This is a genomic window from Sagittula sp. SSi028 (genome assembly GCF_048553715.1).
Lineage (GTDB): Bacteria > Pseudomonadota > Alphaproteobacteria > Rhodobacterales > Rhodobacteraceae > Sagittula.
Window position 1 is genome coordinate 1 of the sequence record NZ_JBLZNC010000014.1, and the last position, 44,426, is coordinate 44,426.

The following is a 44,426-nucleotide window of genomic DNA, read 5'->3' on the forward strand; positions in this document are numbered from 1 at the left end:
GACCGTGAAATATGATAAGCGCCGGTACAAAAGGCGCAACAGGATCGAGATCATGTTCGGCAGGCCCAAGGACTGGCGGCGTGTCGCCACGCGCTACGACCGCTGCCCAAAAGGTCTTCCTCTCCGCCATCGCCCTCGCGGTAACCGTCATCTATAGGCTATGAGTCCTGACCCTACCACGTCGATGATGACGATAGTTGCGTGAAGGTTGGTTCTGCGCTGGCCGCAGAGGTCTCAAACAAGGATACGACAAAAAGCTTTAAGATCAGCAAAAATATACTTGAGAAGCTAACCAGTTACTTCATTGAGGCTGGATTTATGCGACCGCCCGGCGCAGAACAGCCCTTCACGGAACTTGCCAAGAGATTTGCTCGCAGGCAGATGGTCACGAAAAACCCATCGACTGGCTTTGAAATAATTAGTGGCGACGTAAAAGTAACAACTGCACCACAAAGAAATATAGACGATGAAATCCCTTTTTAAAGTCAGACATTCAGTCAGACAGGACGAGACTTTGCAAAGCCTTTTATCTGCGTATTGCTGGGGGTAGGGGTATGTAAACTTTGCAGGCGCGGCGAACGGCAGAAAAGTCTCGCAATGCCGACATCGAACGTATCAAAATGCTGCGCAACTGCTCCAATGACCGCTTCGGAGAAGCTGCGGCGCCGCGACGTTTGGTTGGATCAATATCCGCAATGGGCCGCTATTACTGCTGCGCGAAGATCTTTCTTTCGGCCATCGCCATTGCCGCGGTCATTATCTAGTGGTTGTGAACTCGGGCTTTATTCTTCTTGGGTGCTTATAAACATTCGGTCTTTTGCGGCGCCAATATGGTGGCGCATCGTCGCCTGGGCTACTTCTGGCTGCTGTAACCGAATTGCGTCGAGTATTGCGCGGTGTTCTGCAAGCACCACCTCTTGTCGGACAGGTGCGTCAAGCTGGGTCAAAGAGCGCGATAATTTTACCCCGTGGGCGATTTGCTCGCCCAAGGATTCAAGAACCATAGAAAAGAACGGGTTCTTGGCCGCACAGGCTATTGCCAGATGGAGGCGCAAATCCGCTTCAACGCCGGGGGCATTATTGTGATAAGTTTGCTCCATCTCTAGGTAGGCGGCATCTAGAGCGGCGAGATCGTCATCGTCGCGCCGTCGCGCCGCCCAAGCGGCTGCGGCACCTTCGACCTCTATACGGAATTCGTAGCACCGCTGAATATCCGAGACAGAATCCAAGGGTATGAAGCCTATCAATTCGCGATCCGGGCGGCGCAGCACATAGCTGCCAGATCCTCGTCGGGACTGTACGATGCCATCGTCACGCAAGCGGGAAAGTGCGCCCCGCACGACGGGCCGAGAAACACCAAAGGTTTCGGCCAGCATCTCCTCAGTGGGCAGCCTGCTATGTACCGGATACTCTTCTTCAAGAATCTTCGTCAGCAACTGATCATATACTTGATCTGCCAAAGAAGGTCGCCTTGCTTCTGCCAACGTGTTCTCCTTGCTCAAGAGCTAAGTCTCCGCTGTACCCCGTATAGACTGAGTTCCGCTGAATTACAGTAGCAGTGGTGGCAGGGCGAAAAAAACGCTGGGCGCCGCGAGTGTAAGCGGCGCCCCCAAAACGTGCTATTTCGCGGTTTCGACGACCGAGGGTTCTGCCGGTTTGCGAATGACCAGAAAGTAAACAAACACGAGCGTCAGCAGAACGAAGAAGAGACTATCACGATTGGTGAAGAAGGTTGTGGGGTCGCCGTTCGACAACGCAAGTGAGCGCCGGAAGAATTCTTCGAGATTTGGGCCAAGAATATAGCCCAGTAGCATCGTGATAACCGGAAATCCGTTGCGCCGCAGGTAGAAAGCCAACACCCCCATCCCCAAAGCCATGAACATCTGAAACGTCGAATATGTCGCCACGTAGCTTCCCACCACGGCCAGCAGCGCGATCACGGCATAAAGCACATCTTTGCGCACGGAAACGATCTTGATGAAGTAAGGCCCAATCAACCACAGTGTCAGCGGGATAAGCACCACGGCACTGAATAGAAGCGCGGCCAACATCGGAGCGATCAACCCAGCCTGACCCGCCATCAATTGTGGCCCGGGCTGGATACCGTTTATCACCAGAACCCCCAGCATGATTGCGGTGATCGGATCGCCAGGAATGCCGAAGGTCAGCATGGGTACCATGGCGCCGCCACAAACTGCATTGTTGGCACTCTCCGAGGCGGCGATACCTTTGGGATTGCCCTTGCCAAAGGTCTCCGGCTCCGTCGATGTACGCATGGCCTCGGTATAGGCAAGAAACGAACCCATTGATCCACCCGCCCCTGGTAATGTGCCGACAAAATAGCCGATAAGGCAGGATTTTAAATAGCAGCCGAGTCCAATTTTGCGGATATCCGAGAGGGGCGGCAGGAAATCACGGCGACGGATCTTGACCTTGTTTGCGGCCGCCGCAGCAGCGGCAATGTCCGTTCTTGTGCTGGCTTGGGTCAGAACTTCGGCAATGGCAAAGGTTCCGATAATGACGGGCATAAGGTCAATACCAGCGGTTAAGCTGGCAAACCCATATGTAAAGCGGGTGATCGGCTCCATCGCATCTAGGCCGACAGTTGCCAGCATCAGTCCAATACAGGCCGCAAGCCCTGCTTGGGGGATCCGGCCCCGCTGCGCAATCACCACGACGATCAATGCAAAAGCCAAAAGTGAAAACTTGCCCGTAGTTTTTACCAGAAGCGAGAGTTCGGCGACAAAAGGCGCGAGTGCAATTAACAGTAGCGCCCCTAAAGCGCCACCGATCATCGAGCCGAGCGCCGCATGGCCAAGCGCCAAGGCGCCTTTTCCTTTTAGCTGCAACGGGTAGCCGTCGAGGGCCGTCATCATTGAAGACGGTGCGCCGGGAATGTTGATCGTGGTGGCGGTAATCGACCCGCCTGTCATGCCAGCCATGTAAATACTGGCACAGGCCATCAGTGCGGTTTCGACGCTCAGCGTATACGTTAGCGGCAGCAACAGAGCCATTGCCAACGTCGCAGTCAGGCCCGGAATAGCGGCAAAAATGGTCCCGATTATAAAACCGGATACGACATAGATGAAGTTCACTGGATCAAACAGCAAAGAGAAGCTGTTAAAAACGAGGAAAATGAAATCCATATCTCACCCCCAAAGCGTCGGCAGACGCACCCCGAAAAGTTGTTGAAACAAGCCAAAGGCAATCGCGACAATGGCAGCAGATATGGCAAGCTTTAAGATCAGCTTTTCGAAAGATGAAAAGAGCAAAATCAGCGCAGTCACAAAAAGGAATGACGACAGAAAGTAGCCAAGTGGTTTAAACGCCACGATGTATAGAAAGATTGCCACGACCACCCAGATATGAGTAGTGGTGGACTTTTCGGTGCATGGCTCGTTCTGGGCATCATCTTCGGCCCGTAGGGCTTGCATGATCAGAAGACTACAAAAGAATATGGCCGCCGCGCCGACAAGGAGCGGAAAGAAAGCAGGCGTCAGCCCATCTTCGGTAATTGGCGCGCCGAGGCCAAGGGCCGTGACCAGATAACCAACCGATACTGCAAGCATGATATACAGAAACATTAGTTGCCTGTTAAAGAGCATCGTCTTCTCCGGGGATGTAAGTAAGTGGGCGACCAGCGGGTCGTGCTTTTGGGCGCGCCTTCCAGCCCGCCTGGGACCGCAAACTGGGGTTGTGGCACTCCGCAGTAGATCCGTGTTCACGGCGTTTTCGAGCTAATCCGAGATCATGTCTTCGGCTGATGGTGCCGAAGACATGAAAGATGAGGAGCTTACAATTCCAGTTCGTCCATCAAGGTGAACGTCTTGGTTTGCACCTCGTCAATCCAATCGAGAACCTCATCAGAGCCCAGCCAATCAGCCGTCACACCAATCTGCGCAAGCCAGTCTTGGAACTCCTTGCTGTCGTACGCAGCCCGGAAAGTACTTTCCAAGGTATCGATCGCCTCGTCTGGCGTATTGGCCGGAGCGGCCAGTACAATAAAGCTGCCGGTTTGCAGGTCGTGCCCTTTGGATTTCAATGTTGGTACGTCAGTGTACGTGGCATTCTGTACAGAAGTCAGCTCCACCACACCCTTAGCATCTCCAGAGGAAAGAAGGCCACTGAAGTCACCCAAGCTCGAAATGGCTGCATCCAGCTCGCCCGAGAGCAACGCTTCAGCTTCTGCGCTGGACGAACCTGCGTATGTGATGACGTTAAAATCCACGCCAAGCAGTTTTTCCAACTGCATCGCGGATAGGTAAGGGCCAGAACCTTTAGGGGCTACACCGAGCCGTACTTCGCCGGGGTTCTCCTTTGCACGCGCAATCAAGTCTTCATAGCTTTCAATGCCGGATTGTTTAGAAACAACAATTGCATCAGCCTCTGACGTGATACGGGCTATCGGCTTCATTTTATCAAGTGAATAGCCTGGCACCATTTCTCCGCGGGGCAGCGTAATCACGCTGTCATATGTTAAAACACCAACGGTATGACCGTCGGGACGGGCGCTGGTCATCTGGATCAAACCAGTCGCGGTGACGGCACCGGCGATATTCTCCACATAGATCGATTTTGGCAGATCTTGTTCAGCTATATTGCTGATTTTGCGCGAAATCGCGTCGGCGCCGCCACCCGCGGGCCAAGGCACGATCAAACGGATATCACGTGTGGGGAAATCTGCCGCCGCGACGGATGTCCCCAGAACCGCGATCCCAAGCGCCATTCCAAATGCAGATTTCAGACTTTTATAATACATTTTTCTTTTCCTCCTCCAAAGATATCGTGTGCCAAATGGCGTCCGGCGCCCGCTGAGCAGACCGCAAAAGCCGTGCATCAAAAGCTCGGTTATTTGTCGTTGCGGCCTGCGCAATTGGGCCAGATAAGCAGGCTGAAGAAGAGTGACCGCATTCAGCGTGACACGGCCGCAATCTTCACCAGCCCCTTTTCGTTACATTCGGAAATCGCATTCGCCACGTCTCCACTGCGGTAAATGCGAAACCTTCTCTCCCTGTTCGCCTCACCGAAAGGTCGCTTTAGAAAGGCGTTTGTCGGTTTAGCTAGGATCAGCCTATGCTCAGAAATTTTACAAATCAATACAAATTATCGAAATTTATAGCCTCAAAGTTGCGATTTAGGCGTAATTTGTAAAGCAAGTGGACATTTGCTCGGGTTGTATCCCTGAAAGCCGTCGCACGTCATCTTGGAAAAAGCGATACAGGAACCCGTGATGCATGGCCAATTAGGCCTGCCACTTTCCTCGCGGCAGGCCTGATGGCTCAATCTGCTGTCATCCTTCTAGCAGATCGTCGGGCAACAAGGCTTCCGGTAGATTTTGGTAGCAAACCGGACGCAGGAACCTGCGGATCGACAATGTGCCCACGGACGTGGCTCCGAAATTTGTGGATGCCGGATAAGGGCCGCCGTGAACCATCGTATCCGATACTTCCACCCCGGTCGGGAATCCATTGGCCAACACGCGTCCAGCCATCTGCTCTAGGATAGGCAAAAGCGTACGACCCAAATCGATGTCGTCATCGTCCATTTGCAGGGTTGCCGTGAGTTGACCTCTAAAGTCGGCTGCCACCGCTTGCATTTGTTCGGCGTCCTTTACGCGAACAACCAATCCCAGCGGGCCAAACACCTCCTCTGACAACTCAGCATTGGCCATCCAATTTTCGGCGGTAACGTCAAACAGGAAAGGCGCTGCAGAACGGCCTTCGCAGGTGCTGGTCAGCAGGCTTTTGACACCGGCCCCTTCGGACACGCGCTTTGCTCCGGCGCGATAGGCGTCTGCCATGCCGTCGGTCAGCATTGTCTGCGCAGCGACCGCTTTCAGAGCCTCGCTGGCGGCATTCACAAATGTATCTGCGTCAGGCCCATCTATCACGATAGCAATTCCGGGGTTGGTGCAGAACTGGCCCACTCCCATGGTCAGGCTTGCGGCCCAGCCTGTCCCCAGAGCTTCGCCCCGGGCGGCTGCTGCACTAGGTAGCACGAACATTGGATTAACACTGCCCAATTCGCCGAAAAACGGTATTGGCTCAGGGCGCCGTGCGCAAAGGTCAAAGAGCGCCCGACCGCCGCCGAGGCTCCCGGTGAAGCCCACGGCTTTGATTCGGGGATCAGTGACGAGCGCCTCGCCCACCGCGCGGCTCCCCCCTTGCACGAGGCTGAAGATTCCACCTTCCATGCCGCGCTTGGTCAAAGCGGCGACGATGGCATCGCCGACAATTTCACCGGTGCCGGGATGCGCACCATGACCTTTCACGACCACCGGGCATCCTGCCGCCAAGGCCGCCGCAGTGTCGCCCCCCGCTGTCGAGAAGGCGAGTGGAAAGTTTGACGCGCCAAAGACGGCAACCGGCCCGATGGGGCGTTGCATCATCCGCAAGTCCGGTCGCGGCAATGGCTGACGATCTGGCAAAGCAGCGTCGTAACGCCGGTCCAGGTAGGCACCATCGCGGATGTGGGCGGCGAACAGGCGCAATTGACCTGTCGTACGGCCGCGCTCACCCTCCAGCCGTGCCTCGGGCAAACCGGTTTCGGCGGTGCCAATCGCAGTAATGTCCGCCCCACGAGCATCGATCTCGTCTGCAATGGCCTCCAGCAATAGCGCCCGCTCCTCGCGGGATGTGGCCGCAAACCCGGTAGAAGCGGCTTGGGCTGAGGCACAGGCCTCTGCGATCAGAGCAGGGGAGCCGGCCGAGAAACTGTGCGCGGGGCCGGTGGCGGGCGTCGAGGAGAACTTTTCTTCGGCACCGACACGCTTGCCAGCAATCAGGTGGTCGCCATGGGGTTTATATGTCATGTTTATCGTCCTACCTTTTCGCGCCATGCATTGAATTTCACGATGCTCTCGTCATCAGTGCCGGGATACAGACCGATGATCCCCGCGCCGTTGTTGACCTGCTCAAGGACAAAATCCTCATAGGCTTCCATCTCGGTGCATTCGGTCGCAATCTCGTCGGCGAGATGTGCGGGAATGACCATGACCCCATCGCCATCCCCCAACATCACATCCCCGGGAAAGACGGCAGCGTCACCGCAGGAAATCGGTACGTTGATGTCGATCGCCTCATGCAAGGTCAGGTTCGTCGGCGCAGAAGGTCGCGCGAAATACGCGGGCATGTCTAGGCTGCCGATCCCCGCTGCGTCACGCACACCGCCATCCGAGACAACGCCGGCAGCGCCGCGCTGTTGCAGTCTGGTGATCAGGATCGAACCCGCAGTCGCCGCGCGGCAATCCTTACGGGCATCCATCACCAGTACATGCCCCTCGGGGCAGGTTTCGACCGCCACACGCTGTTTGTGGTCGCGATTCCGGAACACGGTGATCGGGTTGCGATCCTCACGCGCAGGGATGTAGCGCAAAGTAAACGCCGGGCCGACCATTGTCACCGGCTTGCGTTCAACCGGTGTGACTCCTTGTACGAATTGGTTGCGCAGCCCGCGCTTGTAGAGTGCTGTCGCCACTGAGGCGGTTGACACCTTGCGGAGCTTTGCCCGTGTTTCGTCAGACAGAATACATTGGTTCATTGTTTCTTCCTCATGTGTAGTGCCGAGCGCTCAAGGAAAGGCCTGCCTCGGCAAGCCTCCTCTCACCTTGGCAGCGACACCGCTCTGACCCGGGAACTTTACAAAGCGTTATACCGCTCGCCCGAAAGCCTTCACTGACGAGCTACAGGCTGCAGTCATATTTGTCAATATTTGTAATCAATATGTCATCTGGATGCGGAAATAGACGGGTGAAGGCGACATATGCTGCACTAATTTTTACAACACCTACCTACTCGGTTTCTGCGAACTCCTGCGCCCGAACGCTCTGGAAGATGCGTCATTTCGACACGATGGATGTAGTCGATACACGGCTTGGAAAGGCAAGTGGCTGCCTTTGCAGGTCGGAAGACGCGCCAATTCCGAGATAAATCTAGAACGTTGAGCCCGAGGACTTCCATGACCTAGAGAAGTTGGTCCCAAACGATTGCTTAGGCCTCGGCATCCTCCCGCTCAAGCAACTTGAAGGCCCTATCTGACCCGTTCCCAGAAGGACGCTTTTCGCGCATGGTCGGCTCGCAATCGCGCCATATAGTCGATATGCGACAGATGCGGGCCGTAGTCGGTGATAGTGTTGTCCGCAGCAGCGCAGCTTTGCAGGTGACGGGAGGCATGACCGTAGCGTCCTTTGCGCTGGCGGGTCAGGGCAAAGTCGATCATCGCGCGCCAGAGAAGGACGGCCTGCAGCGGGTGTTGCGGGGCAAGGGCTTCGGCCAGCGGGGTCAGGATCTCGTAGCTGTCGCCATCGATCTCGGCATGGCGGGTGCCGATCAGCTGCGCGGCGAGGGGCATGTCGCGGGTCGTGAGGCAATAGGAGAGCGCGTCTTCAATCGGCTCGTAAGCCAGCACGACTTGGCGGGCGGCGTCCTCGGCCTCGATGTCGTCAAAGTCGGGCAAAAGCTTCAGATGGTGGCGCAGGGCGTCTGGGCAGAGCCGTTTGGTGAACCGTTGCCACAGTGCCTGAAGCAGCGCGTGCTTTCGGCCCAAAGCGTCGAGGCAGGCGAAATGCACGTCGTCCAACTCGCGCGGATCGAGCCAGTCGCTGGTATAGTCCGCGATGGCTGTCTCGATCAGCATCAGGGCCTCCTCGGCGCGACCGGCCTCCAACAGGCGGGTCGCGGCGGCGGGGGCGATGGTGTGCAGGGTCAGCTGCTCGGGCGTGTATTGCGCCAGCCACGTGTCCACGTCGCCTTGCTGATCGGCCACGTCCTGCAGGATGATCTCCAGCGTGCGGTTGCGCCATTGCCGGGCGCGGGTCTCGCGCTCCGTCTTGTTCGAGATGTAGTCGTATTGCGCAAGATCAGCGGTGGTGAGCGGGGCGTCGCGGGCGGTCTCCGCGCGGGCCTTTAGCGTGGCGAGGCCGGTGGGTCCAAGCGCGGGGGCAAGGGCATGGATCACATTGTCAAAGGCGCCGTAGCCGTCCTCGGTCAGAGCGTCGAAGATGTCATCGGCCAAGCTTTCGGGGTTGGCGTCGAGCCTGTCCGCCAAGCGCCCGATGGCCTCCATCGCGCCGCGCATGGTGTCGCCAATCGTGCCCCAGCTGTCGTCAGTGCGCTCATAAATGCCCTCTGCCAGTTGCAGCTGGGACCAGAACAGCTCGAACGCCTTATCTGGCGCATCTGGCGCGATACGCGTCTCGATCAGCTGCACGAGGTTCGAGAGTTCCTGCCCGAGCTTCTTCTGAGACTTACGCGAGATGAAGGACCTGCCGCGACGGACCTGCGCAAAGCGTTTACGGACATCGGACGCCACCGCTTCCGGCCCCTGATCGGCGGCGAGCGCCATGCGCACACGCCGCTGGCGGGCGGCGTCCCCCTTGACCGCTTCGAGCAGCAGTTCTGCCAGCGTCTCGGCCCCGAGCGCGGTCAGGTTGGTCTTGTTGAGGGGCTTGCCTGCCATAATCTGCCTTTTACCTCCGGTGAGGTCACAAGATAGGCGACGCTCTGGGTAGCACAAGCAGGTGGTCGTATAAACTGAAATGCTTTGTTAACCGTGGCAAGAAAGGTCGCGCAATAAAGGCTGGGCTCGACTAGAAACTGGCCCGATCATCTGCGTTGTTTCAACTGGGCTTGGGAATCGCTTCGCAATCATTGCAGAAATTGAAGATATCTCCTGCACGGGTCAGCCAAATATCGTCGCGATGTTGGCAAATGTGCTGCAAAACGCGACGCAAAGCGCGAAGCCGGTAGGGCTGGCCCACGAGATACGGGTGGAGCGCAATACCCATGACCAGGGGCTGCGCCGCAGATTGCTCCAGCATCTCGTCAAAATTATCCTGAATAATCTTCGCAAAAGTATCTGCCCCGTCCTTGCGGCCAATAATGGACGGAATGTCATTGGCCTCCTGCGGATAAGGAATGGACAGAAGCGGGCCATTTGATGTTCGCATCCAGATCGGCTGATCGTCCATTGCCCAATTCAATGTGTAATCATAGCCCGCAGCCTTTAGAAGGTCTGGTGTGACTGGGCTTTCCGCTATCCAAGGCGAAAGCCAGCCACGTGGCTGAACGCCTTCAGCATGCCGCAGCACTTCAGTTGCCTCCTCGATCAGCCTTTTCTCTTCTGTTTCCGACAATGTACTCTGGCGCTCAGAATTGGTACGGCCATGACCGACGATCTCGTCTCCGCGCCTCCGATACGCCTCCATCAGTAATGGAGCATAGTCATACATTGCGGAGTTGGCGAGCACGCTGATCGGCAGTTCGAGCGCATCGAACATATCAAGCATTCGCCATGCACCCACCCGATTACCGTAGTCCCGCCAAGCATAGTTCAAGATATCTGGTTGGGGCCCGCCAGGCGCGAGCTCTGCTCCCAGTCCCTCGCCGAATGCAAAATGCTCAAGGTTTAGCCCGATATATACCGCCAACCGTTTCCCGCCGGGCCATTCATAATCGGGGCGTGCGGAAATTGCGCTATAGTCATAACGTCCATGACTTTTCAGGTGTGTCAAAGAGGGGCCTCCGCAAGACCGGCTTTGTCGAGAAGAATTTCAGCGCTGTCATTCCAGACCTGTGTGCTTTGGATCTTTCCGTTACGCACAACAAAAACGTCGATGTAGCGATTGGTCTCGAACGCGCTGCCGTCGAGCCACTCCCCGAATAAATAGCCGGTATTGTAAACATGCACATCATCGGTTTCCGGGTCGAGTGCCGCATCAGTGCGCAAAAACTTCTTTTTCACCCATTTGTATCGCTTGGCGTTAAAATCGGTGCAATCCGAGGGTTTGGAAAATTGCCGGCCACCGGTAAATATTATAGATAGCCCGTCAGAAACGTACTGGGCGGCGCCTTCTGGGTCCGGAACCATTGACCGCTCCAAGTAGGCTTCAACAATGGCTTTGGCGGCGGCTACGGGGTTGGTGGCGATATCCATTCATAACTTTCTTGCAGCGAGTTTAGGAACGCCACACATGCCATAAGTTCCATTTAAGGCGTGTGTGGGAGATGGTGTGACCAGATCAGTTCAGTGCAACGTCGAGCATCCGTTCGGAAACCGGCGGTAGAAATGAGCCGTCGAAAATTTCAGAAGCAGCAGGCGTCGCGTCCAGGCCGTAACCCTCAACAATGAGATCAATGGATCGGGCCAAACGCTCTTCCACGAGACCGCCAATCCCAGTCTCGGCAGTTTCGGGATGGTTCATCAATTTTGTCAAAGCAAATTCAAGACGGGCGCGTTCCAATTCGGCATTCACAAGATTGTCGAATGCGACAATAGATTCGACAGCCACATCCTGATCCTTGGTGATTTCCATTGTTGCTTTTGTGACGGCACGGACAAGCCCGGCGACGGCTTCGGGGTTTGCCTCTAACAACTCTTGCGACACCATCATCCCGTTTGAATAAAGATCCATGCCGTAGTCTTCGTAGTTCAACCAAGTGAAATCTTCTGCTGGGTCTTTGCGGTTGGCGATCAAGTTAAACCAGCTAGAGACAGTAAAGGTATAAGCACCATCAATATCCCCGCGAATTAGCATCGGCTCTTGCAGGTTCGGCGCGAGGGATTCGTAGGCCACAGTATCGGTATCAATGCCATTGAGCCGTGCAAATACAGGAAAGAGACGGGTCGTTGGCGTTCCCTGTGCGCCGCCCAACGTCAGGCCTTCAAGCTGTTTCGGCTCGGTGATGTCACTGTCCTTTGGCACTGCAATCGCAAACGGCGGTCGGTTCCACATCTGGAATACCATAACCGGCGCCTCACCGGGACGGGCAGACGCATTCTGAATGATCGCGTTGATATCGCCGAAACCCGCATCATATGCCCCGCCCATGATACGCGTAATCGTCGCGGCAGAGCCTTCGCCTTGGTCAATCGTCACATTCAGGCCCTCATCCTCAAAATAGCCCTTGTGCAGGGCCACCAGAAACGGCGCATCGGATCCTTGGGTTTTCCAGCCAAGGGTAAACTTGATGTCGGTCATTTCGGCAAAGGCCGGAACAGCACCGAGCACGATGCCGACAGCGGCAGCAATCATAGAATGTTTCATAGTTGTCATCCCTTGTTGGTGATCATTTATTGAATAGTGATAGACTTTTACTTCGGCGGACCGGCTCACGTGATCGCAATGTCGTTGCCACGTGTGGCCCATCCGGTGATGCGACGTTCGAGCAGCGAAAACAGCGCGTACAGAACAACCCCCATAATCGCGAGCAATATCAAACCGGCAAAGACCAACGTGACTTGGAAGTTCGAAGAGGCGGCCATCATCACGAATCCAATCCCCTTGTTGGATGCAACTGTCTCTGACAGCACCGCGCCGACAAAGGCCAAAGTGATCGCCACTTTCAGGGAGGCAAAGAAATATGGCATTGCGCGCGGCAGCCCCACGTTCCAGAGGATCTCTGTCTTGGAGGCACCCATCGTTTTAAGCACGTCTTCGAGCTCGGGTTCGGTGGTGGCAAGTCCGGTGGCAATATTCACCACGATCGGGAAAACGCAGATGACCATGGCCGTCAGGATTGCGGGCGTGGTGCCCGAGCCGAACCATAAAACAAAAATTGGCACGACGGCGACTTTTGGGATCGATGAGAAGCCGACTAGCAATGGGTAGGCCACTGCGTAAGCCACCTTGGACGTTCCGACGATTACTCCAAGTGTAACGCCAATGGTCACGCCGAGCACAAAACCGATCAGCGTCGAAGACAAAGTCTGTAAAATGTGCGGCCACAAAACTGGAAAGCGGTCGTACATCGTGACCAGAATTGCGGACGGTCGCGGCACAACAAGATCTGATACGTCGAGCATGATGCAGAGAATTTCCCACAAAAGGAAAAATCCGATGATAAGCGAGATCGAAAGAAGACGGATACGTACGCGGTCAGACATAAAGCGGCCCTCAGGAACTACGGACCTGTGCGATCATCTCGCGCAGACCTTGGGTCATTTCAACGAATTCGGGGCTGTAGATCATGCTGATGTCACGCGGGTAAGGCAGCGTAACCTGCTCGTCCGAAATCACCCTGCCTGGTCGCGCGCTCATCACGCAGATCCTGCTGGCGAGGAAACCGGCTTCGCGCAGATCATGCGTCACCAAAAGAACTGTCGGCGCTCGATTGATATAGAGATCCTGCATCGTTTGCCACAGCTCTTCGCGAGTGAACTGGTCTAGAGCGCCAAATGGCTCATCCAGAAGCAAAAGATCAGGTTCATGTATAAGCGCACGGCACAGGTTTGATCTCTGCAGCATACCACCGGACAACTGCCACGGATAGTGGTTGGCAAAGTCACTCAGTCCCACCTGCTTTAACAAGGTGTGAACGCGGTCCCGATAGGCACCTCGTTTGTCCTGCCGGAATGTGTGCTTGAACGGTTCAACGATCTTCAGCGGCATCATCACATTTTGCTCGATCGTCAACCAGGGAAGCATGGTCGGGTTCTGAAACGCCATGCCGATACGTAGCGCACGAACCGACGCCTCGCGCGCCCCAACCAGCACGTTCCCTGACGATGGACGGATCAAATTGCTGACCAGTTTCAGGATAGTCGACTTGCCACAGCCCGACGGCCCTACGAGAGCCAAAAACTCCCCTGTCTCCATTTTAAGCGATGTTGGGGACAGCGCTGTAACAGCCTTATCGCCGCTGCCAAAAACAACAGAGGCCTGCTCCAACGCAATAGCAGGGCGGGAATGGACAGGCGTTGGCTTGGCGTTGCGGGCGGCCTTCGCGGGAATGGTAGGTGTGATGTTCATGCGAAAAGCGTGCCTTACAAGCACGCAAAGGCGAAGAACATAAGTAAACGAACGTTGAATTAACTTTGTGACTGCATGATTTTTATGCTGCGGGTGCAGCAAACCCTGCCCATCGGGTCACTCTCGAAACAATTTGATGCGTTGGTGGAGGCTTCAACCACCGAAAAACCTTTACGATTCGCGATGGGCTACAGCAGCCGCGATCAATTCGACTACATGAGTACGCCGCGCCTTGCGCCAATCAGTTGATGACAGATCTGTTCCGAAGGTAGCCGAAAGTGTATGCATTGCATTGATATGATGCGCACTTAAAGCGACCATGCTGACGTACAACTGCATTGCATCAATCCCGGGCCTTATTTCACCTGCCCGCGCTCCGCGCTTAAGAACTCCGTCTAATTTCCTGATCAATGGGTTCGAAAGCTCACTAATTTCCGGCAATTGATGAACGAAACGCCCATCCAGCAAATTTTCACTTCGAGTGATCGATACGAATGCAGGGTTGCTGCTAAAGAAATCGAACGTAAACTCGGCAAGCTTTAGAACTGCATCGCAAGGCGACGAAGCCTCGAGATTCAGCTCATTTTCACGCGACCGAAGCTCGGCGTAGATGCTTCGTAAAGCTGCCAGATAAAGATCGTCTTTGCTGCCAAAATAATGGTATATCAATCTTGGGTTACAACCCGCACGCTGTGCGATCGCCTGAATCCTAGCACCGCCATAACCGTTTGCCGCAAACTCAGATAGAGCAGCCTCCAGGATTTCTCCCTTGGTCCGTTCCGGATCCCGTGATCGAGGTTCCTGTCGGTTGCTTGTGTTCCTGGCCATAGGCGCAGCGCTACCAGATCGACTGACCCTCGCCAAGCTGTGAATAGGCAAGCGGAAACTGAGTCCAACCCCAAACTGCACGCTAACTATGACAGCCAAAGGCATCCGCCGGCTTGTTTGTAACTGCTGGACAGGTGAGCGGTCGTACCCGAAGGTTTGGGGCGCAGGAAAACGGAAATTCGCCGTTTTCCCGCCTCTGTGCTGTCTCACAGCTGGAACAGGCCCAAGCCATTCACCACGTCGCGCTTTGTCTCCTCGGTGCGTTGCCGCGCCCGTTCCGTGCCATCTTTAATGACCTTAAGAACGTACGCCCGATCTTTGGAAAACGCCGCACGGCGCGCACGAATTGGGGCGATGAGATTCTGTAGGATCGTCTCCAGCCGCGCTTTGATCTTGCCATCACCAAGTCCGCCACGCTTGTATTGGGCTTTCAGTTCGGCAAGCTCATCTTGATCGGGATCGAAGGCGTCGAGATACGTGAAGACGACGTTGCCCTCGACGCGACCGGGGTCTTCCACACGCAAATGGTTCGGATCTGTGAACATCGCCCTGACAGCACTTCGGATTTCGTCGGGCGAGGCGGAGAGAGGAATGGCGTTGCCTCCGGATTTCGACATCTTGGCCTTGCCGTCAATACCGGGCAATCGGCCCGCCTTGGGTATGATCGCTTGGGCTTCGGGCAGAACGTCGTGGCCTGCGGTCGCATTGATGCGTCGCACGATCTCGTTGGTTTGCTCGATCAGCGGTGCTTGATCAGCCCCGACCGGCACAATCGTTGCTTTGAATGCCGTGATGTCCGCCGCTTGTGCCGCAGGATAACACAGGAATCCCGCAGGAATGTCGCGTCCGAAGCCGCGCGCGCGGATTTCATCCTTGATTGTCGGGTTCCGTTCCAGCCGCGCGACGGTCACAAAGTTCAGATAGAGCATCGTAAGCTCGGCCAGCGCCGGAAGATGCGATTGCACGCAGATCGTGCAGCGATCGGGATCGATCCCCACGGCCAGATAATCCAGCGCGACCTCTACCACGTTGCGCTGCACCTTCGCCGGGTCATGGGCGTTGTCGGTCAGGGCCTGGGTATCGGCCAGCAGCAGAAACTGCTCATGGCTGTCCTGAAAGCGCAGCCGGTTTGCGAGCGAGCCTGCATAGTGCCCGATGTGAAGCGGCCCTGTGGTGCGGTCGCCCGTCAAAATGGTTGGTTTGTTCATTTGTATCTTCCCATGAAACGAGAGGCGACGCATCGGGAAGCTCGGAAAACAAAAGGCCGCCCGTGCGGCGGCCTCGGAATACAATTGGTCATCCGGCCACCCAGTTAGGAGGCCAGCCACCAAGTCATTGCGATGAATACAACGTTTTCCATTCGGGCTGCGTACCTGTGGCAAGGTTGCACGTCAACAGAATGATGTGACGGGACGACGGCCAGCATGCGGGGTGTCTCGCTCCGGTTCATCTGAGATAAATGCTCCGGTATGACGCCGATTGGTTCCGGGAAGCGTTGAAAGACAAAGGGATACGCGCTTGCATCCCTGGCCGGAAACCGCGGAAGAAACCGGTAAAATTCCCCTCTCGGGCCATCACTGCGTGATGCTCTGTCGGGCGGTGGACGCCACGCATCTGAGTGTCCATCGCACGGCGTCCAGCCTGGGCGGAATGAAGGGGGGCGTGGACGGCTGTTTCACTGTCCGGGACTGCGCAGCAATGGCACGAAAGGGGGCCGTACCAAAGGCGGTATGAACACGAAGCTGCAAGCCGTCTGCGACAGCCAGGACCGGCTCATCGACCCGTTCCTATCGGACGAACCCGTCAGCGACTACATCGGGGCGCATGCGCTCGTTAGCGGGCTGCCCGACGTGGAATGGCTTCTCGGTAATTGCGGCTATGATGCTGGATAGTCCAGAGAAACCGTGCAGGACAAGAAGGTACGTCCTTGCATCCAAGGTCGGAAGAAACGGAAGACGCCCGTCCAGTACGACAAGCGGCGGTAAAAACGCCGCGATCGAACAAAGATCATGTTCGGAAGGCTCAAGAACTGGCGGCGCGGTGCAACGCGGTACGACCGATGCCCAAAAACTTTCGTCTCGGCGATCGCACTCGCCGCAACCGTCATCTTCTGGCTGTGAGTGGGAATGAGTTCTGAGTCTAGGTCTGTGCCTCTGAGGCTTTGCGCGTCAGGTGTTCAAGGAAATTTGGGTGCGTTTTGTACTACGGCAGCGCCCGTGAATTTGGCCCATCGCGGTCATCGGTCAGTGAATTATCTTTTGAGGAATGACTTCATACCTCAAAAGATAATTCTGGGTAACTGTAAATTTTCAGATACTTAGGGTGCGTCTTTCTGAGGGCGTGCCGCAGCCGCGCCAACATTCAGGGGTTTGCCTGCAGGCTGATATGCCAGATGCGGCCTATTTCGCACCCACGATGTGTCCCTTTTAGAGGATCGGTATCTGCGAGGTTGCGTTCATTGCGTAGGGCCAATCGGTTTCGTGCTCTCGCGTCCAGCGGGAGGCTTTTCCGTACCTGGTCGTCAGGCGCCCCAACTCCTGTCAACTGTTCGGTTTGACTGGAGTGAACGAAGTAGTCACGTGGCACGCAAAGAAGCCGCATACTGGGTGTTTGAGGTGCAGTTTCGGTGGGGCAGGGCGGCTTGCCTAGCAAATCTTAATTTTGCTAGGCAAGACTTCTGGGCGTTGGTCGGCTTGGCGAACTTGCCCTGCATTTTGATAGGGGCAGGGGCACTCCCGCCACTTGGGTTTGGCTACGTCGGCCGTTCACTAAGCGCGTCATCTCTGCACCGCAGCTGTGCCAAGTCCACATGTGATCATGGTGCAGCGTTTTCAAAGGGTGAAGGGTGGAAATGCGGGACCTTCCTGCCATTAGCTGCAACGGTTCGATCCGCGCCGCGCTTGCGAGGCGTTCTGCTGGAAGGGCGGAGAGCTGCCGTTCGCTGCGTCCTCCACGAACGGCAGCGATGCGCAGGAAACGGCGCGATGCCTGATGAACTGGTGTCTCATTGACACGCGTCTCAAGTCGTCGCTTCACAGGGGGCGATTGCCGTCTCAATGAAGGCACGGATGATGTGGAGGTGTGTTTTGTCCTTGGCATGAACCAGTTGCGTGGCATAGCGCTCTGGCATCTCCCTTATGGGGCTATGCGGCAGGCTGAGGCTGTGGTGGGCCGCACCATCCAGAAAGATACCCACGCCCACACCATGCAGAACGGCATCCTGCATGAGGGAAAACGTCGCGGTGCTGATCACCTTTGGCAGCGACAAGCCCAGCGATTGCAGTCGGTCGCTGACCAGCCGCCGGGTGAAAGACCCTTCCTCGGGGAGCAGCACCGTTTCGGCAGCCAGCTGGGACAAAGTGATCTCTTCGCGCTCAGACAGCGGATGCCCTTGGGGCAGATAGGCCATGTAAGGCACCCGCTCCATCTCGTGCTGGATGCAATCGCCCAGCCCCTTGGGTTCGGTCAGGAAGGCAATGTCGCATTGTCGGTCGCGCACAAGCCGCATGGAGGTCGTCCAGTCCCACAGGCGAAACGAGATCTGGACGCCGGGATAAAGCGCCTTGAACCGACCGATCGCCCCAAGCGCGGGTCGGGGCGAATTGGCGATGATCGACAGGTGCCCCTCGTCGAGGCGGCTAAGCCCGGAAATCCGTTCATCGACTGCGGTTGCCAGTGTCAGCAAGGGTTCTGCAAGATCGAACAGCTCTTGTCCCGTGGCCGTCAGCCGCAGCCCTTCGCGTTCGCGGATCAGAAGCGTCTGGCCGATGTCGGCCTCCAGCCGGGCCACCTGCTGCGAGACGGCCGATTGCGACACCCCCAGACGCTGCGCGGCGCGGGAAAAACTGCCCTCGCGGGCGGCATGGGCGAAAGGAATCAGTCGGGGCAGGTGCTGGCTCATGCGCCGCACTCTCGCAGCCATTAGCCTCACTTATATGACGTCACGAAACTGCCAATGGCGCTGAGGCAGGGTGCCCGCAACGACGCGACAGGGATTCGGAGGCGGATCATGCAGGGCTTGCAATTGCAGGGCATCACCAAGCGCTTTGGCGAGACCGAGGTGCTGAAACGCATCGATCTGGATATTCGCGGTGGCGAGTTCCTGACGCTGGTCGGGCCGTCGGGTTGCGGCAAGTCCACGCTGCTGCGCATCATTGCCGGGCTGGAGGCGCCCGACGCCGGACAGATCCGGCTGGGCGACCGCGACGTGACTGGCTTGCGCGCGGCCGAGCGTGACCTTGCCATGGTGTTCCAGAGCTACGCGCTTTACCCGCATCTGACAGTGGCGGAAAATATGCTGACACCCTTGAAGCTGCGCAGCCTTGGCCGTGCCGCACGGCTGCCCGTCATTGGCCCGATGCTGTCGCGACAGGACCGCGCGGCGTTGATGGACCGGGTGCGTACGGTGGCCGAAGTGCTGAAGATCACGCCGCTGCTGGACCGCAAGCCGGGGCAATTGTCCGGCGGTCAGCGGCAACGCGTGGCGCTGGGGCGGGCCATGGTGCGCGAACCGGCGGCCTTCCTGATGGACGAGCCGCTGTCGAACCTTGACGCAGCCCTGCGGGTCCACATGCGGGCGGAACTGTCCGGTCTGCATCGCCAGTTGCAGCGCACCTTCATCTACGTGACCCACGATCAGGCGGAGGCGCTGACCATGTCCGACCGCATGGCGGTGATGATGGGGGGCGAGATCCTGCAACTGGGCACGCCCGCCGCGATTTACGATGATCCCGACGATCTTCGGGTGGCGCAATTCGTGGGCTCTCCGGGCATCAACCTGCTGCTGGGAGAGGTGGATGGCGCGGGCCGTGTGACCTGTTCCGGCCAGCCGCTGATGCGCGCGTTGCATGGCGCCACACCCGGGCCGGTGACCGTAGGGCTGCGCCCCGAGCACCTGTCCCTTGTCCCAGCCAGCGCCGACACGCTGCCCGGCACCGTCACCTTTGCCGAGAACCTTGGGGCGGACACCTATCTGCATGTGGCGGTGGAGGATGGCGCGCACCGCGTGCAATTGCGCGTCGACAGCCATGTGGCGGCAGCGCTGCCGCCCGGCGCGCAGGTCCACCTGCGCCAGCACCGCGGCGAGGCGCTGGTCTTTGACGCCGCTGGCCGCCGCCTGCGCTTTGCCGAGGCCCCGGCCCGCCAGCCGGAGATCGCCTGATGCGCCCCCCCACCCAAAGCCGCGCGCACCTGTGGTTCATCGCGCCCGCGCTGATCCTGATGGCGCTGGTGCTGATCCTGCCCATCGGGGTCGCGGGCCTCATGAGCTTTACCGATTATTCACTGGGCAACGACGGGGCGCGCTTCGTCGGGCTGAAGAACTACGAGGACATCTTCTCCCGGTCGACCTATGCCAAGATGTTCGGCGCGACCCTACGCTATGTCGTCGTGACCGTGCCGCTGTCGGTGGCCTTGGGCCTAGGCGCGGCGCTGCTGGTGAACTCGGTCACGCGCTTTTCCAACGTCTACCGGACGATCTATTTCCTTCCCGTGATGGCCGCGCTGATCGCCATGGCCATCGTCTGGGAATTCACCCTGCATCCGCAGATCGGACTGGTGAACACCACGTTGAGCCGCGGCTGCGGCACGGTGCTGGAGCTTTGGGGCTGGTACGCGCGCGGCTGTGCCGATGGTTTTCCGCTGTGGCTTGGGGATCGCGATACCGCGATCTGGACGCTGTGCTTTATCGGCATCTGGCAGGGCTTCGGCTTTAACATGGTGCTGTATCTTGCCGGTTTGACGGGCATCCCGCGTGACCTGTACCACGCCGCCGAGATGGACGGCGCAAAATCGGGTTGGGATCGGTTCCGGCTGGTGACATGGCCGATGCTGGGGCCAACCACCGTCTTCGTCGTGACGATCAGCGTCATCCGGTCTTTCCAGGTCTTTGACACGGTGGAGGCCCTGACCCGCGGCGGCCCGGCCAAATCCACCTACGTCATGATGTACGCCATCTTCGAGAAGGCGGTGAAACAGAACCTCATGGGGCTGGGTGCGGCGATCACCGTGATCTTCCTTGTCTTCGTCATGGTGCTGACGCTGGCGCAACGCTGGCTCGTGGAACGGAGGACGCATTATGTCTGACGCAACCCTCACCGCTTCGGCAGAGCACACTACGCTGCGCTTTGACTGGATCGAGACCCTGAAGCACGTGGTGCTGATCCTTGGCGCGGTGATCGTGCTGCTGCCTTTCTACGTGATGGTCAGCTACTCGTTCAAATCGCAGGCCGAGATCGAAGGCCGCCTGCCCACCGGCTTTTTCGGCGCGCAAGAGCTGATGCTGGATCACCGCTGCGCCGTGCGCGCAGCGCCTGACCGCGACGACATTGCCGCCGCCGCGCAGCGGTTTCCGGGCGCGTCAGAGCGCGAGATTGCCACGGCCCTGACCCAAGAGGCCGAAGCCGGCTGCATGGAGCGGCCCGTGATCTACAACTATACCACCGCCTTCACCGAAGCGCCGCTGCTGCGCTACCTGTTGAATGGCGTGATCGTGACGGTGAGCATCTTCCTCATTCAGGTGCTGGTCGCGCTGCCCTGCGCCTATGCGCTGGCAAAGCTCAGGTTCTGGGGGCGCGAGGCTGTCTTTGGCCTTGTGCTGTTCTGCCTGCTGATCCCGGTCCATGCCATCGCGCTGCCGCTCTATGTCGGGCTGTCGAAGCTGGGGCTGACCAACAGCTATTCCGCGCTGGTGATCCCCTGGACGATCTCGGTCTTTGGCATCTTCCTGATGCGGCAGTTCTTCATGACCGTGCCGGACGACCTGATCGACGCCGCCCGCATGGACGGGATGAGCGAATATGCCATCGTCTGGCAGGTCATGCTGCCCACTGCCGTTCCTGCCCTGCTGGCCTTTGGGATCTTCTCGGTGGTGGCGCATTGGAACGACTACTTCTGGCCGCGCATCGTCATCACCGGTGACCGTAGCCTGTTCACGCCGCCGCTGGGCATCCGCGAGTTTCGCGCCGATCTGGATGGCTCGCTTTATGGGCCGATGATGGCCACCGCCTGCGTGATCGTGACCCCGCTGATCGTGGCCTTCCTCGTGGCGCAGCGGCGCTTCATCGAGGGGATCACCCTGTCGGGCATGAAATAGCGGGATGCCCGTGAGGGCACCCCGCACACCGAAATCCCTGCAACTGGGATCAACACGGGACCGAACAATCGCCAAACCACCCGGTCCCCGGCATTGGAGGAAGATATGCTGCAAAAGACCCTGACCGCAATGGCGCTCGCGCTCTCCGCGACCGCTGCCGCCGCCCAAGAGCAGGTCGAGATCGACTTTGCTTACCCCTATTCGTCGCTGTTCGACGTGACCTATGAAAAGATCATGCCGCTGTTCAATGCGGCGCATCCGAACATCAAGGTCAACATCCGCGCCGCTTACGAGAACTACGAGGACGGCACCAACACCATTCTGCGCGAGGCCACCGGCGGCGATCTGCCGGACGTGACCATGCAGGGTCTGAACCGTCAGGCGATCCTCGTGGAAAAGGGCATCGCCAAGTCTCTGGAGCCCTTCATCGCGCAGGAAGCCGATTTCTCGAAGGACGGCTACAATCAGGCGATGCTGTCGCTGGCGACCTTTGATGACGCGGTCTACGGCCTGCCGTTCTCGGTCTCGCTGCCGGTGGGCTATTACAACATGGACCTGATGGCCAAGGCGGGCATCACCTCGGAGGATCAGCTGCCCAAGACGTGGGACGAGGTCGCCTCTGTCTGTGAGACGCTGATCGCCGAGGGCGTCGAGGTGCCGATGTTCTGGGGCTGGAACATCACCGGAAACTGGTTCCTTCAGGCGCTGATGTGGAGCCAAGGCCAGCCGCTGATGGAGGGCAACGATTTCATGCTCGACACGCCCGAGGGACTGAAGGCGCTCCAGACCATGGACATGCTCTTTGACCGCTGCCAGATGCCGAACTATTCGACCACCGATGGTCAGGCGGCCTTTACCTCGGGCAATGCGGCGATGATGTTCTGGTCGACTTCTGCCGTGGGCTCGGTCGAGCGTGGCAAGGCCGATTTCACCTTTGCCACCCATGAATACCCCGGCATCGACGGCGCGCCGCAGGGCCTGCCCGCTGGCGGCAACGCGGCGCTGCTGACCTCCACCTCCGACGATCCGGCAGTGCTGGAGGCCTCCTGGGCCTGGCTGACCTTCATCACCTCCGGCGAAGGCGCGGCCGAAGTGGCGCGCACCACCGGCTACATGCCGCCGAACTCCGCCGCCAACGAGATCATCCTCGCGGACTTCTACGAGGCGAACCCGACCAAGGCGACCGCCGTGCGCCAGATCGACCTGCTGTCCGACTGGCAGGCCTACCCGGGCGACAATGGCCTCGCGATCACGCAGGTCATCTATGACGCCATCGAAGGCATCGTGACCGGCGAATACGACGACATGGAAGAGCTTCAGATCGAGCTGACCGAAGAGGTCCGGGACCTGCTGCCGGGCGACAACTCCTAAGCCATTTCAGGCCCCCGGCGCCTTTGTGCCGGGGGTCTTTTCATATCCAGATTCCAGACCGGAGGACGCGCATGAAGCTCATCCAGATCACCGACATCCACCTGACCACTCCCGGCGACACCATTGGCGGGCGTGATCCGAATGCCAATTTCGAACGCGCCCTGACCCATGCGCTGGACCATCACCCGGACGCCGAGGCGATCATCGTCACCGGGGACCTGTCCGATTGGGGCGAGGCCGAGGATTATGCCCGCCTGCGCACCCGCCTGAGCGACGTCGAGGTGCCCGTGCATCTGTGCATCGGCAACCACGATGACCGCGAGACCTTTCTCGCGACCTTCCCAGAGCTGCGCGACGATGCGGGCTTTGTTCAAAAGGTGGTGCCGCTGTCCGTGGGCAACGCGGTGTTGCTGGACACTTGGGAGTCCGGGACGCACGCGGGGTCATATTGCGACGCGCGTGCGGCTTGGCTGGACCGCACGTTGGCCGCGTTGGACGGCCCGGTCTGGCTGTTCCTGCATCACAATCCGGTGCCCATGGGCATGGCGGCGATGGATCAGATCATGCTTCTGGATGCCGACCGGCTGGGGGGCGTTCTGGAACGTCATCGCGAGAAGATCGCGCATATCTTTCACGGGCATTGCCACCTGCCGCTGTCGGGGCAGTTCCGCGGCATCCCCTTTAGCGCGCCGCGTGGCACCAATCACGCCGGTTGGCCAGATTTCGGTGACACGCAGGTGCTGGCAGGCTGTGACCTGCCCGAAGCCTATGCCGTCATTCAGGCCCACCGCCCCGGCGACTTGATGATCCACATGGTGGAATACGGCTACGCGGGCGAAATCCGCCGCGAAGGATCGCCCGACAAAGCAGAGTGGGACCGCCTGACAATGGTGCGCTAAGCCATCCAGGGCTGGCCTCAGCAGGCCAGTCCAAGCCCCTTCAGATAGGCAAAGCCCTGTGGGATCGTCGCTTTGTCCCGCAGTTCCAGAACCAGATGGGGCGCTCCTGCGGCCTCTGACAAGGCACGAAAGACCGCGGCCCATTCGATCTCGCCTTCGCCCGGGGCCCAGTGCCGATCCGCGTGACCATCCACGTCCTGCAGATGCACATGTTTCAACTGCGCGCCCGCGTCGCGGACAAAGTAATCCACCGGCGGCGCGCCCGACATACGCCGCGCCAGTTGTGCGTGGCCGGTGTCGAGCGACAGGGCAATGGCGCTTGATCCAAAGCTGTCCACCAGCGCGCGCCGGGTCGCGGGCTCGCAGTCCTCGATGTTCTCGATCACCAGCGTGATGCCCTTGGCCCGCGCCGAGGCCACCACCGGGCCAAGCACCTCATGCACCCGCGCCTGCTTCTTTTCCATGTAGTCCGGCCAGTTCCACAAGTTATTGCGCGACCACGCGGTGTAGGGCGAATGCAGGACCATCTGCCGCGCGCCGATGCGATCGGCGGCCTCCAGCGCCTTCAGGAACCGCGCGGTGATCAGCGGGCGCAGTTCCGGGTCCTTGTTGTCGATGTCGAGCCCTTCGAACGGTCCATGAATGCCAAGCCGCCCACTGTGCCCGTCCAGCGCCGCCTGAGCCGCCGCCACCCGGTCGTCCAACTCGGTGATCAGGGAGGCCAGCGTCATGAAATCCTGTATCTCGATGTCGCGGGCATCGTCGAACAGCCAGTCACGATGCGCGGCAATCTCCGACGCGTGCAGCGCTGCGCCGATTTTCAAAGGGGTCATGCGTAAGCCTCCTCTTTCAGGGTGATCCGTCCGGCGGGCTGACCGCGATAGGCGGCGCGCCCTGCCACCCAAGTGCCGGTGATGGCCGGGGCGTGACCGTCGGGCCAATCCACCAGCACCAGATCGGCGCGCTGGCCGATGGCGATTTCACCCCGATCCGTCAGTCCCATGGCCCGCGCCGCCCCGCCAGAGACCAGCCGCCACAGCGTCAATCGATCCGCGCGCCGCTCGTGATCCAGCCGGGCCACCGCCGCCAGCATCGCCGGGTAGAAGTAATCGGAGGCCAGCGCATCACACAGCCCGGCCTCCACCATGTCGCCCGCCGAAAGCGAGCCGATATGGCTGCCGCCGCGCGCCGCGTTGGGCGCGCCAAAGATGATGGCATCGCCCGCCAGCCGCGCGGCCTCGGCTGCGGCCAGCACCATGGGGAATTCGGCCACTGTTGCGCCATGGCCGCGGAACCAGCCGCGCGTCTCGGGCGTGGTGTCATCGTGGCTGAGCATCGCCGCACCGGCCTTGCGCCCCATCTCTGCCACGCGGGCGATCGTCGCGGGCACCTCGCCGCGCCGCTCCCAGACCCCGGCCAGCAGCGCGACGTAATCGTCCTTGGACAGTCCAGCGCGCTGCGCGTGTTTTGCCGTGCGCTTCTTCATACGCTCGTCGTCCAGCGCCGCGATGCTGAAATCCGGCGACAGCTCAAACCCGCGCTCCTGCACCGGCACGTCATAGGCGCGCATGGTCATGGAGGTATGGTCGTTGAAAGCAATCGATGGCTTGAGGGGCCCGGCGAGGGTCTCTGCCAGCAGCTCCAGCGCCTCGAAGGCAAAGGTTTCCCACCGCAGTTGCACGCGGTTTTCCACCAGCAGGCGCGGGGCCTGCGCGTTGAACATGCGGATCAGGTCGCGCCCGCGGTCTACCGACCGCAAGCCCGGCTCCCAGCTGAGCGTCACCGCGTGGTAAGCCGTGGAAATCCCGTTGGCGGCAAGCTGGCGGTCGGTGTCGATCACTGCGGCCTCCAGAGGAAAATACACCCCGGGACGGGGCATCACCTGCCGCTCGAAGGCATCGCCATGCACGTCGACCAGCGCCGGGGCCAGAATGCGCCCGCGCGCGTCGATGCGGGTGCCCTGCGCCGGGCCACCGATCTCGACGATCTTGCCGTCGCTCACTGTGACAGTGGTTTCGACGATAGTGTCGGGCAGGTAGACCTGCGCGCCCTCAAAAGTGATCATGCTGCGCCTCCCAGCGGGTTCCTGTCTGCACACCGGGCCTGCCGCGCGGCCCGGAAAGTGTCGGTCTTCATCGCTGCTCTCCGATGATCTTGCGGCGGGCGAGGCCGGACAATTGTTCGATCAGGATCACCACTACGGCGATCATCAGGATGACGGTCAGCGCCGTCGGATAATCAAAAAGGTCAAAACCCACCTTCAGCTCGATCCCGATCCCGCCCGCGCCCACAAGGCCAAGGATCGTGGAAGAGCGCACGGCCTTCTCCAAAGCGAACAGCCCGGTGGAGACAAAGGCGGGCAAGGCGGCGGGGATCGTGGCGCAGGCCACAACGTCGATGCGGCGCGCGCCGGTGGCGGTCAGCGCCTCGGCGGGGCCCTTGTCGGCGGCCTCCATGTCATCGGCGAAGAAGCGACCGCAGAATCCCACGGTGTCCACGAGGATCGCCAGCATCCCGGCAAAGGGGCCAAGCCCCACAGCCACCACGAAGACCAGCGCCCAGGCGATTTCCGGCACCGCACGCAGAAAGCTCAGCCCCATGCGGACGGCCTGATTGACCCACGGCCCGGCGATCAGCCCTCGCGTCGCCAGCACCGCCACGGGGACGGAGATGATGACCCCCAGCACCGCGCCCGCGATGGCGATTTGCAGGGTCTCGACCATCTTCCAACCCAGGCGCGTCAGCGCATCGGGCGACAGGTTCGGCGGGAAGGCACGGCCCAGAAAATCGGCAAAGCGAGGTGGGGAGGACATCACCTTGTCGACGGAGAACCCCGCCGCGGCAAGGCACCAGAAGATCAGCGCCAGCCCAAGCACATAGCCGACAAAGGCCAACGCGGGCGGGCGGTCGAACCGCGTCGGAAGCGTTGCATCAGTCATAAAGCCCCCTCAGGTCTTCGGCTGTCAGGCTGGCGGCGGTGGCGTCGAGCCGCATAGACCCACCCGCCAGACCCAGCACCCGGTCGCCGTAGCGCAGAGCGTGATCCACGTTGTGCGAGGTGAAGACGACAGTCACGTGACGTTCCCGCGCGAGGTCCATGAAGAGCTCCATCACGTCCTCTCCGGCCTGCGGATCCAGTGAGGCGCAGGGCTCATCGGCAAAAAGCACCTCCGGCTGGCTGACGATGGCGCGCGCGATGGCCACGCGCTGCGATTGACCGCCGGACAGCCGGTCGGCACGACGCTGCGCCAGATGCGCAAGGCCGACACGCTCCAACGCCTCAAGCGCCGCGCGGCGCGAGGCGTCGGGAGCCAGCGCCTGGCTCCAGTGCCGCATCCCTGCGCGCTGCCCCAACAGCCCGTGGATGACATTCGACAGCACCGACAGACACGGCACCAGATTGTGTTTCTGCGCGACAAAGCCTACGCGCGACCGCAGAACCCGCGCTGCCGCGCCGCCCTGCGCGATGTCCTCTCCCAGAAGCGTCACCGCACCTTCGGTGGCGGGGATCACCCCCATGATGCAACGCAGCAGCGTCGACTTGCCGACGCCATTCGCGCCGACCAGCGCCACCGCCTCGGACCGCGCCAGCCGAAAGCTCACGTCCGAGAAGATCCGCGTCTGGCCAAAGCATTTGCCCAGACCGCGCGCCGCGATGTCGACACGCGGAACCGGAGCGCCTAAAGGTGCCCCGGTGGTCTCCGGCCGCGCAGGACGCGCGACCGGACGGTCTAGGACGAGATCACTCACCGATGAAATCGTCGAACTGCGGGTAGCCCGCGTTGCGATACATGGCGCGCACATAGTCATAGGCGCTGTCGTCGATGGCGACGAGATCCATGCCGATGTACTTGTCGTTCTCGGCATGTGCGGTGATGCCCGCGATGATCGCCTGCTTGTTGTCGAGGATCGCAGTCTTTACCGCCTCGGCGGCCTCCGCGGGCACATGCGCGCCGACCATGATCATGTCGTTGGGCAGGTCGCCCGAGCGCGCGATCATCTTGAAGAACCCGTAGGGCAGATCCTCTTCCTTGGCGCGGATGCTCATGAAAGACCCCGCGTTCATGCCGATGGCATCCAAGTCACCGTTCTTCAGCGCTTCGACGGCGATGTTCTTGGCGGTGTGGGTCTTGTCCAGATCGTTGACCGGATCGACGCCATGATCGGCCAGCGCCTGCATCGGGCACAGCATGTTGGAGGTGGAGCCGATGTCGCCAAAAGCCACCTTCTTGCCCACCAGATCTGCTGGCACGTTCAGGCCGCTGTCGGCGCGCACGATGATGGCACAATGGTAATCCGGGCGGCCCAGACCCACCAGCGAGGTTGCCTGCGTCAGCTTGTTGATGACGACATATTCCGCCGGACCGGAGACGACGAAGTCGACGGTCTTGCCGCGCAGCGCCTCGGCGGCGGCGGTGCGGGAGTTCACCGGGAAGAATTCGAACGTGTCGCCGGTGGCCTCTTCGAGCGCGGTCTTGAACGGACCCCATTCGGTTTGCAGGCGCTCCATGCCTTCGACGTCGGTGACGGCGAGCTTCCAGGTCTCTGCCAGCGTGGCGGTTGCGGAAAGGGCAGCGAGGCTTGCGCCCAGCACGAGGGATTTGAATGTCATGTCAGCCTCCGGGCCGTTTGGGTGAAATTCATCCGGATGAATAAACGGCGGCGTAACGGCTGTGCGACGGAGGCGTGACGGATTTGCGAAAACGGCCGAGCGGCGGAATGTCATGAATTCTCAGTGCAACCGTCACCGATCCGTCATATGCGGCGGGTAGCCAAAATTCATTCGGATGATTGTGATATGACCAGAGAACGCTGGCGCGAGATCCGCGCCCTGATTGAACAGGACATCATGGACGGCGTGATGGAACCGGGAACGAAATTGCCGACAGAGCCGGAGCTGGTGAACCTTTACGGGGCGGGCCGCCATTCCGTGCGCCGCGCCGTGACAGAGCTGGCCAAGGCGGGCTATCTGAGCGTCGAACAGGGGCGCGGCACCTTTGTGCAGGCGCGGCCCATGATCGACTACGCCATCGGCAAGCGCACCCGCCTGCGGCGCAACCTCGATCCCAAGGGCATCGAGGTGACAGGCGAAACCCTAGGTTTTGACCGCATTCCCGCGCCGCGCCGCGTGGCGGAGCTGCTGCGGATCGCGCCTGACGCCGAGGTGATCGCCACCCGGCGCCGCTCGCTGGCGGATGGTCTGCCGGTGAACATCGGCACGATCTACCACGATGCGACACGTTTCCCGGATTTCGCGGAACGGCGCGCGGCGATGGGGTCGACGACCTCGGTCTATCGCTCTTACGGGATCGACGATTACCTGCGCGGCGGCACCCAGATCCACGCCCGCCCCGCGCAGGGCGACGAGCCGCAGCGCCTGCACCAGCACCCGGATATGCCGGTCATGGTGGTGCGCGCGGTGGACACGCTGCTCGACGGCACGCCCATCGCCACCTCCAAGGTGATCTGGTCGGCGGCGCGGGTGAAATTCACGGTTCCCACCGGAGAGGATTGATGGACGACCCACAGGCCCCCGCACAGACACTGCCCGACCACACGCACGAAGAGATGCTGGGCATCCTCGCACGTTCTGATGCTGCGCAGCTGAAGGCCTTTGCCGAGCCGCTGATCGAGACGCTTGGCGCGCTGGAGGTGCTGGAAAACCGCACCGGGCTGGTGATGCTGCCGATGCGCGACACGGCGCAGGGCACGCATTTCCACCTGGGCGAGGTGCTGGTGAGCGAAGCGCGGATCAGCGCTGGTGGGCAAGAGGGCTACGGGATGCGGCGGGGCCGCGATCTGGAAGCCGCCATGGCCATGGCGCTCGTCGATCTGTCCGTCGCCATGGGTCTGAACCACGCCGCCTGCAGCGCCTTCCTGACCGAAGAGGCCGCGCGCCAGGCCGAGGCCGACCGCGACACGCTGCGCCGGGTCGAGGCCACCCGTGTTGATATGGAGACCTTCTGATGCACGCTGCTCCTTCGCCTTCTGCCGCCGACAGTCGCTGCATCGCCTGTTTCGATGCGCTGATGTGGGCGCTGTCCCGTCCCGGCCTGCCGCGGGACTTGCCCGCGTCGGGGGTGGACGGTCTGATCGAGGCGCTTCTGGATCGCGAATGCGCCGCGTTTTCCGATAATCCTGCCGCGGCGGAGGCCATCGCCCGGACCGGGGCGGCCTGTGTCCCGTTGGAGGCCGCCGATCATGTCTTTGTCGATCGGTTCGACACGCAGACATTGCGGCGATTGCGTCAGGGGTCTGACCTGCACCCGGAGGACGGCGCGACCCTCGTGACGCAGGCGCGCATCGGCCATGGCCCCCGCCTGCGCCTGTCCGGGCCGGGGATCGACGGGCATCTGGAGATCGCGCTGGAGCTGCCACCCGAGATCTGGGCGATCCGCCGCGAGATCATGCGCTACCCGATGGGGTTCGAGATGTTCGTTCTGGATGGTGCGCAGGTCATCGGCCTGCCGCGCAGCACGCAGGTGGAGGTGATCTGATGCCGACGATGATCGGAGCAGGGGCGCGCGTCGGCTCGTCCTCAAGCAGCGAAGCGGTAGGACAAGCAACCCCGTCCTCAAGCAGCGAAGCGGTAGGACAAAAATAATGGCCTATGTTGCAACCCGTGGCGGGGCCCGCGCCATCGAACAGTCCCAGCGTCTGTACCGTGAAGAGCTGGGCGACATCACCCCCGAACGCGTGGCAGGGCTGCGCCGCGCTTTGCCCTACCTTGTGGACCGGGTGATGGGCGAGGCGTCGCTGTATGACGAGGACGTGGCCGCGCTGGCGCTCGCCCAAACCGGCGGCGAGCTGTATGAGGCGGTGTTGCTGCTGCGCGCCTGGCGCACGACGCAGCCGCGCTTGGCCGTGGCAGAGCCGGTGACGCAGGAGAGCCTGTTCACACATCGCCGCATCTCGGCGGCGTTCAAGGATATTCCCGGTGGGCAGGTGCTTGGCCCCACACTGGATTACGCCCACCGCATTCTGGCGACAGAGGTACTGCAGGGGGAGACGCATCGGCCCGATCCGGTCGCGCCTGCGGATCATCCCGCCCCGGCGCAGCAACCCTCGGTTGCCGCGTGGCAGGCGGCGAATGGCCTGCTGACGGCAGCCGCGCCGGACACCACGACCGGCAATGACATCCCCGACATCACGCGCGAACCGCTGCTGTTTCCGGCCAAACGCGCCCACACGCTGCAATCGCTGGCGCGGGCGGAGACAGGCGGCGTGCTTGCACTGGGCTATGCGGCGCAGCGCGGCTACGGGCAGGCGCATCCCACGGTGAACGAGCTGCGTCTGGCCGAGGCGGAGGTCGTCGTCACCCACCCGCGCGGCACGCGGTTCAGCGCCGGACGGGTGAAGGTGTCGCAGGCCGAGGTGGTGTCAAAACAGGGCACCGAACTGGGTCTGGGCTTTGCCGCGACGCTGGGCTGGAACGAGGTCAAGGTGATCGCCAGCGCCACGCTGGATCTGAATGCGCCGGGCGCGGCGAAGGGATCTGCGACGGAGGAGGAATTCTTTCTCTACCACACCGAGGGCGTCGAAAGTTCAGGTTTCTGCATCCACTTCAAGCTGCCGCATTACGTGACCTTCCAATCCGCGCTGGATGCCATGCGGGATGCAAAGGCCAAGGCGGAAGGGACCGCGCCTTTGAGGGACGAAGTGGTCCGACAATCCAAGAGAGAGCCAGCCGAATGAGCCTGAAGACCCTCACAAAGCCTTGGCAGCCCATGTCCTATGGTTTCCTCGACGGATCGGCCAAGCGCGAGATCCGGCGTAAGATGCTCAAGGCCATTGCCGTGCCCGGTTGCCAGATCCCCTATGCCTCACGCGAGGTGCCGATGGCGCGCGGCTGGGGCACTGGCGGTTTGCAGATCTCTTGTACGCTGGTTACGCCCGCGACCCGGATAAAGGTCATCGACCAAGGCGCGGATGACAGCGTGAACGCCGCCTCGATCCGGCGGTTCCTCGCCCGCGTGTCCGGTGCGCCGACCACCACCGACACGCTGGAGGCGGACCTGATCCAATCGCGCCACCGCATCCCCGAGGAACGGCTGCGCCCCGATCAGGTGCTGGTCCTGCAGGTTCCGAACCCGGAGCCGCTGCGCCCGGTCCAGCCCAATATGTCCATCGCCCGGCAGATGCACGCCGATGCGGATTACGGGCGGATGTGGCTCCAACTGTATGAACAGATCGTGCGCGCGGGGCGGGTGATGCAGGGGGCCTCTTATCCCAGTCTCGTCAACGGACGACATGTGATGACGCCATCGCCGATCCCCCGTTGGGACGTGCCGAAACTGCACATGGCGCAGCATCTGACGATCCTGTCGGCGGGGCGTGAGAAGCGTCTGCACGCCGTGCCGCCCTTCACCCGCGTTGAACCGCTGGTCTTCGACGATGTGCCCTACGCGGTCGAGGATCACGCGCGCCTGACCTGCCACCGCTCCGGAGCGACGGGGTTCTTCATGAACGAGATCCCGCAGGCGGATGGGGCGTCGATCCATGAAGTGTCGGACAGCGATCTTGGCGTGAAGGTCATCCACCGCCGCGATGGCGATCCGGTGACCATCGGAGAGACCTGGTACACCGAGGGAGAGATGTCATGAGCCTGACCATGGACGCGCCGCGGCTGGTGACCACCCGGCCCCTGCTGACCGCACGTGGCCTTTCGCTGCGCTATGGCGCGGTGCAGGCGCTGCGCGATGTCTCGGCCACGGTCTATCCCGGCGAAGTGCTGGGCATCGTGGGGGAAAGCGGATCGGGCAAATCGACCTTCCTGCGTTGCCTGAACCTCGGAGAGACGCCGGACGAAGGCTCCTACACGCTGGACCTGCCGGATGTGGAGGGCAACCTCTTTGACCTCGACCGCTTTGCGCGGCGGATGCTCTGTGCCACGAGGATCGGCATCGTTTACCAGAACCCGCATCTGGGCTTGCTGATGAAACATTCGTCTTCCGGCAATGTGGCCGAACGGCTGCTGGTCGCGGGCGAACGCTCCTTTGCCACGCTACGGGAAAAGGCGCGCGTGGCGCTGGATGCGTCAGAGTTTCCGCTGGAGCGTATGGACGCGCCGCCGATCGAGCTGTCCGGCGGGATGCAGCAGCGGGTGCAGCTGGCCAAGGCCATTGCGTTGGAACCGGCGCTGTTGCTGCTCGACGAGCCCACCACCGGGCTGGATGTCAGCGTGCAGGCGCTGGTGCTGGACACGTTGAAACGGCTGCAACAGGAGCGGCGCATCACCATGGTGATCGTCAGCCATGATCTTGGGGTGATCCGCACGCTGGCGGACCGGGTGATGGTCATGCGGCGCGGCGCGGTGGTGGAACAGGGCCTTGCGGACCAGGTGTTCCAGGACCCGCAACACGCCTACACGCAACAACTTGTACAGGCAAAGCTATGACCCGTGTGCTTGACGTGCGCGCCCTGTCCAAGGGGTTTGACATGCATCACCTCGGCGCCTCTATGCAGGCGTTCGACGGGATTTCCCTGACGCTGGAGGCCGGGGAATTCCTGCTGCTGAAGGGGCGCAACGGCGCGGGCAAGTCGACGCTGCTACGCACGCTCTATCGCAGCTACTTGGCGCAGTCGGGCGAGATCCTGTTTCATTCGTCCCACGGGGTGATCGACCTTGCCCGCGCGGCAGACGTGGACATCACCCTCCTGCGCCGGACCGAGATCGGCTTTGTCACGCAGTTCCTGCTGGCGCGGCCCCGCGTCAGTGCCGAGGCGCTGGTGGCCGAGCCCTTGCGGCTGGCGGGTTGGGCCACGGAGGCTGCGCTGGACGAAGCCCGGCACTGGCTCGATGCGTTCGGGGTGAAACGCGCGCTCTGGCCCGCCTATCCCGCGACCTTTTCGGGGGGCGAGCAGCAGAAGGTGAACCTCGCCCGCGCGCTGATCCTGCCGCAACGGCTGCTGCTTCTGGACGAGCCAACCGCATCGCTGGATGCCTCGGCCCGTGCGGCATTGATCGATCGGCTGGCGGCGCTGAAGGCGCAAGGCACGGCGATGATCGGCGTATTCCACCATCCCGGCGACGTGGCGCAGCTGATCGATCGCGAGATCGACCTGACCCCGGATGCCCCCCAAGAGGAGGACCGTGCAGATGTGGTTGTCTGATGCAACACTGGTGCTGCCCGACCGCGTGATGCGCGGCTCGATCCAGATTGAAGACGGGCAGATCGCCCGCATCACCGAAGGTCCGCAAAACGGAATCGATGCCAGCGGGCACACGGTGTTCGCAGGCTTCATCGACATGCACGGCGACATGATCGAACAGGAGCTTGAGCCGCGCGCCAATGTGGATTTCCCGATGCACGTGGCGCTGAATGCGCTGGACGCGCGGCTGGCGGCAAGCGGCGTGACCACGGCCTATGCCTCCGTGTCCTTCTCGCGCAACGCCAAGGCCGGAGAACGGCGGTCGTTCGAGCACACCTCGCAAATCATCCGTGACCTGCATGCAGCGCGTGGCGGCTGCCGGGTGGATCACCGCATCCACGCGCGGTTCGACATCACCTTTGACAACGCGGTGGAGGTGTTGGAACAGCTTCTGGACGATGGGCAGGTGGATCTGGTGTCGCTGATGGACCACACGCCGGGTCAGGGCCAGTACCGCAACCTGGAGATCCACATCCGCAACAAGGCCACGGCGCTCAATATCTCGGAAACCGAGGCGCGCCAGCAGGTGGCCAGCATGATCGCCGCGCGCAGCCGTCCACAAGAGGTGCTGCTGGGCAATATGCAGGCCGTGGCGCGGATGTGCGCCGCCCATGGCATCGCCATCGCCAGCCACGACGATGACACGGTCGACAAGGCGCATCTGATGGCGGACCTCGGCGCGGTGATCGCGGAATTCCCGGTCACGCTGGAGGCGGCAGAGGCGGCGGTGGATCGTGGCATGATGACCGCCATGGGCGCGCCGAATGCCATGCGCGGCCAAAGCTATTCCGGCAACCTGTTAGCGCGTGAGGCCCACGCCCGCGGGCTGCTGTCGATCCTTGCGGCGGATTATCACCCGGCGGCGATCCTGCCTGCGATCCGCATTCTGGCGCAGGCCGATCCCGACGGGCTGGCCGGGGCCGCGCGGCTGGCCACGGTGAACCCGGCGCGGGCGCTGGGGCTGACCGATCGCGGCGGGTTAGAGGTGGGCAAACGCGCCGATCTGATCGTGGTGGACCCGCAGGATCGCGTCGGGCTGACCATGGTCGCGGGGCAGACGGTCTATTCCAACGGCACATTGCAGCGCGCGGCGCGGCCCCTCGAAACGCTCGCCTGACCCCGCTGAGTGACATGTCAACAAACCGTCACTTTCGGGTTGTTTCGCTGTTACCCGACTCGCCTAAATCTCTGGTCATACATTCATTCGGATGAATTAACCCTCTCCGAAAATGGCCAGAGGAGCCTGCGAGATGACCGCGACACTCAGCCTGAAAGGCGTCAGCCGCCAGTTCGGCACCACCCGCGCGGTGGACAACGTCACCCTCGACATCCAGCCGGGACAGTTCGTCGGCGTGATCGGACGCTCCGGCGCGGGCAAGTCGACGATGCTGCGGCTGATCAACCGGCTGATCGACCCGACCGAGGGCAGTATCCATTTCGACGGTATGGACGTGACCGCGCTGAAGGGCCGCGCCCTGCGCCAGTGGCGGCGCGATTGCGCGATGATCTTTCAGCAGTTCAACCTTGTGGACCGACTCGATGTGCTGACCAACGTGCTGATCGGGCGGCTGGCGGAACACGGGCTGCTGTCGTCCATGGCGATGCGTTTCACCGACGCAGAACGCGCTATGGCGATCGAGGCGCTGGACCGGTTTGACCTCGTGCCGCAGGCGCTGCAACGCGCCGGCACCCTGTCCGGGGGCCAGCAACAGCGTGTCGCCATCGCCAAGGCGCTGGTGCAACGGCCCAAGATCATGCTGGCGGATGAGCCCATCGCCTCGCTCGACCCGGCGAACGCGACCCGCGTCATGGATGGCGTCAAACAGATCAACACCGAGGACGGGCTGACCGTGCTGGTCAACCTGCACACGCTCGACACCGCGCGCGCCTATTGCGACCGCATCATCGCCATGCGGCAGGGGCGCGTCATGTTCGACGGCACGCCCGCGCAGCTGACCGATGACGTGGTGCGCGACATCTACGGGCTCGACGGCTTTGCCGAGTTCAACGAGGCCGTCACATCGACCACCGCACGCGCCACCGGCCGCGTCACGGAACAAGCTTAACCCATCGCCAAACCACCCGACAGCACGCAACAGGGAGACACACCATGCGTTTCGTCACCACCACCGCGCTTCTGGCGCTGATCGCCGCCCCCGCTCTGGCCGAAGGCTGGAAGGATGACTACCAGGTCATCAAGTTCGGCATCCTCTCGGGCGAGAATGAAAAGGACCGCCTGATGCGCAATGAGCCGCTGCGCGTCTACCTCGAAGAGCAACTGGGCGTCACCGTTGAGATCTTCACTGCCGGCAACTACGATGGCGTGATCCAGGCCATGGCCGCCGACCAGATCGAAGTGGCGCGCTTTGGCTCGTCGTCCTATGCCGCAGCCTACACTGCGACCGATGGCGGCGTCATACCGACGCTCACCACCATCAAGAAGGACGGCAACACCGGCTACAAATCCATCGTCGTGACCCGCTGCGATAGCGGCATCACCTCGCTGGAGGACGCCAAGGGCAAGGTCCACGCCTTTGCCGACCCGGACAGCACCTCCGGCTATGCCGTGCCTTACTTCAACATGGTCACCGTCGAAGGCTTCAAGCCCGAAGAGCATTTCGGCACCGTGACCTTTGGCGGCTCGCACGAGGCCGACGTGACCGGCGTCGTCAACGGCACCTTTGACACCGCGTCGACCTACCAGAATTCCGAGGACAACTCGATCGTCACCCGCATGGAAGCCAAAGGCATGATCGACGAAGGCGTGGTCTGCAAGATCTGGACCTCGCCGGAGATCACCTCCGGGCCGTGGACCTTCCGCGACAACCTGCCCGCCGAGATGATCGAAGAGATCACCGCCACCATCGAAGCTTTCCCCGAGGCTGATCCAGAGGGCTTCAAGCTGTATTCCTCCTTTGATCCCGAGGATGCGAACCCCACCGTGGGCTTCACCCGCGTCGACGCCGAGCGCTACCAGTGGATCGTCGACATGCGCGCCTGGATCAAGGCGCAGCGCCGCTCCGGCTCCTGATCATGTGACTGGATAGGGGGCGGCAGAACCGCCCCCTTTTGCCCGGCCTGCAAGGGGTGAGAGATGACCGCCATCGACCAATTCGAAACCGATTACGCAGCGCAACGCCGCCGTGCCCGTCTGGGTTGGGCCGTGGGCACGGTGATCTTTGTGGCGCTGTTTGCCTTCACCTCGTGGATCGGGGATTTCTTCAAGGTGACGCAAGTCACCCTGCCGGACGGATCGCGCGACTGGCGCTGGATCATCCCGGCGGGTCTGCCGCGCCTTGGTGAATACATCGAAAAGACCCTGCCCGTGCTGCGCTGGGACAGCCTTGGCGCGGATTTTGGCAACTGGTTCTGGCGCTGGAAGATCTGGCTGGAACTGCTTCTGGAAACCGTGCTGATCGCCTTCATGGCGACGACGCTGGGTGTGATCGGCGGGTTCCTTCTGTCCTTTCCGGCGGCGCGCAACCTGTCGCCCAACCGCCTTGTTCTGTGGCTGACCCGCCGTTACCTGGAAATCGCGCGCACCGTGCCGGAACTGGTCTGGGCGTTGATCTTTGTCTTTTGCTTCGGTGTTGGCCCGATGGCGGGCGTCATGGCCATCGGACTGCACGCCTGCGGCGCGTTGGGCAAGCTGTACTCCGAGGTCAACGAGAACATCGACATGAAGCCGCTGGAAGGCGTCAAGGCCGCAGGCGGCACTTGGTTCGACCAGATCCGCTACGGTGCGGTGCCGCAGGTGCTGCCCAATATCGTCAGCTACACGCTGCTGCGGTTTGAAATCAACGTGCGCGCCTCGTCGATCATCGGCTACGTCGGCGCGGGCGGGCTGGGTCAGGAATTCCGCACTGCCATGTCGTTTCAGGAATACACCGACCTGTCGGCGCTGTTCCTGATCGTTTTCGCCACTGTGATGATCATCGACTACGGGTCCGAGAAGCTGCGCCACCGCATCATTGGTCTCGACGCTGACACCGCCCACCGCCGCGCTGCCAAAGCCGCTGTGTAAGGAGCATTCGCCATGCAGATCCCCGCTGACCGCATCGACGCCGCCCGTGCCCGCGTGCCGCTGGCCTTTCAGGCGCCGCTGCCGGTGCGCGTCCGCCGCGCCGCGCTTTGGGCGCTGTTCCTTGGCCTCATCGCCTGGTGCCTCTACGATTTCAACATGACCCCGGCGCGCGTGCTGGAGGGGCTGGGCCGTCTGGGCCGCGTCTTCTCCTTCATGTTCCCGCCGCATGTCTGGACCTCCTGGGCGGAATTTTCAGAAATCGCCCAAGGGCTGGGCGAGACGCTGGCCATCGCCTTTCTTGGCACACTGCTGGGGGCGATCTTTGCCTACCCGCTGTCCTTTCTGGGCGCCAAGACCATCAACCGTCTCGGTTGGCTGCGCCACGGCGCGCGACGCGGCTTCGACCTGATCCGCGCCTTCGAGACGCTGATCCTCGCGCTGATCTTCATCCGCGCCTTTGGCCTTGGCCCGCTGCCCGGCATCCTCGCCATCGCCGTGTCCGAAATCGGCACCTTTGCGAAACTCTTCTCCGAGGCGTTGGAGAACACCTCGAACAAACCCATCGAAGGGGTGAAGGCTTCGGGCGGGTCGCGCCTGCAACAGATCCGGTTTGGCATCGCGCCGCAGGTCAACCCGGTGATCCTGTCGATCCTGCTCTACAACTTCGAGTCCAACGTGCGCTCCGGGACGATCCTCGGCATCGTCGGCGCGGGGGGCATCGGCTTCCTTCTGTCCGACCGCATCGCCGCCTACAAATGGGACGAGGCGTGGTCGATCATCTTCCTGATCATCGCCATGGTCTACGTGATCGACTGGCTGTCCGGCCTGATCCGGTCGCGGCTGATCGGCGCGTCGGAGCTGGCGAAATGAGCTTTGACATCACCTGGCGCGCGCGGCTGCCTGATGGCACCACCGACGTCCTGATCCCGTCCGGTGTCGTCACCCCGGAGGCCTGCGTGGACAGCGTGACCGTCACCGGCGGTGCGACTTCCCACCTGCGCGAAGCCACCACTAGCCAGTTGGTCCACCACCTGCGCCCCTCTGGCCATGAGGTCGAGGTGCGCTGGCGCTTTGCCATCGCTCCCGGCCGTTACGATGACGCGCTCTTCACCGCGCACCCCTCGCGCCACACCCGCGCCGCGCAGGCGCTGCTGGACGAAGTCGCCGAGATCGCGCCGGACCTCGACCCACTGGGCCGCGCCGAGGCCATCGCCTGCGCCACCGCCGACCGGTTTACCTATGGCCACGCCGAACACCGCTTTACCGACGGGTTGGACGAGATCCCGGCGCTGGGATGCGGCATGGCCGTGGGCTCCTGCGTCGACATCAACACCTACTTCCTCGCGGCCCTGCGCGCGGCGGGGATACAGGCAGGCTATGTCACCGGCTTCTACTTTCCGCAGGAAAAGCGAGGGCGCTGCGACGATGGCCACTGCTGGATCGTGACCCGGATCGACGGACAGGATCTGGAATGGGACATTGCGCATCACCTGAAGATGGGGACGCGCATCATCCGCCCCGGCCTGAACCCGAAACCGGGCTTCCGCGCCGCCTGTTTCCACGGCATGGGGCTGCGCTTTCCGGAGGTTGGCGCAGAGGATGTGAAGGCGCTGATCGAACCACTCTGCCTGTCAAATGGCGCGTGGGTGCCGCTGGACGCCGACATCCGCCTGCACCGGACCGTCGAGGCGACGCCATGAAGCGCCTGTCGGAAACGCCGACCATCCACCCGGAGGCCGAGGTCACCGATTGCATCCTCGGCCAATGGACCGAAGTGGGACGCGGCACCCAGATGCGCGAAAGCACCATGGGCGACTGGTCTTACATTACGCGCGGTTGTCACGTGATCTGGACCGACATCGGCAAGATGTGCTCCATCGCCAATGCGACCCGTTTGAATCCGGGCAACCACCCCATGTGGCGCGCGGTGCAGCATCATTCCGTCTACCGGGCCGAGTCCTACGGGCTGGGCGAGGACGACCACGCCTTCTTTGAGTGGCGAAAGTCCAATCGGGTCATCATCGGCCATGACGTCTGGATTGGGCATGGCGTGACCGTGACGGCGGGTGTGACCATCGGCACAGGCGCGGTGGTCGGCGCCGGTGCCGTCGTCACCCGGGACGTGGCGCCTTACACGATTGTCGGCGGTGTGCCGGCCAGAGAAATCCGCCGCCGCTTTACCAACGCACAGGCGGACGCCCTTCAGGAGATCGCGGTCTGGGACTGGACCTATGCCCAGTATCAGCGGGCACTGCCTGACATCAGGTCACTCGAAATCGACGCGTTCATCGAGAAATATTCGCGCCCGCTGTAATCGCAGGCACGCAGAAGCTCTGCCATGCCGAACTGTAGGCTATCGATGCAGAAAGGGCTGACTCCGGACATTGGCACCACATGCATGAACGTCCGGATCGGGTCGGCGCGCCCGCCGACCCGTGCTTTCAAATCTCGACGCCCTCCGAGATCGCCAGGGCATTCTCCAGGTCGACACCAAGGTATCGGACGGTGCTGTCCATCTTGGTGTGGCCGAGAAGAAGCTGCACGGCCCGCAGGTTGCCTGTCTTCCGATAGATCTGCGCCACTTTGGTTCGTCGCATGGAGTGTGTGCCATACGATGAGGGTTCGAGCCCGATGGACGACACCCAGTCACGAACAAGCCGCGCATACTGCCGCGTCGAGATGTGAAGGCGTTCATGGAAACGTCCTGGCCAGAGGTGCTCGGATCCGATCATGAGAGGCTCTGCCATCCATCGGGCAATTGACCGGCGCGTGCCCTCTGTGATCTCGAACCGGACCGGTCGCCCCGTCTTGCTCTGGATGATCGAAGCGCGTTCCTTCACTTGGTTTGCAGCGAATACATCCGCGACCCGCAGCTTGACCAAGTCGCAGCCTCTCAGCTTGCTGTCGATCGCTAGGTTGAACAGCGCGAGATCCCGGTGCCGTTCCGCGATCTCGAGCCGGACCCTGATCGCCCAGACGTGCTTCGGCAGGAGCGGACGCTTCTGACCGATGATACGCCCCTTGTTCCAGGCAGGGCGGCAGGCACGGATGGCGGGTAGGTTTGCAGTAGGCATGGCAGTTCCTTCGATCCGCCACGCCCAGCCGCATCGCCAACGTCATGCTGGCGCTTAAGCATACCACAGATGTGCTGAGACTGGACCTGAACGGCGGCTTTGGGGAGCCGGCCTCACTCCCATCCAGCAGATGAAGGTCCAGAAGGCGCAGGAAACGGACGCGCTCTGTCAAACCAGAAGAGCACTTCGCAAGGCCGACCAGCCCCCTCCGGACATCAAATGACTGGAGCTTTCTGCTCCGCAGTTTCGCAGAACGCGGCATGTTGTTCGCCCGATCACCCAGTCGCGAGGTAGCAAAAAGAGGACAGCGGGTGCGCGCCTTTTCAGATGGACGGCGAAAGAAGCCCGCACACCGCTTTGACGAGCCAGCCGACATCCGCGTCGCCGAGGCGGGCGACGTTGATCCGGCCGCCCTCGACGACGTGGATACCATGGTCGCGGGTCAGGGCGGTTTCCTGCGCGGCGTTCAGGGGCAGCAGCGAGAACATGCCGGACTGCCCTGCGAGGTAGGCCAGCCGGTCGGTGCCAAAGAGGTCGCGTTCTGTGGCGACGATTTGCTGACGCATTCGAAGCACGCGCTGGCGCATCTGGTCGAGTTCACGCAGCCAGAGCGCCTTGAGGTCCGGGTCCTGCAGGATGGTGCGCACCACCGAGGGGCCGTGGTCCGGGGCGTGGGAGGCCCCGGAGCGCACGATGGCCGTGACGGCACGGGTGAGGCGCGCATGGTCCTGCGCGCACGTTTTCACGAACAGCGCCCCGGCGCGGTCGCGGTAGATGCCGAAGGATTTGGACAGGGTGATGCAGATGATGCATTCCGGGAACCGCGCGGCGATGCGGCGGGCCGTGGCGCAATCAGCCTCGAAGCCTCTAGCAAAGCCAAGGTAGGCGAGGTCGATCCACGGCACGATGCCGCGCGCCTCCAGCAGATCCAGCAGGGCGGTGATCTGGTCCTCGGACATATCCGCGCCGGTGGGGTTGTGGCAGACCCCCTGCAACAGGAAGACATCGCCGGGGCGGGCGGTCTGCAACCCGTCGAGCATCTGGTCAAAGGTCAGTTCCGCGCGCAGCCGGTCATAGTAGGGCAGCGCCTGATAGCGCGCCCCGGCGGCGGTCAGGATGGGGATGTAGTTGCCGTAGGTGGGCGATTGCAGCCAGACGGTGGGCGGCTTGGGCACCTGTGCCAGCAGGTCCGCCATCACCCGCAGCGCCACCGCGCCACCGGAGGTTTGTGCCGCGACCCAGCCCGCGTTGAACGCCTCACCCAGCACCGCCTGACCCAGCGTGTCGCAATAGGCTGAGTCTCCGGTCAGGGCGAGGTAGGACTTGCTGTCTTGCGTGTCGACCAGCCGCTGTTCGGCGCGCTTCACCGCCTCCATCACCGGGGTGCGGCCCTGCGCGTCCTGGTAGATCCCGACGGTCAGGTTCAGCTTGTCACGGCGCGGGTCCTGCGCAAACAGATCGGCGCCAATCATGATCGGGTCGATGGGGTAGTCTTCGACTTGTTCAAACATCCTGCATCATTCCCCCTTCAAGATCCCGGTTGTGACCAGCGTCTCGAAATACTCGACCTTCAAGTCAAAGGATTTCAGGAGCTTCTGGGTGCTCGGCTTGACCACGGCATCGTCGAAGGCCCCCTGTTCAAAATGCCCCGCCGCGGCAAGGTCTGACCACAGGCTGGTCACGACCAATTCGCAATCGGTCCCGTTTACCTTGACCGCAAGAGACGCGCCGAGATGCCCGGGCAATGCCGCCATCTCCTTGAAGGTCGTGCGGCCCAAATGGTCCGCATAGTGCTGAAGCACCTCTTGAGAGCCCGCAACGGCACGCCACCACCGAATGATCATGTCCTATTCCTTGCCCAGCTCGACAGCCCGGTCGCGGCAGGCGGTCATGGCTTTTGCGACCACTTCTGCAAACCCGTTCTGTTGCATAGAGGTGATCGCCGCATGGGTCGTGCCCCCGGGCGAGGTCACGCGGCAGCGCAGTTCCTCTGGCGTGGCGTCGCCCGCCGCCGCCATTGTGGCCGCGCCAAGCGCGGTTTGCACCGCCAGCGTCGTAGCGTCCTCGGGGGGCAGGCCCAAGGCGACGCCGCTGCGGGTCATCTCTTCGATCAGCAGATAGACATAGGCCGGACCACTGCCCGAGACGGCAGTGACCGCATCCAGCAGGTCTTCGCGCGCAAGATCGATGCAGAGACCGAAGGACTCGACGATGTCGCGCGCGCGGGCGCGTTGCGCGCCGTCCACTTGGGCGTTCGCAAAGATCCCCGTCGCGCCCAGCCCCAGCAGCGCCGGGGTGTTGGGCATGGTGCGGACGATGGCGCGGGGGCCAAAGAGCGCCTCCAGCCGGGCCACGGGCACCCCCGCCGCGATGCTGATCAGCAGCTTGCCGTCCAGTGTGCCCGCGAGCTGTTCTGCCACTTGCGCGATGACCTGCGGCTTGACCGCGAGGACGACGGTGTCCGCCACGGCACAGCCCTCGCGCGGGTTGTCCGTGACCCGGACGCCGTAGCCGGTCTGCAAACGCGCGCGTTGCTCCGCGCCCGGATCGACGACGGTGATCTGGTCCGGGGCCATGCCCTTGGCGATCAGCCCGCCGAGGATCGCGGTGGCCATGTTGCCGCCGCCGATGAATGCGATGCCTGCCATGTCAGAACCGCGTGATCACGGTGGCGCCGACGGACTGGAATTTATCCATCTCCATCAGGGCCTTGGGGGCCTCCGCGAGGCTGATCTGCTGGCCCACCAACCGCGACGGATCAAGCCGTCCGCTTGCCACCATATCCAGCATGGCGCCGTAGCGATGCGCCTGCATCCCGTGCGATCCCAGCAGTTCGATCTCCTGCCCGACGATCTTCGGCATCGGGATCGCGGGCGCGGCGTGGTCGCCCAGCATCAGGCCGACCTGCACGTGCTTGCCGCGCGGCCGCAGGCAGAGGATCGAGTTGGTCATGGTCACGGGATGCCCCAGCGCGTCAAGCGAGACATGAGCGCCACCCTTGGTGGTTTCCCGGATGGCGGCGGGGACGTCGGCCTCGCGCCCGTCGATCACCGCCACCGCGCCGAGCTCCTGCGCCATGGAGAGCTTCGCCGGGTCGAGATCGACGCCGATCACGTTTGCGCCCGCAGCCGCCGCGATCATCACCGCCGAGAGGCCGACGCCGCCGCAGCCATGCACCGCAACCCATTGACCGGCGCTGACTTTCCCTTGGTCGATGACCGCCCGGAACGAGGTGGCG

45 protein-coding genes and 3 pseudogenes are annotated in these 44,426 nt (G+C 61.6%); 23 read left to right on the top strand and 25 right to left on the bottom strand.

All coding sequences use genetic code 11. From position 1 onward, the window contains the following. A pseudogene (locus tag ACN5AZ_RS17440) lies at positions 1–164 on the top strand (transposase); the annotation flags it as partial. Between the two features lie 37 nt (positions 165–201). Then, a complete protein-coding gene (locus ACN5AZ_RS17445; protein WP_419430185.1) occupies positions 202–483 on the top strand; it encodes a hypothetical protein in 282 nt (93 codons plus the stop codon). Positions 484–782: 299 nt separating this feature from the next. Here the strand turns inward: ACN5AZ_RS17445 and ACN5AZ_RS17450 are convergent, their stop codons facing one another. The 14 genes from ACN5AZ_RS17450 to trpS form a co-directional block, all read right to left on the bottom strand. Then, positions 783–1,502 (bottom strand): FadR/GntR family transcriptional regulator, encoded by a 720-nt coding sequence (locus ACN5AZ_RS17450; protein WP_419430186.1) that lies wholly within the window; start codon positions 1,500–1,502, stop codon positions 783–785. Between the two features lie 117 nt (positions 1,503–1,619). Next, positions 1,620–3,146, bottom strand: coding sequence for a tripartite tricarboxylate transporter permease (locus tag ACN5AZ_RS17455; RefSeq protein WP_419430187.1), 1,527 nt, complete (start codon positions 3,144–3,146; stop codon positions 1,620–1,622). Between the two features lie 3 nt (positions 3,147–3,149). Continuing rightward, positions 3,150–3,584 carry a tripartite tricarboxylate transporter TctB family protein gene (locus ACN5AZ_RS17460; RefSeq protein ID WP_419430188.1) on the bottom strand — a complete coding sequence of 145 codons (435 nt, stop codon included), beginning with the start codon at positions 3,582–3,584 and terminating at the stop codon, positions 3,150–3,152. 209 nt (positions 3,585–3,793) lie between these two features. Next, positions 3,794–4,759 carry a Bug family tripartite tricarboxylate transporter substrate binding protein gene (locus ACN5AZ_RS17465; protein ID WP_419430189.1) on the bottom strand — a complete coding sequence of 322 codons (966 nt, stop codon included), beginning with the start codon at positions 4,757–4,759 and terminating at the stop codon, positions 3,794–3,796. 531 nt (positions 4,760–5,290) lie between these two features. Beyond that, the gene (locus tag ACN5AZ_RS17470) at positions 5,291–6,811 is read right to left on the bottom strand and encodes an aldehyde dehydrogenase (NADP(+)) (protein WP_419430228.1); all 1,521 of its coding nucleotides are present in this window, start codon (positions 6,809–6,811) and stop codon (positions 5,291–5,293) included. A gap of 2 nt (positions 6,812–6,813) precedes the next feature. Beyond that, positions 6,814–7,539 carry a ribonuclease activity regulator RraA gene (locus ACN5AZ_RS17475; RefSeq protein ID WP_419430190.1) on the bottom strand — a complete coding sequence of 242 codons (726 nt, stop codon included), beginning with the start codon at positions 7,537–7,539 and terminating at the stop codon, positions 6,814–6,816. Between the two features lie 489 nt (positions 7,540–8,028). Further along, the gene (locus tag ACN5AZ_RS17480; protein WP_419430191.1) at positions 8,029–9,456 is read right to left on the bottom strand and encodes a DUF6880 family protein; all 1,428 of its coding nucleotides are present in this window, start codon (positions 9,454–9,456) and stop codon (positions 8,029–8,031) included. Between the two features lie 160 nt (positions 9,457–9,616). Continuing rightward, entirely contained in the window at positions 9,617–10,510 is an 894-nt protein-coding gene (locus ACN5AZ_RS17485) for a polysaccharide deacetylase family protein (RefSeq protein WP_419430192.1), read from the bottom strand. Then, the gene (locus ACN5AZ_RS17490; protein ID WP_419430193.1) at positions 10,507–10,932 is read right to left on the bottom strand and encodes a nuclear transport factor 2 family protein; all 426 of its coding nucleotides are present in this window, start codon (positions 10,930–10,932) and stop codon (positions 10,507–10,509) included. Before ACN5AZ_RS17490 ends, ACN5AZ_RS17485 begins: the two co-directional genes overlap by 4 nt. Positions 10,933–11,017: 85 nt before the next feature. Then, positions 11,018–12,043, bottom strand: coding sequence for an ABC transporter substrate-binding protein (locus ACN5AZ_RS17495; RefSeq protein WP_419430194.1), 1,026 nt, complete (start codon positions 12,041–12,043; stop codon positions 11,018–11,020). 65 nt (positions 12,044–12,108) lie between these two features. Next, on the bottom strand, positions 12,109–12,882 hold the full coding sequence (locus ACN5AZ_RS17500) for an ABC transporter permease (protein ID WP_419430195.1): 774 nt from the start codon (positions 12,880–12,882) through the stop codon (positions 12,109–12,111). A gap of 10 nt (positions 12,883–12,892) precedes the next feature. Next, the gene (locus tag ACN5AZ_RS17505; protein WP_419430196.1) at positions 12,893–13,747 is read right to left on the bottom strand and encodes an ABC transporter ATP-binding protein; all 855 of its coding nucleotides are present in this window, start codon (positions 13,745–13,747) and stop codon (positions 12,893–12,895) included. Between the two features lie 171 nt (positions 13,748–13,918). Then, positions 13,919–14,575 carry a TetR/AcrR family transcriptional regulator gene (locus ACN5AZ_RS17510; protein WP_419430197.1) on the bottom strand — a complete coding sequence of 219 codons (657 nt, stop codon included), beginning with the start codon at positions 14,573–14,575 and terminating at the stop codon, positions 13,919–13,921. A 206-nt stretch (positions 14,576–14,781) separates the two neighbouring features. Further along, entirely contained in the window at positions 14,782–15,783 is a 1,002-nt protein-coding gene (trpS, locus tag ACN5AZ_RS17515; RefSeq protein WP_419430229.1) for a tryptophan--tRNA ligase, read from the bottom strand. A 260-nt stretch (positions 15,784–16,043) separates the two neighbouring features. Here trpS and ACN5AZ_RS17520 point away from each other — a divergent pair. Together ACN5AZ_RS17520 and ACN5AZ_RS17525 are read left to right on the top strand one after the other, a co-directional pair. Beyond that, positions 16,044–16,145: pseudogene (locus ACN5AZ_RS17520) on the top strand (IS5/IS1182 family transposase); the annotation flags it as partial. 29 nt (positions 16,146–16,174) lie between these two features. Then, positions 16,175–16,695 (top strand): annotated as a pseudogene (locus ACN5AZ_RS17525) (transposase); the annotation flags it as partial. Positions 16,696–17,594: 899 nt separating this feature from the next. Here the strand turns inward: ACN5AZ_RS17525 and ACN5AZ_RS17530 are convergent. Further along, the gene (locus ACN5AZ_RS17530) at positions 17,595–18,476 is read right to left on the bottom strand and encodes a LysR substrate-binding domain-containing protein (RefSeq protein ID WP_419430198.1); all 882 of its coding nucleotides are present in this window, start codon (positions 18,474–18,476) and stop codon (positions 17,595–17,597) included. A gap of 108 nt (positions 18,477–18,584) precedes the next feature. On the opposite strand from ACN5AZ_RS17530, the gene ACN5AZ_RS17535 reads away from it, so the two are divergent. From ACN5AZ_RS17535 to ACN5AZ_RS17555, 5 genes are all read left to right on the top strand, one after another. Next, positions 18,585–19,736, top strand: coding sequence for an ABC transporter ATP-binding protein (locus ACN5AZ_RS17535; protein ID WP_419430199.1), 1,152 nt, complete (start codon positions 18,585–18,587; stop codon positions 19,734–19,736). Next, positions 19,736–20,659 carry a carbohydrate ABC transporter permease gene (locus tag ACN5AZ_RS17540; RefSeq protein WP_419430200.1) on the top strand — a complete coding sequence of 308 codons (924 nt, stop codon included), beginning with the start codon at positions 19,736–19,738 and terminating at the stop codon, positions 20,657–20,659. Before ACN5AZ_RS17535 ends, ACN5AZ_RS17540 begins: the two co-directional genes overlap by 1 nt. Continuing rightward, the gene (locus ACN5AZ_RS17545; RefSeq protein WP_419430201.1) at positions 20,652–21,668 is read left to right on the top strand and encodes a carbohydrate ABC transporter permease; all 1,017 of its coding nucleotides are present in this window, start codon (positions 20,652–20,654) and stop codon (positions 21,666–21,668) included. Before ACN5AZ_RS17540 ends, ACN5AZ_RS17545 begins: the two co-directional genes overlap by 8 nt. Before the next feature lie 105 nt (positions 21,669–21,773). Continuing rightward, positions 21,774–23,039 (top strand): ABC transporter substrate-binding protein, encoded by a 1,266-nt coding sequence (locus ACN5AZ_RS17550; protein WP_419430202.1) that lies wholly within the window; start codon positions 21,774–21,776, stop codon positions 23,037–23,039. A 71-nt stretch (positions 23,040–23,110) separates the two neighbouring features. Then, positions 23,111–23,938 carry a phosphodiesterase gene (locus ACN5AZ_RS17555; RefSeq protein ID WP_419430203.1) on the top strand — a complete coding sequence of 276 codons (828 nt, stop codon included), beginning with the start codon at positions 23,111–23,113 and terminating at the stop codon, positions 23,936–23,938. A gap of 17 nt (positions 23,939–23,955) precedes the next feature. On the opposite strand, the gene ACN5AZ_RS17560 is transcribed toward ACN5AZ_RS17555, so the two are convergent. The 5 genes from ACN5AZ_RS17560 to ACN5AZ_RS17580 form a co-directional block, all read right to left on the bottom strand. Further along, complete coding sequence (locus ACN5AZ_RS17560) at positions 23,956–24,771, bottom strand: sugar phosphate isomerase/epimerase family protein (RefSeq protein WP_419430204.1); 816 nt, start codon at positions 24,769–24,771, stop codon at positions 23,956–23,958. After that, a complete protein-coding gene (locus ACN5AZ_RS17565) occupies positions 24,768–26,003 on the bottom strand; it encodes an alpha-D-ribose 1-methylphosphonate 5-triphosphate diphosphatase (RefSeq protein WP_419430205.1) in 1,236 nt (411 codons plus the stop codon). The genes ACN5AZ_RS17560 and ACN5AZ_RS17565 overlap by 4 nt, the downstream gene beginning before the upstream one ends. A gap of 67 nt (positions 26,004–26,070) precedes the next feature. Further along, complete coding sequence (phnE, locus tag ACN5AZ_RS17570) at positions 26,071–26,877, bottom strand: phosphonate ABC transporter, permease protein PhnE (RefSeq protein WP_419430206.1); 807 nt, start codon at positions 26,875–26,877, stop codon at positions 26,071–26,073. Continuing rightward, positions 26,870–27,688 (bottom strand): phosphonate ABC transporter ATP-binding protein, encoded by an 819-nt coding sequence (locus ACN5AZ_RS17575; RefSeq protein ID WP_419430207.1) that lies wholly within the window; start codon positions 27,686–27,688, stop codon positions 26,870–26,872. Before ACN5AZ_RS17575 ends, phnE (ACN5AZ_RS17570) begins: the two co-directional genes overlap by 8 nt. Further along, the gene (locus tag ACN5AZ_RS17580) at positions 27,681–28,550 is read right to left on the bottom strand and encodes a phosphate/phosphite/phosphonate ABC transporter substrate-binding protein (protein WP_419430208.1); all 870 of its coding nucleotides are present in this window, start codon (positions 28,548–28,550) and stop codon (positions 27,681–27,683) included. Before ACN5AZ_RS17580 ends, ACN5AZ_RS17575 begins: the two co-directional genes overlap by 8 nt. Before the next feature lie 186 nt (positions 28,551–28,736). On the opposite strand from ACN5AZ_RS17580, the gene phnF reads away from it, so the two are divergent. From phnF to ACN5AZ_RS17650, 14 genes are all read left to right on the top strand, one after another. Then, the gene (phnF, locus tag ACN5AZ_RS17585; protein ID WP_419430209.1) at positions 28,737–29,453 is read left to right on the top strand and encodes a phosphonate metabolism transcriptional regulator PhnF; all 717 of its coding nucleotides are present in this window, start codon (positions 28,737–28,739) and stop codon (positions 29,451–29,453) included. After that, positions 29,453–29,905: a phosphonate C-P lyase system protein PhnG gene (locus ACN5AZ_RS17590; protein ID WP_419430210.1), complete on the top strand. Its 453-nt coding sequence runs from the start codon at positions 29,453–29,455 to the stop codon at positions 29,903–29,905. The genes phnF and ACN5AZ_RS17590 overlap by 1 nt, the downstream gene beginning before the upstream one ends. Beyond that, entirely contained in the window at positions 29,905–30,435 is a 531-nt protein-coding gene (gene phnH, locus ACN5AZ_RS17595) for a phosphonate C-P lyase system protein PhnH (RefSeq protein ID WP_419430211.1), read from the top strand. The genes ACN5AZ_RS17590 and phnH overlap by 1 nt, the downstream gene beginning before the upstream one ends. Before the next feature lie 106 nt (positions 30,436–30,541). Further along, positions 30,542–31,633, top strand: coding sequence for a carbon-phosphorus lyase complex subunit PhnI (locus tag ACN5AZ_RS17600; protein WP_419430212.1), 1,092 nt, complete (start codon positions 30,542–30,544; stop codon positions 31,631–31,633). Continuing rightward, complete coding sequence (locus ACN5AZ_RS17605) at positions 31,630–32,541, top strand: alpha-D-ribose 1-methylphosphonate 5-phosphate C-P-lyase PhnJ (RefSeq protein ID WP_419430213.1); 912 nt, start codon at positions 31,630–31,632, stop codon at positions 32,539–32,541. The genes ACN5AZ_RS17600 and ACN5AZ_RS17605 overlap by 4 nt, the downstream gene beginning before the upstream one ends. Then, entirely contained in the window at positions 32,538–33,335 is a 798-nt protein-coding gene (locus ACN5AZ_RS17610; RefSeq protein WP_419430214.1) for an ATP-binding cassette domain-containing protein, read from the top strand. Before ACN5AZ_RS17605 ends, ACN5AZ_RS17610 begins: the two co-directional genes overlap by 4 nt. Further along, positions 33,332–34,051, top strand: a complete 720-nt coding sequence (locus ACN5AZ_RS17615) for a phosphonate C-P lyase system protein PhnL (protein ID WP_419430215.1) — start codon at positions 33,332–33,334, stop codon at positions 34,049–34,051. Before ACN5AZ_RS17610 ends, ACN5AZ_RS17615 begins: the two co-directional genes overlap by 4 nt. Further along, complete coding sequence (locus tag ACN5AZ_RS17620) at positions 34,038–35,207, top strand: alpha-D-ribose 1-methylphosphonate 5-triphosphate diphosphatase (protein ID WP_419430216.1); 1,170 nt, start codon at positions 34,038–34,040, stop codon at positions 35,205–35,207. Before ACN5AZ_RS17615 ends, ACN5AZ_RS17620 begins: the two co-directional genes overlap by 14 nt. Before the next feature lie 133 nt (positions 35,208–35,340). Further along, entirely contained in the window at positions 35,341–36,156 is an 816-nt protein-coding gene (phnC, locus tag ACN5AZ_RS17625; RefSeq protein ID WP_419430217.1) for a phosphonate ABC transporter ATP-binding protein, read from the top strand. A 44-nt stretch (positions 36,157–36,200) separates the two neighbouring features. After that, positions 36,201–37,121 carry a phosphate/phosphite/phosphonate ABC transporter substrate-binding protein gene (gene phnD, locus ACN5AZ_RS17630; RefSeq protein ID WP_419430218.1) on the top strand — a complete coding sequence of 307 codons (921 nt, stop codon included), beginning with the start codon at positions 36,201–36,203 and terminating at the stop codon, positions 37,119–37,121. A gap of 63 nt (positions 37,122–37,184) precedes the next feature. Then, positions 37,185–38,114: a phosphonate ABC transporter, permease protein PhnE gene (phnE, locus tag ACN5AZ_RS17635; RefSeq protein WP_419430219.1), complete on the top strand. Its 930-nt coding sequence runs from the start codon at positions 37,185–37,187 to the stop codon at positions 38,112–38,114. 12 nt (positions 38,115–38,126) lie between these two features. After that, positions 38,127–38,984 (top strand): phosphonate ABC transporter, permease protein PhnE, encoded by an 858-nt coding sequence (gene phnE / locus ACN5AZ_RS17640; protein ID WP_419430220.1) that lies wholly within the window; start codon positions 38,127–38,129, stop codon positions 38,982–38,984. After that, the gene (locus ACN5AZ_RS17645) at positions 38,981–39,814 is read left to right on the top strand and encodes a transglutaminase-like domain-containing protein (protein WP_419430221.1); all 834 of its coding nucleotides are present in this window, start codon (positions 38,981–38,983) and stop codon (positions 39,812–39,814) included. Before phnE (ACN5AZ_RS17640) ends, ACN5AZ_RS17645 begins: the two co-directional genes overlap by 4 nt. Further along, positions 39,811–40,428 (top strand): DapH/DapD/GlmU-related protein, encoded by a 618-nt coding sequence (locus ACN5AZ_RS17650; RefSeq protein WP_419430222.1) that lies wholly within the window; start codon positions 39,811–39,813, stop codon positions 40,426–40,428. Before ACN5AZ_RS17645 ends, ACN5AZ_RS17650 begins: the two co-directional genes overlap by 4 nt. Positions 40,429–40,555: 127 nt before the next feature. On the opposite strand, the gene ACN5AZ_RS17655 is transcribed toward ACN5AZ_RS17650, so the two are convergent. The 5 genes from ACN5AZ_RS17655 to ACN5AZ_RS17675 all read right to left on the bottom strand — a co-directional run. Then, positions 40,556–41,188 (bottom strand): tyrosine-type recombinase/integrase, encoded by a 633-nt coding sequence (locus tag ACN5AZ_RS17655; RefSeq protein ID WP_419430223.1) that lies wholly within the window; start codon positions 41,186–41,188, stop codon positions 40,556–40,558. 323 nt (positions 41,189–41,511) lie between these two features. Next, complete coding sequence (locus tag ACN5AZ_RS17660; RefSeq protein WP_419430224.1) at positions 41,512–42,699, bottom strand: aromatic amino acid transaminase; 1,188 nt, start codon at positions 42,697–42,699, stop codon at positions 41,512–41,514. A 6-nt stretch (positions 42,700–42,705) separates the two neighbouring features. After that, positions 42,706–43,032, bottom strand: coding sequence for a hypothetical protein (locus ACN5AZ_RS17665; protein WP_419430225.1), 327 nt, complete (start codon positions 43,030–43,032; stop codon positions 42,706–42,708). Between the two features lie 3 nt (positions 43,033–43,035). Further along, positions 43,036–43,836 carry a pyrroline-5-carboxylate reductase gene (gene proC, locus ACN5AZ_RS17670; RefSeq protein WP_419430226.1) on the bottom strand — a complete coding sequence of 267 codons (801 nt, stop codon included), beginning with the start codon at positions 43,834–43,836 and terminating at the stop codon, positions 43,036–43,038. Between the two features lies 1 nt (position 43,837). Beyond that, the coding region (locus ACN5AZ_RS17675; RefSeq protein ID WP_419430227.1) for a zinc-binding dehydrogenase at positions 43,838–44,426 on the bottom strand (589 nt) is incomplete at its 5' end.

Excerpts from the sequence above, each read along its gene's own strand:
- ACN5AZ_RS17505 (WP_419430196.1), bottom strand. The coding sequence starts at position 13,747 with ATGAACATCACACCTACCATTCCCGCGAAGGCCGCCCGCAACGCCAAG.
- ACN5AZ_RS17605 (WP_419430213.1), top strand. The coding sequence starts at position 31,630 with ATGAGCCTGAAGACCCTCACAAAGCCTTGGCAGCCCATGTCCTATGGT.
- ACN5AZ_RS17610 (WP_419430214.1), top strand. The coding sequence starts at position 32,538 with ATGAGCCTGACCATGGACGCGCCGCGGCTGGTGACCACCCGGCCCCTG.
- ACN5AZ_RS17555 (WP_419430203.1), top strand. The coding sequence starts at position 23,111 with ATGAAGCTCATCCAGATCACCGACATCCACCTGACCACTCCCGGCGAC.
- phnE (WP_419430220.1), top strand. The coding sequence starts at position 38,127 with ATGCAGATCCCCGCTGACCGCATCGACGCCGCCCGTGCCCGCGTGCCG.
- ACN5AZ_RS17615 (WP_419430215.1), top strand. The coding sequence starts at position 33,332 with ATGACCCGTGTGCTTGACGTGCGCGCCCTGTCCAAGGGGTTTGACATG.
- ACN5AZ_RS17620 (WP_419430216.1), top strand. The coding sequence starts at position 34,038 with ATGTGGTTGTCTGATGCAACACTGGTGCTGCCCGACCGCGTGATGCGC.
- ACN5AZ_RS17460 (WP_419430188.1), bottom strand. The coding sequence starts at position 3,584 with ATGTTTCTGTATATCATGCTTGCAGTATCGGTTGGTTATCTGGTCACG.
- ACN5AZ_RS17665 (WP_419430225.1), bottom strand. The coding sequence starts at position 43,032 with ATGATCATTCGGTGGTGGCGTGCCGTTGCGGGCTCTCAAGAGGTGCTT.
- ACN5AZ_RS17545 (WP_419430201.1), top strand. The coding sequence starts at position 20,652 with ATGTCTGACGCAACCCTCACCGCTTCGGCAGAGCACACTACGCTGCGC.
- phnF (WP_419430209.1), top strand. The coding sequence starts at position 28,737 with ATGACCAGAGAACGCTGGCGCGAGATCCGCGCCCTGATTGAACAGGAC.
- ACN5AZ_RS17510 (WP_419430197.1), bottom strand. The coding sequence starts at position 14,575 with ATGGCCAGGAACACAAGCAACCGACAGGAACCTCGATCACGGGATCCG.
- ACN5AZ_RS17535 (WP_419430199.1), top strand. The coding sequence starts at position 18,585 with ATGCAGGGCTTGCAATTGCAGGGCATCACCAAGCGCTTTGGCGAGACC.
- ACN5AZ_RS17530 (WP_419430198.1), bottom strand. The coding sequence starts at position 18,476 with ATGAGCCAGCACCTGCCCCGACTGATTCCTTTCGCCCATGCCGCCCGC.
- ACN5AZ_RS17475 (WP_419430190.1), bottom strand. The coding sequence starts at position 7,539 with ATGAACCAATGTATTCTGTCTGACGAAACACGGGCAAAGCTCCGCAAG.
- ACN5AZ_RS17565 (WP_419430205.1), bottom strand. The coding sequence starts at position 26,003 with ATGATCACTTTTGAGGGCGCGCAGGTCTACCTGCCCGACACTATCGTC.
- phnC (WP_419430217.1), top strand. The coding sequence starts at position 35,341 with ATGACCGCGACACTCAGCCTGAAAGGCGTCAGCCGCCAGTTCGGCACC.
- ACN5AZ_RS17650 (WP_419430222.1), top strand. The coding sequence starts at position 39,811 with ATGAAGCGCCTGTCGGAAACGCCGACCATCCACCCGGAGGCCGAGGTC.
- ACN5AZ_RS17480 (WP_419430191.1), bottom strand. The coding sequence starts at position 9,456 with ATGGCAGGCAAGCCCCTCAACAAGACCAACCTGACCGCGCTCGGGGCC.
- trpS (WP_419430229.1), bottom strand. The coding sequence starts at position 15,783 with ATGAACAAACCAACCATTTTGACGGGCGACCGCACCACAGGGCCGCTT.
- ACN5AZ_RS17465 (WP_419430189.1), bottom strand. The coding sequence starts at position 4,759 with ATGTATTATAAAAGTCTGAAATCTGCATTTGGAATGGCGCTTGGGATC.
- ACN5AZ_RS17660 (WP_419430224.1), bottom strand. The coding sequence starts at position 42,699 with ATGTTTGAACAAGTCGAAGACTACCCCATCGACCCGATCATGATTGGC.
- ACN5AZ_RS17500 (WP_419430195.1), bottom strand. The coding sequence starts at position 12,882 with ATGTCTGACCGCGTACGTATCCGTCTTCTTTCGATCTCGCTTATCATC.
- ACN5AZ_RS17455 (WP_419430187.1), bottom strand. The coding sequence starts at position 3,146 with ATGGATTTCATTTTCCTCGTTTTTAACAGCTTCTCTTTGCTGTTTGAT.
- ACN5AZ_RS17470 (WP_419430228.1), bottom strand. The coding sequence starts at position 6,811 with ATGACATATAAACCCCATGGCGACCACCTGATTGCTGGCAAGCGTGTC.
- ACN5AZ_RS17490 (WP_419430193.1), bottom strand. The coding sequence starts at position 10,932 with ATGGATATCGCCACCAACCCCGTAGCCGCCGCCAAAGCCATTGTTGAA.
- ACN5AZ_RS17580 (WP_419430208.1), bottom strand. The coding sequence starts at position 28,550 with ATGACATTCAAATCCCTCGTGCTGGGCGCAAGCCTCGCTGCCCTTTCC.
- ACN5AZ_RS17655 (WP_419430223.1), bottom strand. The coding sequence starts at position 41,188 with ATGCCTACTGCAAACCTACCCGCCATCCGTGCCTGCCGCCCTGCCTGG.
- ACN5AZ_RS17590 (WP_419430210.1), top strand. The coding sequence starts at position 29,453 with ATGGACGACCCACAGGCCCCCGCACAGACACTGCCCGACCACACGCAC.
- phnD (WP_419430218.1), top strand. The coding sequence starts at position 36,201 with ATGCGTTTCGTCACCACCACCGCGCTTCTGGCGCTGATCGCCGCCCCC.
- ACN5AZ_RS17645 (WP_419430221.1), top strand. The coding sequence starts at position 38,981 with ATGAGCTTTGACATCACCTGGCGCGCGCGGCTGCCTGATGGCACCACC.
- ACN5AZ_RS17560 (WP_419430204.1), bottom strand. The coding sequence starts at position 24,771 with ATGACCCCTTTGAAAATCGGCGCAGCGCTGCACGCGTCGGAGATTGCC.
- ACN5AZ_RS17550 (WP_419430202.1), top strand. The coding sequence starts at position 21,774 with ATGCTGCAAAAGACCCTGACCGCAATGGCGCTCGCGCTCTCCGCGACC.
- phnE (WP_419430206.1), bottom strand. The coding sequence starts at position 26,877 with ATGACTGATGCAACGCTTCCGACGCGGTTCGACCGCCCGCCCGCGTTG.
- ACN5AZ_RS17495 (WP_419430194.1), bottom strand. The coding sequence starts at position 12,043 with ATGAAACATTCTATGATTGCTGCCGCTGTCGGCATCGTGCTCGGTGCT.
- phnE (WP_419430219.1), top strand. The coding sequence starts at position 37,185 with ATGACCGCCATCGACCAATTCGAAACCGATTACGCAGCGCAACGCCGC.
- proC (WP_419430226.1), bottom strand. The coding sequence starts at position 43,836 with ATGGCAGGCATCGCATTCATCGGCGGCGGCAACATGGCCACCGCGATC.
- phnH (WP_419430211.1), top strand. The coding sequence starts at position 29,905 with ATGCACGCTGCTCCTTCGCCTTCTGCCGCCGACAGTCGCTGCATCGCC.
- ACN5AZ_RS17600 (WP_419430212.1), top strand. The coding sequence starts at position 30,542 with ATGGCCTATGTTGCAACCCGTGGCGGGGCCCGCGCCATCGAACAGTCC.
- ACN5AZ_RS17540 (WP_419430200.1), top strand. The coding sequence starts at position 19,736 with ATGCGCCCCCCCACCCAAAGCCGCGCGCACCTGTGGTTCATCGCGCCC.